General features: G+C 37.4%; 61 protein-coding genes and 1 tRNA gene (2 of these 62 only partly in view). 32 read left to right on the forward strand and 30 right to left on the reverse strand.

Annotation, left to right across the window (positions count from 1 at the left end):
• From SHI21_RS06165 to SHI21_RS06185, 5 genes are all read right to left on the reverse strand, one after another.
• Positions 1 to 771, reverse strand: the 5' portion of a protein-coding gene (locus SHI21_RS06165) for an MFS transporter (RefSeq protein WP_323575404.1). It extends 738 nt beyond the left edge of the window; 771 of the gene's 1509 nt are visible here — the first part of the coding sequence; the start codon lies at positions 769 to 771; its stop codon lies off the left edge, out of view.
• Between the two features lie 191 nt (positions 772 to 962).
• Entirely contained in the window at positions 963 to 1829 is an 867-nt protein-coding gene (locus tag SHI21_RS06170) for a universal stress protein (protein WP_323575405.1), read from the reverse strand.
• 11 nt (positions 1830 to 1840) lie between these two features.
• Positions 1841 to 2281: a universal stress protein gene (locus SHI21_RS06175; RefSeq protein WP_323575406.1), complete on the reverse strand. Its 441-nt coding sequence runs from the start codon at positions 2279 to 2281 to the stop codon at positions 1841 to 1843.
• Positions 2282 to 2376: 95 nt separating this feature from the next.
• A complete protein-coding gene (locus SHI21_RS06180; protein ID WP_323575407.1) occupies positions 2377 to 4434 on the reverse strand; it encodes an RND transporter family protein in 2058 nt (685 codons plus the stop codon).
• A gap of 72 nt (positions 4435 to 4506) precedes the next feature.
• Complete coding sequence (locus SHI21_RS06185) at positions 4507 to 5061, reverse strand: helix-turn-helix transcriptional regulator (RefSeq protein ID WP_323575408.1); 555 nt, start codon at positions 5059 to 5061, stop codon at positions 4507 to 4509.
• Between the two features lie 99 nt (positions 5062 to 5160).
• On the opposite strand from SHI21_RS06185, the gene SHI21_RS06190 reads away from it, so the two are divergent.
• Genes SHI21_RS06190 through SHI21_RS06205 form a run of 4 tightly spaced genes read left to right on the forward strand, consistent with a single transcriptional unit; the run spans position 5161 to position 8950 of the window.
• Positions 5161 to 6345 (forward strand): NAD(P)/FAD-dependent oxidoreductase, encoded by a 1185-nt coding sequence (locus SHI21_RS06190; protein ID WP_323575409.1) that lies wholly within the window; start codon positions 5161 to 5163, stop codon positions 6343 to 6345.
• Positions 6346 to 6356: 11 nt separating this feature from the next.
• Positions 6357 to 7409 (forward strand): type III polyketide synthase, encoded by a 1053-nt coding sequence (locus SHI21_RS06195; protein WP_323575410.1) that lies wholly within the window; start codon positions 6357 to 6359, stop codon positions 7407 to 7409.
• 7 nt (positions 7410 to 7416) lie between these two features.
• Entirely contained in the window at positions 7417 to 8541 is a 1125-nt protein-coding gene (locus tag SHI21_RS06200) for an isoprenylcysteine carboxylmethyltransferase family protein (RefSeq protein WP_323575411.1), read from the forward strand.
• Positions 8542 to 8563: 22 nt separating this feature from the next.
• Entirely contained in the window at positions 8564 to 8950 is a 387-nt protein-coding gene (locus SHI21_RS06205) for a hypothetical protein (protein WP_323575412.1), read from the forward strand.
• Here SHI21_RS06205 and SHI21_RS06210 read toward each other — a convergent pair.
• The 3 genes from SHI21_RS06210 to SHI21_RS06220 are packed head-to-tail and all read right to left on the reverse strand — an operon-like array spanning position 8947 to position 10649.
• Positions 8947 to 9354 carry a hypothetical protein gene (locus tag SHI21_RS06210; protein WP_323575413.1) on the reverse strand — a complete coding sequence of 136 codons (408 nt, stop codon included), beginning with the start codon at positions 9352 to 9354 and terminating at the stop codon, positions 8947 to 8949. The two genes, SHI21_RS06205 and SHI21_RS06210, sit on opposite strands and share 4 nt — an antisense overlap.
• Positions 9351 to 9719, reverse strand: coding sequence for a hypothetical protein (locus tag SHI21_RS06215; RefSeq protein WP_323575414.1), 369 nt, complete (start codon positions 9717 to 9719; stop codon positions 9351 to 9353). Before SHI21_RS06215 ends, SHI21_RS06210 begins: the two co-directional genes overlap by 4 nt.
• 48 nt (positions 9720 to 9767) lie before the next feature.
• A complete protein-coding gene (locus SHI21_RS06220) occupies positions 9768 to 10649 on the reverse strand; it encodes an EamA family transporter (protein ID WP_323575415.1) in 882 nt (293 codons plus the stop codon).
• Between the two features lie 88 nt (positions 10650 to 10737).
• On the opposite strand from SHI21_RS06220, the gene SHI21_RS06225 reads away from it, so the two are divergent.
• Positions 10738 to 11991: a Bcr/CflA family multidrug efflux MFS transporter gene (locus SHI21_RS06225; protein WP_323575416.1), complete on the forward strand. Its 1254-nt coding sequence runs from the start codon at positions 10738 to 10740 to the stop codon at positions 11989 to 11991.
• An 80-nt stretch (positions 11992 to 12071) separates the two neighbouring features.
• Positions 12072 to 12245, forward strand: coding sequence for a hypothetical protein (locus SHI21_RS06230; protein ID WP_323575417.1), 174 nt, complete (start codon positions 12072 to 12074; stop codon positions 12243 to 12245).
• A gap of 46 nt (positions 12246 to 12291) precedes the next feature.
• Here the strand turns inward: SHI21_RS06230 and SHI21_RS06235 are convergent, their stop codons facing one another.
• Entirely contained in the window at positions 12292 to 12480 is a 189-nt protein-coding gene (locus tag SHI21_RS06235) for a VOC family protein (RefSeq protein ID WP_323576258.1), read from the reverse strand.
• A gap of 2 nt (positions 12481 to 12482) precedes the next feature.
• Entirely contained in the window at positions 12483 to 13271 is a 789-nt protein-coding gene (locus SHI21_RS06240; protein WP_323575418.1) for a hypothetical protein, read from the reverse strand.
• A gap of 132 nt (positions 13272 to 13403) precedes the next feature.
• On the opposite strand from SHI21_RS06240, the gene SHI21_RS06245 reads away from it, so the two are divergent.
• Together SHI21_RS06245 and SHI21_RS06250 are read left to right on the forward strand one after the other, a co-directional pair.
• Positions 13404 to 13538: a hypothetical protein gene (locus tag SHI21_RS06245; protein WP_323575419.1), complete on the forward strand. Its 135-nt coding sequence runs from the start codon at positions 13404 to 13406 to the stop codon at positions 13536 to 13538.
• A gap of 72 nt (positions 13539 to 13610) precedes the next feature.
• Positions 13611 to 15473 (forward strand): MFS transporter, encoded by a 1863-nt coding sequence (locus SHI21_RS06250; protein ID WP_323576259.1) that lies wholly within the window; start codon positions 13611 to 13613, stop codon positions 15471 to 15473.
• Positions 15474 to 15485: 12 nt separating this feature from the next.
• On the opposite strand, the gene SHI21_RS06255 is transcribed toward SHI21_RS06250, so the two are convergent.
• A complete protein-coding gene (locus SHI21_RS06255) occupies positions 15486 to 16094 on the reverse strand; it encodes an inorganic pyrophosphatase (RefSeq protein ID WP_323575420.1) in 609 nt (202 codons plus the stop codon).
• 213 nt (positions 16095 to 16307) lie between these two features.
• On the opposite strand from SHI21_RS06255, the gene msrA reads away from it, so the two are divergent.
• Complete coding sequence (gene msrA, locus SHI21_RS06260) at positions 16308 to 16892, forward strand: peptide-methionine (S)-S-oxide reductase MsrA (protein ID WP_323575421.1); 585 nt, start codon at positions 16308 to 16310, stop codon at positions 16890 to 16892.
• 2 nt (positions 16893 to 16894) lie between these two features.
• Here msrA and SHI21_RS06265 read toward each other — a convergent pair whose 3' ends face one another.
• From SHI21_RS06265 to SHI21_RS06280, 4 genes are all read right to left on the reverse strand, one after another.
• Positions 16895 to 17656: a molybdopterin-dependent oxidoreductase gene (locus tag SHI21_RS06265; RefSeq protein ID WP_323575423.1), complete on the reverse strand. Its 762-nt coding sequence runs from the start codon at positions 17654 to 17656 to the stop codon at positions 16895 to 16897.
• On the reverse strand, positions 17643 to 18281 hold the full coding sequence (locus SHI21_RS06270; protein WP_323575424.1) for a cytochrome b/b6 domain-containing protein: 639 nt from the start codon (positions 18279 to 18281) through the stop codon (positions 17643 to 17645). The genes SHI21_RS06265 and SHI21_RS06270 overlap by 14 nt, the downstream gene beginning before the upstream one ends.
• A 125-nt stretch (positions 18282 to 18406) precedes the next feature.
• A complete protein-coding gene (locus SHI21_RS06275) occupies positions 18407 to 19840 on the reverse strand; it encodes a hypothetical protein (protein WP_323575425.1) in 1434 nt (477 codons plus the stop codon).
• Between the two features lie 166 nt (positions 19841 to 20006).
• Positions 20007 to 20426 carry a MerR family transcriptional regulator gene (locus tag SHI21_RS06280; RefSeq protein ID WP_323575426.1) on the reverse strand — a complete coding sequence of 140 codons (420 nt, stop codon included), beginning with the start codon at positions 20424 to 20426 and terminating at the stop codon, positions 20007 to 20009.
• 72 nt (positions 20427 to 20498) lie between these two features.
• Here SHI21_RS06280 and SHI21_RS06285 point away from each other — a divergent pair, with 72 nt between their 5' ends.
• Positions 20499 to 22688, forward strand: coding sequence for a heavy metal translocating P-type ATPase (locus SHI21_RS06285; RefSeq protein WP_323575427.1), 2190 nt, complete (start codon positions 20499 to 20501; stop codon positions 22686 to 22688).
• 32 nt (positions 22689 to 22720) lie between these two features.
• Here the strand turns inward: SHI21_RS06285 and SHI21_RS06290 are convergent, their stop codons facing one another.
• Together SHI21_RS06290 and SHI21_RS06295 are read right to left on the reverse strand one after the other, a co-directional pair.
• Complete coding sequence (locus SHI21_RS06290; protein ID WP_323575428.1) at positions 22721 to 23107, reverse strand: hypothetical protein; 387 nt, start codon at positions 23105 to 23107, stop codon at positions 22721 to 22723.
• Positions 23108 to 23314: 207 nt separating this feature from the next.
• Positions 23315 to 23794 carry a GNAT family N-acetyltransferase gene (locus SHI21_RS06295; RefSeq protein ID WP_323575429.1) on the reverse strand — a complete coding sequence of 160 codons (480 nt, stop codon included), beginning with the start codon at positions 23792 to 23794 and terminating at the stop codon, positions 23315 to 23317.
• Between the two features lie 90 nt (positions 23795 to 23884).
• Here SHI21_RS06295 and rlmN point away from each other — a divergent pair, with 90 nt between their 5' ends.
• Together rlmN and SHI21_RS06305 are read left to right on the forward strand one after the other, a co-directional pair.
• On the forward strand, positions 23885 to 24907 hold the full coding sequence (rlmN, locus tag SHI21_RS06300) for a 23S rRNA (adenine(2503)-C(2))-methyltransferase RlmN (protein WP_323575430.1): 1023 nt from the start codon (positions 23885 to 23887) through the stop codon (positions 24905 to 24907).
• 222 nt (positions 24908 to 25129) lie between these two features.
• Complete coding sequence (locus tag SHI21_RS06305; protein ID WP_323575431.1) at positions 25130 to 25531, forward strand: response regulator; 402 nt, start codon at positions 25130 to 25132, stop codon at positions 25529 to 25531.
• A 30-nt stretch (positions 25532 to 25561) separates the two neighbouring features.
• Here the strand turns inward: SHI21_RS06305 and SHI21_RS06310 are convergent, their stop codons facing one another.
• The gene (locus tag SHI21_RS06310; protein ID WP_323575432.1) at positions 25562 to 26002 is read right to left on the reverse strand and encodes an OsmC family protein; all 441 of its coding nucleotides are present in this window, start codon (positions 26000 to 26002) and stop codon (positions 25562 to 25564) included.
• Positions 26003 to 26304: 302 nt separating this feature from the next.
• Here SHI21_RS06310 and SHI21_RS06315 point away from each other — a divergent pair, with 302 nt between their 5' ends.
• On the forward strand, positions 26305 to 27444 hold the full coding sequence (locus SHI21_RS06315) for a sensor histidine kinase (protein WP_323575433.1): 1140 nt from the start codon (positions 26305 to 26307) through the stop codon (positions 27442 to 27444).
• A 56-nt stretch (positions 27445 to 27500) separates the two neighbouring features.
• On the opposite strand, the gene SHI21_RS06320 is transcribed toward SHI21_RS06315, so the two are convergent.
• Positions 27501 to 28067 carry a hypothetical protein gene (locus SHI21_RS06320; RefSeq protein ID WP_323575434.1) on the reverse strand — a complete coding sequence of 189 codons (567 nt, stop codon included), beginning with the start codon at positions 28065 to 28067 and terminating at the stop codon, positions 27501 to 27503.
• Between the two features lie 238 nt (positions 28068 to 28305).
• On the opposite strand from SHI21_RS06320, the gene SHI21_RS06325 reads away from it, so the two are divergent.
• From SHI21_RS06325 to SHI21_RS06335, 3 genes are all read left to right on the forward strand, one after another.
• The gene (locus tag SHI21_RS06325) at positions 28306 to 29256 is read left to right on the forward strand and encodes a YbgA family protein (RefSeq protein WP_323575435.1); all 951 of its coding nucleotides are present in this window, start codon (positions 28306 to 28308) and stop codon (positions 29254 to 29256) included.
• A gap of 190 nt (positions 29257 to 29446) precedes the next feature.
• Positions 29447 to 30808, forward strand: a complete 1362-nt coding sequence (locus tag SHI21_RS06330) for a hypothetical protein (RefSeq protein ID WP_323575436.1) — start codon at positions 29447 to 29449, stop codon at positions 30806 to 30808.
• A gap of 35 nt (positions 30809 to 30843) precedes the next feature.
• Positions 30844 to 31446: a hypothetical protein gene (locus SHI21_RS06335; protein WP_323575437.1), complete on the forward strand. Its 603-nt coding sequence runs from the start codon at positions 30844 to 30846 to the stop codon at positions 31444 to 31446.
• A gap of 117 nt (positions 31447 to 31563) precedes the next feature.
• Here SHI21_RS06335 and SHI21_RS06340 read toward each other — a convergent pair.
• The 4 genes from SHI21_RS06340 to SHI21_RS06355 all read right to left on the reverse strand — a co-directional run bounded on the left by SHI21_RS06340 (position 31564) and on the right by SHI21_RS06355 (position 33862).
• Positions 31564 to 31638, reverse strand: a tRNA-Gly gene (locus SHI21_RS06340).
• Between the two features lie 45 nt (positions 31639 to 31683).
• Positions 31684 to 32703, reverse strand: a complete 1020-nt coding sequence (locus SHI21_RS06345) for a KamA family radical SAM protein (RefSeq protein WP_323575438.1) — start codon at positions 32701 to 32703, stop codon at positions 31684 to 31686.
• 2 nt (positions 32704 to 32705) lie between these two features.
• A complete protein-coding gene (locus tag SHI21_RS06350; protein WP_323575439.1) occupies positions 32706 to 32969 on the reverse strand; it encodes a hypothetical protein in 264 nt (87 codons plus the stop codon).
• A complete protein-coding gene (locus tag SHI21_RS06355) occupies positions 32966 to 33862 on the reverse strand; it encodes a 3'-5' exonuclease (protein ID WP_323575440.1) in 897 nt (298 codons plus the stop codon). Before SHI21_RS06355 ends, SHI21_RS06350 begins: the two co-directional genes overlap by 4 nt.
• Positions 33863 to 33960: 98 nt before the next feature.
• Between SHI21_RS06355 and lpdA the strand changes: the two genes are divergently transcribed.
• The 5 genes from lpdA (at position 33961) to SHI21_RS06380 (ending at position 39156) form a co-directional block, all read left to right on the forward strand.
• Complete coding sequence (lpdA, locus tag SHI21_RS06360) at positions 33961 to 35346, forward strand: dihydrolipoyl dehydrogenase (protein WP_323575441.1); 1386 nt, start codon at positions 33961 to 33963, stop codon at positions 35344 to 35346.
• A 29-nt stretch (positions 35347 to 35375) separates the two neighbouring features.
• Entirely contained in the window at positions 35376 to 37013 is a 1638-nt protein-coding gene (sucB, locus tag SHI21_RS06365; RefSeq protein WP_323575442.1) for a 2-oxoglutarate dehydrogenase, E2 component, dihydrolipoamide succinyltransferase, read from the forward strand.
• A gap of 1 nt (position 37014) precedes the next feature.
• Complete coding sequence (locus SHI21_RS06370; protein ID WP_323575443.1) at positions 37015 to 37311, forward strand: hypothetical protein; 297 nt, start codon at positions 37015 to 37017, stop codon at positions 37309 to 37311.
• 14 nt (positions 37312 to 37325) lie between these two features.
• Positions 37326 to 38222 (forward strand): glycosyltransferase family protein, encoded by an 897-nt coding sequence (locus SHI21_RS06375; RefSeq protein WP_323575444.1) that lies wholly within the window; start codon positions 37326 to 37328, stop codon positions 38220 to 38222.
• Between the two features lie 61 nt (positions 38223 to 38283).
• The gene (locus tag SHI21_RS06380; protein ID WP_323575445.1) at positions 38284 to 39156 is read left to right on the forward strand and encodes an AraC family transcriptional regulator; all 873 of its coding nucleotides are present in this window, start codon (positions 38284 to 38286) and stop codon (positions 39154 to 39156) included.
• Here the strand turns inward: SHI21_RS06380 and SHI21_RS06385 are convergent, their stop codons facing one another.
• The 5 genes from SHI21_RS06385 to SHI21_RS06405 form a co-directional block, all read right to left on the reverse strand.
• A complete protein-coding gene (locus SHI21_RS06385; protein WP_323575446.1) occupies positions 39157 to 40149 on the reverse strand; it encodes a glycosyltransferase family 4 protein in 993 nt (330 codons plus the stop codon).
• Positions 40146 to 40598 (reverse strand): NUDIX domain-containing protein, encoded by a 453-nt coding sequence (locus SHI21_RS06390; RefSeq protein ID WP_323575447.1) that lies wholly within the window; start codon positions 40596 to 40598, stop codon positions 40146 to 40148. The genes SHI21_RS06385 and SHI21_RS06390 overlap by 4 nt, the downstream gene beginning before the upstream one ends.
• Before the next feature lie 42 nt (positions 40599 to 40640).
• Positions 40641 to 41492, reverse strand: coding sequence for an endonuclease I family protein (locus SHI21_RS06395; protein WP_323575448.1), 852 nt, complete (start codon positions 41490 to 41492; stop codon positions 40641 to 40643).
• Positions 41493 to 41639: 147 nt separating this feature from the next.
• A complete protein-coding gene (locus SHI21_RS06400) occupies positions 41640 to 42365 on the reverse strand; it encodes an endonuclease I family protein (protein WP_323575449.1) in 726 nt (241 codons plus the stop codon).
• A 117-nt stretch (positions 42366 to 42482) separates the two neighbouring features.
• Positions 42483 to 43787 (reverse strand): replication-associated recombination protein A, encoded by a 1305-nt coding sequence (locus tag SHI21_RS06405; RefSeq protein WP_323575450.1) that lies wholly within the window; start codon positions 43785 to 43787, stop codon positions 42483 to 42485.
• A gap of 109 nt (positions 43788 to 43896) precedes the next feature.
• Here SHI21_RS06405 and rpsU point away from each other — a divergent pair, with 109 nt between their 5' ends.
• The 10 genes from rpsU to SHI21_RS06455 all read left to right on the forward strand — a co-directional run bounded on the left by rpsU (position 43897) and on the right by SHI21_RS06455 (position 53456).
• Entirely contained in the window at positions 43897 to 44127 is a 231-nt protein-coding gene (rpsU, locus tag SHI21_RS06410) for a 30S ribosomal protein S21 (protein ID WP_407079773.1), read from the forward strand.
• Positions 44128 to 44183: 56 nt separating this feature from the next.
• Positions 44184 to 44456, forward strand: a complete 273-nt coding sequence (locus SHI21_RS06415) for a 4a-hydroxytetrahydrobiopterin dehydratase (RefSeq protein WP_323575451.1) — start codon at positions 44184 to 44186, stop codon at positions 44454 to 44456.
• 64 nt (positions 44457 to 44520) lie between these two features.
• Positions 44521 to 45210, forward strand: coding sequence for a phosphatase PAP2 family protein (locus SHI21_RS06420; protein ID WP_323575452.1), 690 nt, complete (start codon positions 44521 to 44523; stop codon positions 45208 to 45210).
• Entirely contained in the window at positions 45200 to 46855 is a 1656-nt protein-coding gene (locus SHI21_RS06425) for a phosphoethanolamine transferase (protein ID WP_323575453.1), read from the forward strand. The genes SHI21_RS06420 and SHI21_RS06425 overlap by 11 nt, the downstream gene beginning before the upstream one ends.
• A gap of 249 nt (positions 46856 to 47104) precedes the next feature.
• Complete coding sequence (locus SHI21_RS06430; protein WP_323575454.1) at positions 47105 to 48376, forward strand: glycosyltransferase; 1272 nt, start codon at positions 47105 to 47107, stop codon at positions 48374 to 48376.
• Entirely contained in the window at positions 48300 to 49064 is a 765-nt protein-coding gene (locus SHI21_RS06435; RefSeq protein ID WP_323575455.1) for an outer membrane lipoprotein-sorting protein, read from the forward strand. The genes SHI21_RS06430 and SHI21_RS06435 overlap by 77 nt, the downstream gene beginning before the upstream one ends.
• A gap of 4 nt (positions 49065 to 49068) precedes the next feature.
• Positions 49069 to 50301: an ABC transporter permease gene (locus SHI21_RS06440; protein WP_323575456.1), complete on the forward strand. Its 1233-nt coding sequence runs from the start codon at positions 49069 to 49071 to the stop codon at positions 50299 to 50301.
• Positions 50302 to 51525, forward strand: a complete 1224-nt coding sequence (locus SHI21_RS06445; protein ID WP_323575457.1) for an ABC transporter permease — start codon at positions 50302 to 50304, stop codon at positions 51523 to 51525.
• A 31-nt stretch (positions 51526 to 51556) separates the two neighbouring features.
• Positions 51557 to 52261, forward strand: a complete 705-nt coding sequence (locus SHI21_RS06450; protein ID WP_323575458.1) for an ABC transporter ATP-binding protein — start codon at positions 51557 to 51559, stop codon at positions 52259 to 52261.
• A complete protein-coding gene (locus SHI21_RS06455; protein WP_323575459.1) occupies positions 52251 to 53456 on the forward strand; it encodes a hypothetical protein in 1206 nt (401 codons plus the stop codon). Before SHI21_RS06450 ends, SHI21_RS06455 begins: the two co-directional genes overlap by 11 nt.
• A 3-nt stretch (positions 53457 to 53459) precedes the next feature.
• Here the strand turns inward: SHI21_RS06455 and SHI21_RS06460 are convergent, their stop codons facing one another.
• Both SHI21_RS06460 and SHI21_RS06465 read right to left on the reverse strand, forming a co-directional pair.
• Positions 53460 to 54764 (reverse strand): TolC family protein, encoded by a 1305-nt coding sequence (locus SHI21_RS06460; protein ID WP_323575460.1) that lies wholly within the window; start codon positions 54762 to 54764, stop codon positions 53460 to 53462.
• Entirely contained in the window at positions 54764 to 55336 is a 573-nt protein-coding gene (locus SHI21_RS06465; protein WP_323575461.1) for an ABC transporter substrate-binding protein, read from the reverse strand. The genes SHI21_RS06460 and SHI21_RS06465 overlap by 1 nt, the downstream gene beginning before the upstream one ends.
• 59 nt (positions 55337 to 55395) lie before the next feature.
• Between SHI21_RS06465 and SHI21_RS06470 the strand changes: the two genes are divergently transcribed.
• A protein-coding gene (locus SHI21_RS06470) for an efflux RND transporter permease subunit (RefSeq protein WP_323575463.1) crosses the window boundary here: on the forward strand, positions 55396 to 56766 show its 5' portion. Its footprint extends 966 nt past the window's final position; the window shows 1371 of its 2337 coding nt (coding positions 1-1371); it begins with the start codon at positions 55396 to 55398; its stop codon lies off the right edge, out of view.

The following is a 56766-nucleotide window of genomic DNA, read 5'->3' on the forward strand; positions in this document are numbered from 1 at the left end:
TGATAAGTCCAGCATTCCTCGTTTTTGTTTTTTTTCGGCGTAGATGAAAAGACCAAAAAAGATGAGACCTCCAAGAAGTCTTAGCAACATCGTGGGCGTTGTTATTTTTACTTCACTTGCATCAATGAGAAACCAGCTTAAGAAAAATAAAGCGAAGGTAAAAGTGATTAATCCCGGGATATCCAGTTTATCGGCATCGGGATCTGATGATTCAGTCACGTAGTGGTTGATCGCTGCGAGTAAGATAAGAACTGCGGGGACATTTATAAAGAATGCCCATCTCCATCCCAGGTAAGTTGTAATGATTCCACCAATAACAGGGGAGAGTGTGATTGTTAGACCAAGTGTGCTTCCCCAGATTCCCCATGCTTTTGCACGCTCTCTTGGATCAGAGAATTCTTTTCCAATGATTGCCAGAGATCCAATTAATAAGAAAGCAGCGCCAATTCCTTTTGCGGCCCTTCCTATATTTAAAATTGTAACAGTTGGAGCGAATCCGCAAACGAGTGAAGCGAGTAGAAAGAATACAAGTCCGAGCATGACAGATCTTTTTCTTCCATAGTTATCTGAGATCGCACCAGCTGGCATGAGGAAGATGGCAAACGTTAATATGTATGAACTGATAACCCATTCCAGATCGCGGAAAGAGGCACCTAATGCTTTTGAAATAGCAGGGAGTGAAACTGCTACGACATTGGTATCAAGCATGATTAAAGAACATACTCCTGAGGCCGCACATAAAACATAAAGTGACTTTTTATTAGCAAACATAACATTCTCGATTTTGTGGTAATGCTTAAAGTTAATCGAAGTGTATGTATCATTCCAGCAGTATTTTTACGTGCGACGTTTGTGCTGTTTTTTGTGAGATGTATCCATTGTTTTTTTATGAGAAATAGCGAGGGGTCTTCTCACAGCGTTTGAGAAGTCATTTTTGATAATTGTTGCAAACAGGATGCCTTCTATTTCACCTTTAAAATGAGGGAAGGGAGTTTAGACTCTCGAAGAATTTGTCTGGTCGTACTTCCTCCAAGAAGTGCCGTAAACTTGCTGGCCTGGGCACTGACGGCGATAAGATCTGCATTTATTTTATTGGCCACTCCAAGAATGATTTTATGAACTGGTTTTACTTCATAGTTAATAATCATCTCATAAGGGCAGTTCTCTTTTTTTATACTGTTTTCAATTTCAAGAGCACGCTTTTCAGTGATTGCTTTAAATTGTTCATAAGTCATATCTGAAAGAAACATTGGAATGTGAAGAACTGTGATTTGTGCATTCCATTTTTTTGCATACTCAATAACTCTTTTTAACCCCAAGTCTCCTTTATCAGTAAAGTCGTGAGCATAAAGAATTTTTTTTGCAGATTTAGAGGCAATGAACTTTGTTTTCTGATGATAGATAAGTAAATCGCATTCAGAAGAATGAATGAGTGTCTCACAGAAACTTCCAAAGATAAGGCGTGGGAGCAAATCTTTTCCGTTCGAGGCCATTACGACTAAATCGACTTTTTGGTCTTTAGTGTATTTTACAAATTCTTTGATCATAGATGATAAAGATATTTTTTTTGAAGAGATAATATCAACGGGAGTCTCTCTCATCTTTAATTTTTTAAGTTGAGCATTGATTACTTTCTTAGGATAGAGAGAGTAACGAATACCTTCGGGAACATTGAATGCAGTTGTTAGTTCTGCTTCGGCCTTCGATGCCACGTAGGCAACTTCGATAGAGTCTTTTTTAGAGTGGAATAAGGTCTCAAGGATTTTTTTACCTGAAATATTTAATTTTTTATTTTTTTGAAAAGGATCAAACGCCCATAATATTTTCATATAATTTTCCTTTATTTTGTCGGTCTCATAACAAGAATATCGCAAGGAGAGAATTTACAGAGAAAATCGGCAAACGAACTGGAAAATAACCCTGGAATGCCATATTTGCCTCTAGTTGCAACGACAACGAGATCAGCATTTATTTTTTCCAAATATGTCTTAATTGTTTCTTTTTTATTATATTCAAAAAAGCATTGATAGATAATTTGACTACTATCAATGTTGAGAGATTCACCCAGCTTTTTCATTATTTCGATGGCCTTCAGTTCCAGATTCGCATATTGAATTTCTGTAGGGTAAATATAAGGACTAAGATCAATTTGATAGATATTGAGTTTCACTACTGTCACGATATGTACCATTGTATGTTTTAAATCAACTTGATGACGAATCTTTTGAAGTGTATTTAAGCATTCGTTGTCGAGAGTTGTGCACAGTACATAGTTTTTCATATTTAATCCTCAATGAGCATTTTCATAATACTCATATATAAAAAATTAAATATGATTTTTATCACTAAAGCATTTAATTTATCATCAAGATAAAATTATTTTGCAGTTTTTCCTTTTTCTAAGATGGGTAGTAACAATACGTCAAAGAAGAGTCCTAATGTAAGAAGGAACGCCAGTAGTAGACCAAATTGTTTGATGGGCACGAAATCATGGAAGCCAAAAATAATAAATGACCCTATGGTAACAAAAGAACTTAGATAAATAGGATTTAATACGGCCTGCTGAAAAATATTAGAGTCCAAGTTAGGTCTTTTATAATTGTAAAGTAAGTGAATAGTACTATCGAAAATCATCCCAAAAGAAATACTAAAAGTTTTTATGGTCGAGATATTTAATGCCGTATGCGTAAAGTATAAAACAGCGATTGTTAATGTAATTGGTGGCGTATTAGAAACGATGAAATGAGATAGCTTTTTAAAATCACGAAAGCTGACTCCAACAATTAAGCAAACTAAAGCGATACTTAATCCCAGGCTGATCAAAAGAGAGTGGACCAGATTTTGCTGTGACTGCATTAACGTATAATTTAATCCATTGAAAGAAAATTTATACTCATTTGATGTCTGTTTTAAAACCTGGTCAACAGTCGTAAGCATTTTGTCATATTCTTCGGTTGGTATAGTTGGGTTTAAAATAGTTAAGTGATATTGATCAGTTTCTGAGTAGCCGCTCTTTAGTGAAGCTGGGACTTGAGACAACACTGCACTGGCCGCGAGTGAACTCTCAGGTATTTTCTTCTCTCCAGTGTAAGCATAATTTGCATTTTTAATTAAACTTGCAGGAGAAATGAATTGAACTTTAGGGAATCGGTGAAGCAGCTCATTTTTTAAATGCTCCTGAATATTGTTCATTTTTATCAGATCGGTCTGTTCAAAATCGGCCTTATCAGGTTTTGTAAAAATAACGTCTAACTTAGGAGTTCCCCCAAGACTAGATTCTATGCGATTGAACGAAGTGACCAGCTGATGATCTTTAGGGAAAAAATATAAGGCCTCAACCGTTGTCGTTAATCTGGGGTAAGCATAGACCGCAAGCAACAGACAGATAATGGAAAAGATATAAACCATTGGTCTTGTAACAAATTTAGGTGAATATAAAAGATTAAGAGGAGTCATTATTTTCTTATCAAAACGAGCATCTTTTAAAATAAATCTCCAGGTAATCATGAAAAAAACTGTCGTAATTAAAAGAGTGAGTGAGGAAGTAATCGCGAATTGCTTAACAGCGATAATATCACTTGTAATTAAGGAGAAAAAACCAACAATCGTACTTGAAACCATTAAGAGCATTGGAGTGAGTTTTCTTTTATAAGTCAGGCCAATGGTTTGATAAGTGAATAAACCGCTGATGATATGAATGCTCAAAGACTGAGTTGTTACAAAGTTAATTAGTGGAACAGATGTTGTGAGAATATTAGCTTCACCATAACCAATTTTTAAAACAGCTAGACCTATCATCGTAGCAAAAAGAGAGTTAATAAAAACAAAAAGGGTGATCTCCCAGTTCCGGTAATAGTAGAAAGAGGCCAGCAAAGTGAGTATGAAGAGCAAAGGAAAGAGTTTTGTCTGGATAGTTTCCCCCATGGCATTCAGGTGGTAATTTGTATAACCCATTCCTGCCATGTTGATTGAAAAAGGGAGATTAAGCATATCTTTATAAAAAAGAATTTGCTCTTTATCGTTAATGTTAGGAACCTGTACGACGAGAAATAAGCTATCCTTAGTCGTAAGTTTAAAATCCATTTCTGGATGTTCATCATAGAATTGTAACCATTCACTTGGAAGCTTCTTGCGGGTTGTATCTGCTGGGGTTGTCCATGAAACAATGTTATGGGCACTAAGCTTACCAGTTGTCGCTAAAACCTTTTCTTGGAGTGTCTGATTGTTGTCAGAATTGAGTTTAGGGATTTCTAGAAGAAGTTGATCATCATGTCCAAAGGTCTCAACGAAATGATCATAGCTTTGTTTTAAGTCCTTATTTAAAAAAAGATATTCTTTATTGTTTTGAACTAAATCTTTAGTCCATACAAAAAGTAAGAGAGTTGGAATGAGTAAAATTAAAAAGCATAATTTTAAAGGACTTATTTTTTTCATAATACAATCTTGATTATATGGAAAATTCCATCTCCTCATGATTGTATATGAATAACTATATTGTTTTTAAAATTATTTTCCGGGTAATTTAGATAGAGCGAGCAGATCGTCTAAAAAGAATGCACTTAACTCCATTCTTCCACCAAGTGAGCTTTTTTTGTAAATCTGGCTTGCTTGTTGTCTGACTGTATTCTCATTTGATCCACGGATATCAGCAATCTCTTTCATTGCTAATCCCTTAATAAGGAGGAGGGCAATCTCCTTTTCCCCACGACTAAATGACCACTTATTAAACTGCTCGTCTATATTCACCAAAAATTCTGAAGATAAGTGCGAGATCTTTTTTTGGAAATCTTCTTGTTCAAGTTTAAGTTTACGGTTCGTATAATCGAGTTCCTGGATCTTTTCCTGGTACCCATCCATCTCATTTTTTTGCCACGTTATAATTCTAAATTGATAGTAGGCACCGGCCATTGAAAATAACCAGATAGCAGCTTCATGAATAAGATGATTAAGAGGAACGCCTTCCTTCATATCTACAATAATATCGACCAATGTGAAGATACTCACACAAAGTAATATAATGAATGTGATAATCTTTATTTTATTCTCTTGCAGGTTTGTCATATTATTTTTTTTAACCTCTTAATTCCATGGAACTATCACATATATAGGATCGACTTATTATTGCTATCTGTAGCAATATTATGACTATAGGGAGTCTACATGTCATTGGCGAAATTAGAGAATAATAAACTTAAGATTGGGATCGTTGGCGCTGGGCCAGCAGGATCTATGAGTGCTTATTTTCTTGCTTCACAAGGCCACGCTGTTACTTTATTTGAGCGTAAAAAAGAGGTCGAACGTAAGGTTTGTGGCGAGTACTTATGCCCTGAGGGAGTAAGGTTACTTGAAGAGCTCAACCTTTTTGATCGGTTATGTGCAGGCTTCGAAGAACTTAACGGTATGGTTCTTGTATCACCTACGAATATTTCTATACCTAGTTATTTCCCCCAAACCGATAAGAAAAAAGTGAATAAAGGTTTGTCACTTAATCGTAAAATTTTTGATCAAAGGCTTTTGGGTCTGGCACTTGAGACAGGTGCTGTATTGCTGAAGGATACGACCGTAACAAGAGTCGTCCAAAATACAAATCAAAAATGGACTGTTATCGCTAATGAGGAAAATTACGAATTTGACTTGTTAATAGCAGCAGATGGACGTCAGTCTAAAATTGGACATACTTTAAAACATTTAAAATTCATTGATACTAAGAGAGCGGCCATCCATTGTTATTTATCTCGAAAAGTTGATCGTGGGCAAAGGCTCGGAGAGATGCATATCTTAAATGAAAATAGATATTGTGGCCTTGATCCAATTAGTGATGACGAAGTAAATTTTTCAGTTGTTTGTGATTCAAAAAGATTAAAAAAAAACACTCCGCAAAATATCATCAATGAAGTTCTGGCAAGCTCAATTCGTTTAAATCAAATGTTTGATCCTGTTGATGATAATACCGAGATAAAGGTAGTTACTAGTTTGAAGAATAAAAACCTTTATATTGCTGGAAATGGGCTTGCTTATGTGGGGGATGCAGCTGGCTTTATAGACCCTCTTACGGGAGAAGGAATTTATAATGCTCTTTTAACAAGCAAATTATTAAAAGAGAGCATTGAGCAGTCTGAAAATATGAATCATGCTCTTGCGCTTTATAAACGCAAAAAAAATAATCTAAGTTTTCAAAAGAATATTCTAAATAATTTCTTTCAATTTTTAATCAAAAGACCATTGTTAGTTAATTTAACAGCAGTATTTTTAAAAAAATCACAAAAAAGAGCAAACCATTTTATCGGAATCATCGGAAATATACATGGCCCGCTTACGGGTTTCATCAAAATGCTAAAAGCATAAGAGGCGAATTTATGGGTACTATTCATTCAGTTGTGACCAGCTTTCCTGAAAATTATGTTTCACAAGATGAAATTAGCAATGAGATCGGAAGTATCTGGCCGGATAAGAGAAAGCATGTTGATCAGTTTCATCAATCTTCTCAGGTAAAAGGAAGACACCTGGCCATTCCTTTGGCCGATTATAAAAATCTTGGAGATATTGGGGATCGTTCTAGTAAGTGGTTAGAAGTCGCAGTTGAATTACAGACTAACAATATTAATAATCTTCTAAAAAAAGCAGGGCTTCTGCCTTCAGATATAAGTTTAATTACGACAACGACTGTTACAGGTCTTGCAATCCCAACACTTGAAGCTCGCTTAATGAATAAAATAGCCTTCAAACCAAATACAAAAAGACTTCCAATTTTTGGTTTAGGATGTCTTGGTGGCGTCGCAGGGATAAACAGAGTTAATGATTATCTAAAAGGCCATCCCACAGAAGCAGCACTATTGCTGGCAACTGAATTGTGTTCGCTCACTTTTCAGTTTCAAGATAAGAGTGTGGCCAATCTAGTTGGTACAAGTCTTTTTGCCGATGGATCGGCCGCAGTTTTGATCTTAGGTGATGAACATCCATTAGCTAAAAAAGGGCAATTCAAAATTTTAAGCGGAGAAAGTTTCTTTTATCCAAACACAGAAAGAATCATGGGATGGGATATCGTTTCTTCAGGTTTTCAAATTGTTTTAAGTGGTGATGTTCCTAAGATTGTCGCAGAAAATGTGAAGCCGAATATTACAGAGTTTCTTTCAGGGAATAAAATCACACTAAGTGATGTCGGGTTTATGGTTTCTCACCCGGGGGGGCCAAAAGTTCTTGATAAGATCAGTGAAATTTCTGACCGATCATCAGAAGAGTTCAGACACAGTTGGACTAGTTTGAAAGATAAGGGAAATATGTCTTCAGTTTCAGTACTACATGTTCTGGAGAAAACGATTGAAGATAACAGAGCTCCAAACGAACTAGGACTCATGCTTGCAATGGGGCCCGCATTTTGTTCTGAAATGTGCCTGATCAAAAAAGTGTAGGGATAAAATGGTTAAAGAGACAGTTATTCTGAATATTATTATTTTGTTTTACTTATTACAGCGGGTAAGTGAAATGCTTATGAGTAAAAGCAATGAAGAATGGCTAAAGAAAAATTATAAGGTCGTCGAAGTGAATCCTAAAGAAGCTGTCTTTATGAAAATTTTCCATTCATTTTGGTTTATCTCATTATTAATTGAGGCGAACTTGAGAAAGCATCTTCAATCTGATTTATTCGCAATGTTTATTTATCTTGTCTTGGGTATTTGTCTGGTCGTAAGATTTTACTCAATGGAGAAGCTAAAGAGGTTTTGGACAATTAAAGTTTTATCTATCCCACAACAAAAAATTGTGAGTGATGGTCTTTACAAATATATCCGACATCCCAATTATTTAATTGTGGTATTTGAATTTATATTCATCCCTTTACTCTTAAGTTCTTACTATACACTATTTGCTTTTTCTATCTTAAATGGATTTGTTTTATATCGACGTATCAAGATTGAAGAAGAAAATTTAAGTAAAAATACCAATTACAAAGAAATTTTTAAAGGCGTTAGCAGAATGATACCATACTTTTTAATCTTACTATTGACTATTAATCTTCCGTTAAGTGCAGAAGAAATTCATTATCAATTCAAAGATTATAAAGAAGCAAAAAAATCAGAAAATTATATCAATTTTGAAAGTACGAGCACAAAGTTTGGAATGATTAATTCGACCTTCGATGGTTATGCAAAAGATATTACAGTGAAGTATCATTTAAATGGAAAAGTTATTGAGCATTTGGAAACCATTATTGAAAGTAATACTCTTGATACAGATGTCGATTCCAGAAATCAAAAGATGTTTAATTCTATTTTAGAAACTGATAAGTATCCTCAAATTAAAATTGTTATTAATGAGAAAGTGACATTGTCAGAGGGAGAACATCAAGTTGAGATGATCTTCTTTATTAAAGATAAGCAAATTCTCAAAAAAGTATCTTATGTTGTAGAAGTTAAAAATGGAAAATTTTGGATTTACGGGAAAACTGCTTTAGGATTAAAGGAGCTTGGTCTACCTGATCCTAGTATTATCATCGCTAAAGTAAGGGATCTTTTTGACTTGAAGTTCTCGATAACATTACAATAATTATTCATTATGAGGATTGAATATGAGACAAAAAATACAAGAATTAAATAACAAGCTTAAAGATGTGCATAAACGATTTCTTGAAAATGAGAGGAGAGAGGCAGAAGAGTACTTTCAAAGAAAGATTGCTCCATTTGAATTTCTTTTAATGCTTACTCAGGATAATAAATTTACCTGGCTGCATCCATTTTCTGCATTGATTGCTGAGATTGATGCTTTTACTGATGACTCTGAAGATGTTTCAATGGAAGATTTTGTGTGTATTAGAAATCAGATAGATTTTATTTTTGATAACTCTAATCCAAATCTTACGAGTAGATATTTACATCACTTGAATCACGATGCAGACTTCATCATGTTACATGCGGCAATGAAAAAAGTGCTTAATGACTTTATAGGAAAAGACTAAAGGGAATGTTGATTCGGTCTTCTGAACTTTAGTCGCTGCTTAGTACCTAGCCACCAGATAAAGTGAACAATTAGGCAAGACATGAAGGCCGAAAATCCCAGGACGCCGCCAGCACCTTTCAAATAAACAACCATAAAACTAAAAATAAAACTGAAAATTAGACTGGATAAAAATATTTGTAATCTAGAAAGTCTTGTTGGGTCAGTCATTCCGATAAAAGAAGAACCAAGAAATACCGCATGGAGAGTAGGGATAATAGGAAAGGCAAAAAAAGAAGTGAGGCCAATAAAAAGTAAAGTCAGGAAAGAAGAAGCTCTCACACTTCCGAAGTGTTTTGTTAGTGCCAGTGCGTGAGTTAACTGTGCTGCTGTTTGAGAAACAATAAGCGTAAGTATTAACGTCATTTTAAGTTCCTCAGGATAATCATCATCAACATGGTTGAGATGAAAGCGACGGTTCCAAGTTTTCCACCAAATCCACTTAAGTGAGGCTTACTCCAAAGATAAAGACTTGTTCCAACTAACGATATAATAAAAATATGGCCGAAACCAGAAAGGTATTCAGGAGAGGCCATGCCTGCAAAAGAGCCCGCATAAATAACTGCATGGATCCCGGATCTTTCAACTTTGCTTGAAAACCAATAAAAACTTCCAATAAAACCAATAAGCGCCGCTGATAATACAGGAGAAAAACCAAGAGAAGTCTGGAGTGTATAACAAAGCAGGCACGACAGATAAAATGCCGTTAATTTGATCAGGAAAACTTTCATAATTAAAGATACTAATACAAATCTTAAAATTATGTAATCAACAATGTCTTAAGGATTAATAATTTCTACGATTTTTGACTTAGAGGCCGTAATGGTACTTCCCACTGAGGCAGCAATGATACAGAAGATCGCAAGAAGCTGTAGTGTGGTTAATTGCTCGTTCAGATAAAAATAACCAGCCACGGCACCGATGGCAGGTTCCATACTCATTAAAAGTCCAAAATGTTTAGATTCAACTTTTCTTAATGCAATCATTTCTAATGAATAGGGAATTGCACTTGATAAAATTCCCACACCAATAGCAGTGAGGATTAAAGTTGAACTGGAAAAGACCATGGGGATATTAGTTGCACCAAATGGAAATACTGCAATAAAACCTGCAGTCATTCCTAGAGATGTAACAACACCTGAGTGAGTAGCACTTGCTGCTTTTTTCCCTTGAATAACATAAAGCGCCCATGCAGCAGCAGCTCCAAGAGCGTAAATAACTCCAATAATATCTATGGACTCTTGAACATCAGACAATGGAAGAATTAAGACAATTCCAGCAATCGCGAGCATTGCCCAAAGAAAGTCGTAAGCTTTTCTTGATAAATAAATAGCGACAGAGAGAGGTCCAATGAATTCTATTGCGATGGCAATTCCAAGTGGAAGACGCGCTATCGCCATGTAGAAAAGAAAATTCATGACACCCAAACAAATACCATAGATAGCAATTATTTTTAACTGCCCTCTATTAAGTTTCGTGCGCCAAGGTCTCCAGATCATTGTTAAGAAAAGTGCGGCCACACCTAAACGAATGACAGAAGTACTTTCGGCCCCAATCGCTGAAAAAAGTTGTTTCGCGAGTGACGCTCCTGAGACAAGCGAGATCATCGATAGGATGATAAGGATGACAGGAAATATTGTTGAGTCTTTAAGATTCTTCATTGAGTCTGAGTATATGAATTTCTTCAGAGCTCTGCAATTTAAAGTTAAGCTTAAAGACACAGTCTTGATAAAAATATATAGTACCCTCATGAAAAATAAATCATTCACTGATGGTAAAGGTTTAATAGTTCTCTTAGGTGCACTCACTGCATTCGATCCATTATCTATTGACATGTATCTTCCGGCCTTTAGTGACATTCAAGCAGAATTTCTGACATCAATTGATAAAGTAGAATTGTCTATGTCGGCCTTTTTTATTGGTATGGCGGTAGGACAACTTTTCTATGGGCCATTGTCGGATCGGTTCGGTAGAAAAAGGCCACTACTTGCAGGTATGTTTCTTTATTTAATCGCCACGATTGGTTGCGCGTTTGCTCCTAATATTGAAACTTTTATTGTGTTAAGGGTTCTTCAAGCTCTTGGTGGATGTGCAGGAATGGTTATCACTCGCGCAGTCATTAGAGATTTATTTGAATCAAAAAAAGTGGCCGACTTTTTATCATCTATGGCATTGATCATGGGACTTGCTCCGATCCTAGCTCCTTCAATCGGTGGATTCGTCAATCAGCTTTTAGGATGGAGAGCTATCTTCGGATTACTTGCGGTATCAAACATTGTTTGCCTTGCATGCATTTACTTATTTCTTCCAGAAACTATTAAGCAAAAATCTTCTAACCTTAGTATAAAATCAATGCTGACTTCATATGGACAGTTGTTTCGTGAAAGATCATTTGTTGGTTACCTAATTCCTGATACTGCGATTCGTGCAGGGATGTTTGCTTATATTGCAGGTTCACCATTCGTCTTTATTGAGCTTTACAATATTCCTAAGGAACACTACGGATGGATTTTTGGAATGAATGCTTTGGGACTTATGGCCGCATCACAAATCAACAGACGTTTATTAAAACGTTTTGATTCTGATATGATCTTGCGTTGGTCAGTAAGAGTCGCAGCAGTTGCTGCTACAATTGTTTTTATTTCTCCTCAAATTAGTTCACAAGTCTCAATGCTTTTAATTCCCATCTTTTTATTTTTAGCGACACTTAATTTCGTAGGACCGAATGCACTTGCTGGTGCACTTGCTTCTCAAGGACATCGTGCAGGGACAGCATCAGCTCTATATGGATGTATGCAGTGGAGCTTAGCTTCAGCTTCATCGTTTATGGTAAGTTATTTTCATAATGGAACAGCAACACCGATGACTGGAACGATTTTAGCTTGTGGATTAGTTTCTCTTATTGCTTATCAGATTTTAAAACCTCAAGTTGGTGATAGGAATCAATTAAGAGAAGTAGAGAAAACAATTGTTATACCAAGCGAAGCCGAGCCGGGAGTCTAACTTACTCTGATCAAGTATTCTTTGCTGGCAAAAAAATTGCAATATTTTCATAAGAGGTTTTAATTTTTTATGGAGGTTTTATGCGAGAAAGCGATAAAGGTATGAAAGGTGATCATCGTAATATAAGTGATCCGACTGCTGACAGAAAAGATTTCATTAAGCATGTGGCAGAAAATGCTGCGAAAGAAGAAAAGAAAGAAAATAGAGAATCGAAAGATAGCAGTAAAGAGAAAGCTAATAACCAAAAACATTAGTTATTAATCCGTTGTGTGGTCTTTTCTCGACCACACAACGGATTATTTATTTTTTAGATTCGCAGTTAAACATCCACTGAATTCCAAACTTATCAGTACAAAATCCGAAGTAATCACCCCAGAAAGCATCTTGAAGTGGCATTTCAATTTTCCCACCAGCAGACAATTCATTAAAGAGTTGATCTGTCTCTGCTTTGCTATCAGGGTGTAAGCTAATACTAATATTATTTCCGATGTCTAGGTTTGCTGCTGCATGGACTCTAGTGTACTTAAATAGGCCCTAAGATAATTTTCCATAGGTGACCAGAGCGTCATCATTCTTTTTTCTGAGTGGAGAGTCAACTCGAGTGATCTGAGTTTGGGATGGATTTCAAGAAAGGCCTTTGACATCGATTTTTGATACTGTAGTTGATATGGATATTTCGTTTCAAGTTTTTTAGCAACCTCAATAGCATCTGAGTTTTTACTTAATTCTTCTTTGGAAAAATTAATCATTTTACTAATCTCATTTTGTCTTAGCGAGATTTTCTTAATTTCTAATTCGATCCTTTCAATTTGATTTCTTAATAAAAATTTCTCATTCAATAAATGCTCAATATCTATTTTTTGTCCGCGTGAAAGTTCTACACCTCTAATGAATAACATTTCAGAGAGTGACTCTCTGTAAACTGAGGCCAGGTGAAATTGAAGAAAGAATACTTCATAAGGATCATTCTCTGATGTGCTAAGTGTTTCACGAATGAGTTCCATAAAATGCTTGTTATTAAAAAAATAAACGGGGGGATTCTGGTTTTTTTTAGTCAACCATTGCTTTTCTACCAACTGTTCAAGGAATCGCATCATCTGTGTATTTTGAATGACAACATTCTTGGCAAAGGGAGCGCTCTCCATCCAATCGAGTATGAGATCGAGATAGAAGCGGACATCCTTTTGCCTAAAGCCTTTTTCTTCGCGATTCAACCATGTCGCAATGATTGCAGAATAAAAGAGCTTAATATATTGATTTCCAGTGGATCCTTTTCTCATTGTTACATTGTAATGAAAATAAGAATTAAATTCAACAAGTCATAATGGGCGATATTTCAATATTAATTACATTGTAACTCCTTGATCGTTCTGGAGAGTTCAATACATGAGAGAATTGATCAAGGAGATTTTATGAAAAACTATATTGAAGCCTTCTCCCTTGTGACTCTTGTAACGATTTATATGGGAACGATTGTTTATTTGTTCATGCAAAAATCAGTCTTGCTTCAGGGTCTTTCTTATTCGATAGCAGCAACAATTTCTTAAAGGAGTTTTGTTGATAATAATGAGCTTTGATTTAGAATAGTCGAAAAGGAATAACAAATGAATGATAACTTGATGACCTCAAAAAGGTTTTGGCCAATTTTCTGGACGCAATTTTTTGGAGCAATGAATGACAATGTATTCAAAAATGCTCTCGTCATACTTATAACTTATCAGGCAACAAGCGTGATGGGACTTAGACCAGAACAAATGGTTGCTCTTTGTGGAGGACTTTTTATTCTTCCTTTCTTTTTATTTTCGGCGATTGCTGGGGAATTGACTGATAAGTTTCCGATGCATCAACTTGTAAGGGCCACAAAAATTTTAGAACTTTTTATTGTCTGTATTGGGACTATTGGTTTTTGTTTTAATATGGTTCCTTTGCTTCTTTTATGTTTATTCCTGCTAGGAGTGCAGTCGACTTTATTTGGGCCGGTAAAGTATTCAATACTTCCAGAGCTCATTACAGAAGATGAACTTGTAAAAGGTAATGCTTTTGTCGAAATGGGAACTTTTCTTGCTATTCTAATTGGAACAATTACTGGTGGATTGTTGATTGCTGGTAATCATGGGGCCTTATCTGTTTCAGTTACAACAGTTATTATGGCCATCGTCGGAGTCGCTTTTTCTTTTCAAGTCAGCTCGATTGCGACTGTCGATTCGAAAAGAAAAATTAACTTTAATATCTTCAGTTCAACTGTTGAAATTATAAAAATCTCTAGAAAAACAAGAAGTGTTTTTATTTCGATCCTGGGGATTTCTTGGTTTTGGTTTTTTGGTGCAACATTACTATCTGTCTTTCCTGTCTATGTTAAAACTGGATTGTATGGGGATGAGCATGTTGTCACTTTATTGCTGGCGATATTTAGCATTGGTGTGGCGATTGGATCAGTTATCTGTGAAAAGCTAAGTCATGAACGTCTAGAGTTGGGACTCGTGCCTTTTGGCTCTATTGGTTTATCTTTATTTGTACTGGATCTTTATTTTGCTGGTGCTCTTCCTTCAACAGAAGTGGCCAGAGGTGTGACTGAGCTTCTTGGTGTGAAAGGGATCTATAGAATTCTTTTTGATCTAATGGGTCTATCTATCATGAGTGGATTTTTCATTGTTCCACTATATACATTTATTCAAACACGCTCAGAACGAAATGAGCGCGCGAGAGTTGTTGCTGCCAATAATATTCTTAATGCTCTTTTCATGGTGGCCTCTGCCGGAGTTTTGGTTGGGTTATATGCTTTAGGATTAAGTGCGATTGATGTCTTTCTTGCACTATTTGTTTTAAATACACTTGTCGCTATCTACATCTATACAATTATCCCTGAATTCTTATTAAGATTTGTTTGCTTCATTTTAACCAGAATGATTTACCGTTTGAAGGTTGATGGACATAAGCATATTCCTCAAGAAGGACCAGCTGTCTTAATTTGCAATCACATCAGTTTTGTCGATTGGTTGATTGTCGCAAGTTCAGTAAAGAGACCAGTTCGATTTGTAATGCATTATTCTTTTACGAAAATTCCTTTTGTCAGTTTTTTACTTAGAGGGGCGAAGGTTATTCCAATTGCCGGAACTAAGGAAGATCCAAAAATTATGGATGAAGCTTTTGTTAAAATTAAAGAGACACTTGATGAAGGGGAGATTGTTTGTATTTTCCCAGAAGGGCAAATCACTAAAGATGGAACACTAAGTCCTTTCAGACCAGGGATTGAGCGCATTCTTGCAGATTCTAATGTACCGGTCATACCAATGACAATTTATGGATTATGGGGAAGCTTTTTTAGCCGTAAGTATGGACATGCCGCCAGCGAGCTTACAGTTATCCCACGCAGAATTTGGTCAAAGGTCATAGTTGATATTGACCCAGCTTTCGCCGGAGATCAGGTCAATGCCAAAATACTCGAAGAACATACATTGCAAATGTTAACTAGAAAAAAATAATTATAGTGGCTTCTAATTTTTAAAATGAGTATTGTAATCTGTAATCCCGGCCTTAATAACTTTATAAGCTTCATTCGCCCCATAAATAGACTCAATCTGAGTCTTAACTGGTTCACCTGGAATTGATTTGTAACTTAAAAAATAATGTCTCATACGATCAATGATAACTGCATTGACTTGAGAAATATCAGTCACCCCATCATAGAAGGGATCACCGTTTAAAATGGCAACGATCTTATCATCCACTTCACCAGTATCAATTAAACGAATCCCACCAATCACTCTTACGTCCATGATGATATCTGCTCTCGTTATCGGAAGTTCTGAAAGCACACAAATATCAACAGGGTCACCATCACCACGATCGGCCATGTTTGATAAAGATGCTGTTGTTTCAGCAGAATAAGTTTCAGGAATAAAACCGTATAAAAAAGAGGGAAGAGAAGAAAACTTTTGTGGGCGATCAACTTTGATATATCCAGTCTCTTTACAGATTTCATACTTGATCATGTCGTTAGGAATGATCTCAATATAGGCCTTGACGATTTTTGGAGCTTCACTGCCAATGTGAATTCCATGCCAAGGGTGGGGACGAAACTTTTGAAAATTTTTGATACTCATAAAAATCCTTTTGAATAAGTCGTAAAATTATCTAATTCTTTAAATGGGCCGACAATCTTTGTATGGAAATATATTAAAAATTAACTAAATTATTTGGGGAGCGCAGCCCCATTGCTAAACTATAGTAAATTACTTGGTCTAACTGTTGTTAAGGGATAGGTCATAAAAAAAGTGATAAGATGATTGAGTGATAAAACGTCGAGAGGTAGCAAAATGAAAAAAATATTAGTTCTACTAACAGTCTTTTTTACCTTTGCCATTCATGCAGAAATAAAACCAACTGCTAAAACAGAAACGGCCACTTTTGCAGCTGGATGCTTTTGGGGAGTAGAAGAATTCTACAGAAAAATCCCAGGCGTATTAAAAACTCAAGTTGGCTACACTGGTGGAAAAACCGCCAACCCTAAATACGATCAAATGCACGATGGCAGTACTGGGCATGCAGAAAGCGTGGAAATAGTCTTTGATCCAAGTGTTGTGAGTTATCAATCATTGATGGATAAATTTTTTAAGCTGCATGATCCGACAACACTAAACAGACAAGGAAATGATGAAGGGTCTCAATACCGTTCTGCTATTTTCTATAATTCGGAAAAACAAAAAGAAGAAGCACTGGCCTTCAAAGCTAAGGTTGATAAATCTGGAGCATGGAAAAAACCAGTCGTGACAGAAATCACTCCGGCGCAAAAATTCTGGCCAGCTGAAGATTATCATCAAAAGTACCTGGTTAAAAATCCAGGCGGGTATGACAATCATTACTTACGCAAAATTTCTTTCGATGTTCCTGCGAAAAAATAAATTTATAAAGCTGCATACCAATCATAACCATTCTCCGCCCAGTAATCGGGCGGACGAGTGTCTGAGAAAAAAATCTTACCAATACGTTTTAAATTTTTGAAACCATATTTAATGGGGATTGCCAGACGTAAAGGGGCCCCATTGGCTTCCCGCAGGCCTTTACCGTTCATTTCGTAGGCCAGAAGAGTTTGAGGGTGAAGCATTGATTCGATATCAATTGAGACATAGTACTTTCTATCAGGAGTCTCAAAACCGACATAGTTGTAGTAAGTGCCATCTGATTTTCGACCGACATGATAAAATTCCATAAAATCAGAAAACTTTGCTCCGGCAAATTGAATGATTTCACTCCAACCTTCGACACAACGAAAGTCGGTGGCATAACCAAATTTAGGAGTTACATGAAATGCAGAAATAGGTAATGATAATTTTTTGTTGCCACTTTCAATTGTGACTTTGTAATTTTTTAATACTAAATCATCTTCGAGGCCTAAGAATCCATTCACTCTCGGTTCTTTGCCTGCCGGAGGATTCGGTTTTTTTACTGAGAGATCACCAGAAGAATAAAACTGAGACCAAAAACGCTCATTTAAAATAAAAGAGTGGCGGATAAGTGCTGGTGTTTCGTCCAGTGTTGGCCCGGATTTTACAAGTTTAAATCCAACGTAAGCAGAAACGGCCATTAATAATCCAATAGCAATGGATAGTAATAGTCTTAGATTTAATTTCTTAGCACTTACTAATTTCGTTTTACTCTCTTTCAATTTCATACCCCGCAATCATTGACCTGAAATTATTCCATCCTGCACGCATAACCTGAATGATGTGGATGATAAAAAAGAGAATATAGCCAACCATAAGGATGAAGTGCTCAAGGCGAGCAGCTTCATAGCCACCTAGTAAATTTGTGAGCCATCCAAAAGTCACAGGCCTATAAACAGCAAGTCCGGTAATGAGAGACCCAATGGCCATGATGATGACAGCGCAATAAGCAAGCTTTTGAGCGGCATTAAACTTTCCCCTCATAGGAGGTACTACCTTACTTAGTTTTAGGTCGTGCAGGACAACCTGGAAGGCCTCTTTGAGGGTGTGCCTGTCAGGTGCCAGGCTTCTCCATTCGCCACTGATAAGCAGGTAGCTGATATAAACCAGACCATTGAAAAAAAATCCCCACATGAATAAAAAATGCCATCCCATTCCTTCTGCAAGACGACTTTCAATTGAAAGGTGAAAGGCCAGACTTGGCGGGATTTCAATATAAGCTTGATTGGCCCAATAAATAAGTAGTCCACTCCATATCATTAACGATAGAAGAGGGAAGTTTATCCAGTGTGACCATCGAAGGATGCGTGAGTGTTTTTCGGTGATTCTGATTTGTTCATCGGCCATGATGAATATTAAATATGCTTTATTCTATTTTGGCATTTAAAGATTAAATATAGATTTTGGAAGTAATGAGTAGGTCTAATTAAAAAAGGGGTACTCTTATCGAGTACCCCTTATAGTATTAAGTCTTAGTTTCTGATTTTGATATCATTACATTTTAGAACTCTAAACTGCTCAAGAGGAATTTTATTCAAATCACCTAGACCAGTTTGCTCCCATTTATAATGGTTAGCAGGCCCTAAGTTTTCAAAATAAACATTGAAAGTTGGAGCGTTGTCGGCCATGAATCCACCGTATTTTTGTAGAGCTCTTGCAATGACTTTTGCATCAGCACTCAGTCCAAGTGTGTCCAAATTCAAGTTCGGATTTAACTGAATGCGGGCACCTTCAAGAATTGTATTCTCTCCAATTTCCCATCCATCAGTTCTCGTTGCCATCGGCCCACAAAGTTCTTTTTTATGTGTATCAGTAGCTAATTTTTTCAAACGGTTTGTTGGCCCTGAAAGAGTTAGAGCGTGGTTGATTTCTCCGCTTAGAAATTCACTGTGACGAATTAGTCCAGCAACAGCTGGCAATCCTGATCCACGTACACCATTCATCCACCAACGTTGTCCGTTGTATGCAGTTGCTAGTCCTGTACTCGTGCTATCATAAATTGATACTTTCGTAGCGTAAGCTACTCCAGAAACCCAACGGAACTTACTAAATTCATAAATTAAACCAGTCGCAGTATCATACATACCCATGTGTCCGTCAGTTTGAGGATCCGCCCATACAGACAGTGGCATTGGAACATTATTAACTACACCACTTCCAGTTGGATCAACTGAATCATGAAAGCCTTCTGCATCATATCGAGCAGTATCAAAAAATACACTTCGCTTAACTGCAGTCGTTGAATCAATAAAATGTAGTGGAACTGTCCATGCTTTATAAGCAAGACCTAACTTAGCAGGATATCCACCTGCTACTGAGTAATCTTTCACTAATTGCATCATCTGAACTGTTTTTGTTTCAAGCTCAGGATTATTTTCAATTGGAGTATTCCAAGGCGAGCTGTTCGAAAATACCTGAGTCAAAAATGGATCAGGTGTTGTCGTTGTCGACACTGGAGGTATAGGTACAGGTGTTGGAACTGGTATAGGTGCCGGAGCTGGAGTTGGTGCAGGAACTGGAGTAGGCGCCGGTGTCACTGCTGTATTTTTAATAACATTTTGATAAACATTTTGAGTCACTCGATTTACGACTTGAGCAACTTTGATTTGAATGTTCCCGTCTTTTAAACCTGATAAATTCAACTGCATTTTGTACTTTGATTTAGAATCGCAAGTTGTCGATTTAGTCGACGTCGATTTTTTAGCAGAATCAGTTGCCATTGTGCTGACAAGTATTCTGGCCGCGCATGAGCCTTCGATCGCAACTGCCTTTTGATTGGCGCTGGTCACGTAGTAGTTATTAGGTGGAGAGCTAATACTAACCGCAGTGGCAGCATTGGCTTCTAAACCTAGGATTGATGTACAAAGGAGAACTGCTAGAGGTAGTGTTTTATTTGATTTTTTCATGTCCCAATTATCGTATTAAAGTGATTTAAAATTTAAACAAATTACCACTTTATTCAATTTGGCTGAGATCTAAGCAGGTTATGATTATCATTCGGAAAACTTACTAAATTTCACTGCCAATGTTTTGTGTAAACAAGGTGTTGGAAATAACTTGTTTTTGAAACACTCAGTGCAAGTGCTGTTTTTTAAATGCATGTGAATCTTCAACTAAGCTTTTTACAATCCCACAATCGTCGCTAGGGCCTTGTGTATGGCATCTTGTCGATAGGCTTAATAATTGCTTTTGCAAATTACTAAGTTCAGCGATTTTGGTTTCAATGAGTTTAAGATTTTTTTCAATAATTGAATTTGCACTTGAGCAGTCTGAAGATTTTTTTGTGAGGTCTTGTAGTACTTTTATTTCTTCTAATCCAATCCCTAAAGAGCGGCAGTGTTGGATGAATTTAATCTCTTCAATATTTTTTTCGCTATAAGATCTATAACCATTACTCAGCCTTGAAGGCCTACTGATGAGGTTGCGATTTTCATAGTAACGCATTGTTTCTGAGTCGATATCTAAAAGAGTTGAGACTTCTTTACGTAACATTGGATGCTCCTTGACCCTGTATCTACTACAGGGTTTATATTATGATTATGAAATCTAAAAAGGAACAAAAAAATGGCACATAAACCACACGATCATAGTCATTGTTGCGGAGGTGGATCTCAAGCGATAGCAGAGGAAATCACTTCAAAAAATATCAGTAGCGATGATCTAAAAACAACTTTTAAAGTCTTGAATATGGACTGTCCTGACGAGATTAAGGCCATTAATGACGCTCTTAGGGGTGAGGGAGTGCTTGAAGTGAAGGCCAATCTGATGGCCTCTACGGTGCAGATTATTCACACTCAAAAGATAACAAAAGAGTTTTTACAAAAGAGAATCAATTCAACTGTTGTAAAGGTTGTAGAAAATGAATCTCCAGGTAATCCAAATAAATCAAGAATTATTAAAGTGGCCATCTCTGGAGTTGCGTTAGTTGCAGGAATGCTGGTTGAGCATTTCTTGTCCAATATACTTATTGGAAATATTTTATTTGCAATCGCTATCCTGACGGGTGGAACTCTTATTTTCCCAAAAGCGTTCGGGGCATTAAAGCGATTCAGCTTAGACATGAACGTGTTGATGACTTTCGCAGTGATTGGCGCACTTATTATTAAGCAATACTCAGAAGCCTCAACTGTTGTATTTTTATTCGCACTATCAGAGTTATTAGAAAGCTTAAGCGTTCAGAGAGCTCGCAATGCGATTCAAGAGTTATTTAAACTTACACCAGCAACAACTTTCTTATTGAAAGGAAATACGACAGAAGAAGTGAGCGTAGAAGCTGTCTCTGTTGGTCAGATCATTAGAGTGAAATCAGGAGAGAGTATTCCTCTTGATGGAATTGTGGTTTCGGGAACAACGAGTGTTAACCAAGCTTCATTAACTGGAGAGTCTATACCTGTGTTTAAAACAGCAGGGGATGAAGTCTTTGCTGGAACAATCAATGAAGATGGAAGTTTCGATATTAAAGTTGGAAAAGTTTTCAATGATACAAAATTATCTCATGTCATCAAACTAGTGGCAGAATCACAAATTGAACGTGCACCAGCTCAGAAGTTTGTCGATCAATTTGCAAAAATCTACACACCAGTTATCTTTGTTCTCGCTATCCTTACGTATGTAATCCCAGTTCTATCAGGCGGGGATTCTTATGAATGGTTTTATAAGTCTTTAGTCCTTCTTGTTATTGCATGCCCATGTGCACTGGTTATTTCAACTCCTATTTCGATTGTATCGGCCTTAACTTCACTTGCTAGAAATGGAGTACTTATTAAAGGCGGAACACATCTTGAAATGCTCGGCAAGATTAAGGCAATCGCATTAGATAAAACAGGAACAATTACTGAAGGGAAACCTGAAGTTAAAAGTGTAGAAAAAAATGGATCAAAGACAGTTGAAGAAATTCTGGAAATTGCAACGTCATTAGAAAATCATTCAACTCATCCATTCGCAATGGCCATTTTGAAATATGGAAAGTCTCTTAATGTTTTACCTTCTGAAGTGACAAGCTTTAAAAACATTCCAGGCAAAGGGATTGAAGCCATTTTTAAAGGCCAAACTTATTTCTTAGCGAACTTAAAATATATTCAGGAACTTGGGCTTGCGGAAAATTTAAAAAATAATCTTGAGCTTATTGAGTCCCAAGCAGACTCAATTGTGATTGTAGGACGAAAAAATCACTCAGATACGGCCGGGGAAGTGTATGGATGGATTATTTTAGGAGATAAGATTAGAACCGATGCTAAAGAATCCCTTAGTGCAATTAAAATGACCGGAGTAAGAGAAGTTGTTATTTTAAGTGGAGATAATCAAAAAACAACTGAGGCCATCGGTCAGTTAGTTAATGCTGACAATGCATATGGTGATTTATTACCAGAAGATAAATTAAAGCATATTGAAACTCTTCTTAAAAAGCATAAGCATGTGGCCATGATTGGGGATGGAGTGAACGATGCACCTGCCATGGCGAAATCATCGCTGGGAATTGCAATGGGGGGGATTGGCTCTGGAACAGCAATTGAAACGGCCGACATCACTTTAATGGCAGATGATTTAAAGCAAATTCCGATTGCTCTAAAAGCAGGAAGAAGAACTTTACATGTGATTAAGTTCAATATCGCTTTTGCTATTGTGACAAAATTAATATTTTTAGTGCTGACTTTTATTGGTTATTCGAATTTGTGGATGGCGATCATTGCCGATACTGGAGCAACTTTAATTGTTGTTTTAAATTCGTTAAGACTTTTAAAAATAAAAAAATAACTTTGACGAGCAGACTAGTATTTCTGGTCTGCTTAATTTGATAAAGTTTCACATGCAAGGCCTGCATTAAGATCACTAACAACTTTATTTAAAGTTAGTTTCCCCACTAAGCTGATTGCTCCCGTTTGATAATCAATGGCCGCAGTTCCTTTAAATAAAGAGTTATCGCCTTTAAGCTTAACAACACCACTAGTTGATTCAGAAGTATCTAAATTGCCTCGTAGTACATTTCCACCGTAGATTAAAGTAAGATCAGCAGCTCTACCGTTACTTGTTCTATGTTCATATGCATTCACAACTAATTTTGAATTTTCACCAGATACTACAACATCGTCTTTACAAAGTTTCCAATCACTATCTTTAGCAAATGCCTCACAGTATGAACCCGAGCAAAGCGCTAGTAGCAAAAGTCTTTTCATGAACAACTCCTTCATTCTTTTTTTTGTTTTGATAAACAAATTGCAAGCTTGCGGCCCAAGTTTAGAAAATAAATAGCATGTATTTAAAAAATAAAAATCTTTGAAATGTTTTGGTGAGTTAAGCAAGATGCTTGAGGAATTTAATTCACAATACTTGAGTATAGGAGATGATGAAAATCACCACAAAACTTATCCCGGCCGGTGAAATTAGTCCCGTAATTTTAAAATGAGATCGTAAAAATAATCATCTTGTCCAACAATCTTATAACCAAGTCTCTGATAGAACTTTACTGCACCAGCATTATTTTTCAATGTAGAAAGAGTCACATCGACACTGCTTTGTTTTGCAATATCTGCAAGAAGCTCCATCACATCTTTTCCAAAGCCTGCACTTTGAAACTCTTTGGAGATGATGAGAACATGTACATGCAAATCTTTTTCTCTGACGTTAAAACAGACGTACCCAACTTGTTTTGAATCGTTTTCAATCCAATAAAACCACTCTGGCCTATAGGCCTTATTGAAGCGCTCGTGCTGGAATGTCTCATCCCATCCAAAGGCCTTCTCTGAAACGTCGTAGAGTCCTTCTTTAAAGAGGTCATAGGTTCTACCCAGGTCCTTAGGGGATACCGGTGTGAGTTGAATGTTATTTTTAATCATAGGAGTTCCTGATAATAAAATTTCCATATGTTACCGCTGCTATTTTCCTGCATTTCTTCCGTAGGAATCCGTTTTATCTAGACATATTTAGACCTAGGCGTTACAGATAAAGACATTATGACATTAGAAAAATCAATTTACGAATTAACAGAAGAAGAGCTGAAGTCTTTTTTATCTGCCAACGATATCTCGCCGGATTTTTCTGCGACTATTTTTCGTAATCTTTATAAAAAAAATAAACATGAGCAGCCGATTTCTAAAAAGATCATGGCCTTGCTTTCTAAAAACTTTACATTAGATCTTCCTAAAATTCATACTGTTTCTAAATCACCGGATGGAACTGTAAAGTTCTTGATGGAGTTCTCTGATGGCAAGTCAGTAGAGACTGTCCTGATCCCTTTCCACAAACGTTTTACAGTATGCCTTTCTTCTCAAGTTGGATGCGCGATGAAATGTAGTTTCTGTTACACAGGAACGATGGGACTTTCGAGACATTTAAAAAGCAGTGAGATTATCGGTCAGTATATTGTGGCCGCTAATTATCTTGATACAGAGCTAGGTTTAAAAACTATGTCACCGAACATTGTGTTCATGGGACAAGGGGAGCCTCTTCATAACAGCACTGAAGTTTTAAAGGCCATTAACGTCTTTATGGAGCCATTGGGACTAGGAATGGGGCCAAGACAGATGACTTTATCTACAGCTGGTTATTTACCAGGTATTAAGAAGCTGAACGACTTTCCTAAGATCAATATTGCCCTTTCTCTGCACTCGCCATTTAACGATATTAGAAAAGAGCTGATTCCAATCAATCAACATTTTCCACTGGAAGATATTTTTGAAGCACTTGATGGATTAGACCTGATGAAGAGACAGTTCATTGTTTATGAATATCTTCTAATCGATGGACTAAACGATCGTGTAGAAGACGCTGATGAGCTTTTAAAACTATTAGGCGAAAGAAAGTCTGCTATTAATATCATTCCTTTCAATCCATTTCCAGGAAGCAAATACAAGAGACCATCTGACGCGAGAGTCGAAGAGTTTAAAGAGATGCTGGTGGAAAGAAAGTTAAGAACGATGATCAGAACAACTAAAGGCTCTGACATTCTTGCGGCCTGTGGTCAGTTAAAATCCTAAGCAATACACCGTTTAAAGACCTACCATTTTGTGTTGTTTTCCAGACATTCCCATCCCCAAATCAAAGCTAGTTGAAATAGTCCAGTAATCACACTCATAAGCTATTGCTTTGATTCACACATATATAATTAGGTATCTAAATCATGGCCTTAAATTGGATTTTAGTTAGTATGATTTTATAACGATAAGCAATTACCACTTATTTTTTTTATTGGAAGGACTATGAAAAAAAACAAAATAAAAATCTTAATTGTTGATGATGAAGTCGAATTACTAAAAATGATTGCAGATGAATTTGTAAGCAGGGGACACAATGTGATGACTGCTGCAAACGGAAATGAAGCAATCGCAAAAATTCAAATATCTTTGCCTGAAGTCGTTTTATGCGATTATAAAATGCCAAGCGGTAATGGACTCGACGTTTTAAATTACGTTAAAAGTCTTGGGAAAAATAAACCAACCTTCTTTTTCATTTCAGGTCATTCTGAATTAACGCCGGAAGAATGTATTGCAGCTGGAGCTAGAAATTTCTTTGCTAAGCCTTTTGACATTGATGAAATGATCACTCAAGTTGAGAATGAATTCAATATGGATAAACTTGGATTGAAGATAAGTTTTATCTAATAGGCCAAGATGTTTCTTGGCCTAATATATTTAAGCGTTCATTAACTCACTAACTAATGTAATTTTTGTAGCGGCAAGTGCTTTAGAAAGAGGACATCCTTCTTTGGCCTTCTTACTTATTTCTTCAAATTTATCTTTAGTGATCCCTGGAATTTTTGCTCTAAGATTTAAAACAATTTCTGTTATCTCAAATCCACTACCTTTATTTTGAACATCCACACTCGCTTCTGTTTTGATGTCATCAACTTTAAATCCTGCTTCTGTAATCATGAATGATAATTGCATAGAAAAACATCCGGCATGGGCCGCACCAAGAAGTTCTTCTGGGTTGGTTCCTGCTTTTCCATCTTCACTAACAAAACGTGTATTGAATGAGTAGGGTTGTTCTTTTAAAACTCCACTTTGAGTCGTAAGACTTCCAGTTCCCGTTTTTCCGTCGCCTTTCCAATGTGCCTGTGCAGTTCTTTTCATATGAGCTCCTATGTTGATCATTAAGACTTCTTAGGAATTGTAGGAGCAACATTTTTGTTTGTCTTCGATCGTGGGTTAGACAGACTTAATTAAAGGTTAAGATACTGAAAGAGGTAGGATTAAAATATCTATGATGCTCAAAATATTAAAAAGTGTTTCTGTATGCATTAAATAGAAGAATGCGCATTTATGAAAAGAGGGTATCAGCTACTTACAGAAGAGATTAAATTTAATAACGATTCTTATTGCGTGATAAATGTTAAAATTACCAAAAAAAGTCATTGGATACTCTGGAGGAAAGATTGGTAAATCAGAAAAATGTTCTTAAGGATCATCGAGATAACACTGATAATAGTTTAAAATCTGAACGTAATAAAACAGATGATTATTTAGTTAACGAAAGCCAATCTGTTGAAGACGAGTCTGATGAAATCGTTTCTGCCAATAGACGTGAAGCAGATGCGAAACTTAAAGCTTCAAGAGATCAGGCCGACATAACAAGGCTGGAAGATGCATCTCATAAGACACCACTCCTGGACGCTGAAAGAAAGCGCTCGGACCTTGCAAGAAATATTGCAAGGAAAGCTGAAGATAAAGTCCTTACGGAAGAACGTGATCAAAAAAAACAAATTGCCGAAGTTCTTCTAAATTCAGAAAGAGCAGATACAGATAACAATTTGCTTTGTGAACGAGAAGGAAGCGATAATGCGTCTAAAAATAGTTCTCTCTTAGTCACGACAGCTCAGGATGCCTTAACCACAAGAGATACATATCTTGGAATTCTAAGCCATGATTTAAAAAATCCTCTTGCTGCCATTTCTTTAAGTACTAATGCCATGAAGAGAGCTTTTCTAAAAAAAGAACTTGAGCCTATGAGTTTTAATAAATATTTTGAAACTGTTGAACGTAATGTTGCGACAATGGGAAGAATGATTGAAGACTTATTGGATGTTGAGCAAATGGTAAATGGTGATCTTAAGTTAAATCTGAAAAGTTTTGATTTAAAAGAATTAATTTATGAGTGCAAAGAACTTTTTGATCCGATAGCTGCAAGTAAATTCTTTTCAATTAATATTGAACCTATTGAATCAGGACTTAATGCTAATGTTGATCACGATAGAATTCTCCAAGTTTTATCTAATCTAGTAGGGAATGCAGTAAAGTATACCGAAGCAGGAGGACAGATTGTTCTTTCGGTTAAAAGGATCGAAGATAATATTGTAGTTTCTGTTAAAGATGAAGGTCCTGGAATTCCTCACGAGAAGTTAGATATAATTTTTGAAAGATTTTCTCAACTCAATGGTAAAGAGCGAAAAGGCGCAGGTCTTGGTTTATTTATTTCGAAATGGATCGTTGAATCTCATAATGGAAAAATATTTGTTGAATCAGTAGTTGATGAAGGTAGCACTTTTAGTTTTACTTTACCTCTCAATTATAATTAAAAACATCTCGAACAAGTTGTGATTGAATCAAACTCAATCACAACCTGCAGAAACTTTTAATGTAATACTTGTCCTTTAAATGCTTCCATATTGTTATCTTGATCTAATTGTAAATTAATTCTGAAAGATCCAAGAAAAACTCCATTAGCTAAGAATAAATTTTCTGTCACATATTCTGACTTTGGAGCGAAATCAGCGACTCCACCTTGAAATCTTCCGATAAAGATATTTTTAATATTAACAGCATTTCCAGAAGCATCGACTAACTGATCTTGGCCTGGAACCAAGTCAGATACATGAACTAATCGGCCACTGATAGTTAGCATTGCTTGATCAAGTGTTGTGATGAGTTTAGAATTATCACCGTACTCGATAAAGGCAGTAGTTATTTCAGAAACTGTACCTGCGTGAAACTCAAGTGCTATTTGTTTTGCTATGATGTTGTCTTTTGTCGAACCTTCGGATGCAGTTAGAATTTCATTACCTATTTCTAATTTTTCAATATTTACAGTTGCTCCAGCATTCACCTGTATCGGTGTACCATAAGCAACAGATGCCATTGCGTTGAAAGAAAATAAAGAAAGTGTTGATAGCAGAGCAGTGATTGAGATGATTGATTTCATGTTTTATCCTTTGTAGCTTCATTAAGAAGTGGTTGTTGTAAGGATATATTGCAGTGAAAGTGCCAATAGTAAAAGTCAGAGGTTTTAGATAGTTAGATCGCTAAGGTATTGTCGGAATTTCGGCAGTTGCTGGGAAGTCGGCATTAGAGCGTCGGATTTCCGGCGGATTGGCACCTTTTAGATTAATGGGTATAATTAAAAAAATTAGAATGATGCTAATTTTCAGAGTTATAGATATATGGAAAAACCAAAAATTTTAATCAGTTCATGCATGCTTGGAAACAATGTCAGGTATGATGGCGGAAATAAGCTGGATGCTTGGATAACTACCAAGATGGCCGATTATTTTGAATTCGTTTCAGTTTGCCCGGAAGTGCAAATGGGGATGAGTATTCCTCGTGAGCCTGTTAATTTGCAGCTTCACAAGAATGGTGACATTAAAATGATTGGTGGGAAATCTAAAACGGATTACACCGATTCAGCTCTAGTAACTTCACAAGATATTATCGATCAAAAAACCAGTGACATTTGCGGGGCGATCTTACAGAAGAAATCTCCTAGCTGTGGAGTGGAGAGAGTAAAACTCTTTAATGAAAAAGAAGAAGAACTTTACAATATGAAACTCACTCCTAAAAATCGAGGCATTTTTGCTACAATGCTTATGAGTCAAAATCCGATGTTGCCGGTTATTGATAGTGGAAGGTTTTTTGATAAGAACGAGAGAGAGAATTTTTTAAGAAGAGTTATGTGTTATCACCGTTTTTCGAAATTGGATGGATCGGTGAGGGCCCTTCAGGATTTTCATGCCAGGTATAAGTTTTTAATTATGGAGCATGATCAAGAGAGGATGAGGCAGCTTGGAGCGATTGCAGCTAATAGCAGTGGGGATCATGATCATTCGCATTTATATGCAACTTATTCCGAATTACTATTTTCGACTTTAAGTAAAATTCCAACACGCAAGTCTCGAACGAATGTCTTCCATCACTTAATTGGGTTTTTTAAGAATGAATTAGCTGCAGATGAGAAGAAGGTTATTCTTCAGATGATAGCTGATTACAATGCTTCGATATTGCCTTATCTCGTGCCACTTAAAATGCTTGAGTTTTTGATAGATAAATATCATCACATGTATTTGAAGAATCATTACTTTTTGAATCAGTTTCCGAAAGAGTTGAATGAAAATTAATTTAGGGCGAGAAGCTGTCTTGAAGTCTATTAGTTAGGTTGCCGTCTTAAAACTAGTTCAAAGCTAGTACAGTATATTTAAATTATATTTTGTTATTTTGTCATCCTTTAGGATGACATCGAGCTAACGACTCTATGTGAAAATTATGAAATGAGATTACATTAAAATTCATTTCAGGAATCTAAACTTAATGAGAACGTTTGCATGGCTTAGTCATGAAAGGCCCGATTTATTACGACGATCAGTCAGTAGTTTAACTAATGCTCTCGGTGAGCAGGCAAAGTCACTTCGCTATATAATTGCTGAGTCGGGAATTTCTCAAATAGCTCCAGACTACCTTCCATCAGAAGATGTTCTATATATTGATGACGTTTATCGAGAAAAACTAATTTTAGAAATTGAAAAAGGTTTAGAATTTTACGGGCTTCCTATTGAGACCGCTCGTTTTGCGTTAGGAGCTCATCATATTGAAGGCTCTGAGGGAATACATCGTAATGCGATTAATCTTTCTACTATCGGTGAGACATTTATTAGTAGTGACGATGATGTTGTTTTTGATATTAGGTCTCTGCCTCGTTCGATACACAAGCAAAAGACTGCAAATAGTAAAACCTTTTTTTCATTTAAAGACTGGAGTGACTTAGAGGTATTTGAGTTAGAAACTTATTCTGTAACAGTTTCTGATTTTATATGGCTTCATGAAAGAGTATTGCAAAGAGCAGCTTTTTCATCACCAGGTCTTCGAGGACACTCGATCTATGGTGGGCCACGGTTTATTTTTACTTTTGATGACGAATCATTAGGAAATTTTTGTGAGAATCCACAATTTATTGATGAGGCATTAGGAAGTCGAATTCTTTGGAATGAAGCAGTTGAAAGTCATATGGTGCCTTATAGTTCAATTGCGACCTACATGCTTGGAATGAATAATCAATTTATGCTTGCTCCATGTTTTCCTTTTGGCCGTAATGTTGACGGTGCTTTTGTCTGTGCTACAAAGGCCTTAAATGCAGAAGCCATGACTGCGCACTTGCATGCCAGTGTTTTACATAAACCAATTATGGATAGAGGAGCATACTCAGACCTCGGTAAACTTGATTTTCGTATCAATGATTATATTTGGTTAATGTGGAGCGAGTGGCTTCAGGATGTACCATTATCACTTGCGACTGATGATCGTTATGCATTAGCAGCTGATCATTTTAAAAAAATGGCAGAACAAACCCCAATAAAATTTGCGGAATCTTTAAAAAATTTATCCAGAAGGAGTCTTATGGCACGAGTGACGAATTTAGAGTCTCAGCTTGAAAGATTAAAATCACATACATTTGTTACCAAGTCATCATGGCCCAAGTTGGCCAGGCAAGAAGTTGAGCTTTGTAAAAAGATGGTTATTGAAAATGATTTATATCTTCCCATTGAAAGTTTTCGAGATGGTCGTAATCGGGATGAGCAATTGCAAGTGACACAAGGGTGGTTCCAGTCTTATGCCTATTTGATTGAAGCATGGCCATTTATGCGAGCAATGATGAGTAATATAAAATTGAGTTAAGGATAGTTTCTATAAAACATTTACAGGAGAATAAAATGAAAATGAAAAAGACAATTGAAGTTGCTAGAGTTTTAGGTTTTACAGCTTGCTGCGCACTTTTGAATTCTTGTGGGGATGATTCATCTTCAGTAGCATCCGGTAATAATGGTGAGACAACCTGTGTTGGTGTAGGCTCGCCAGCGCTTGCAGTGCAAGTGGATAGAAATGGAGGACCTCAATGGACTGCTTTAACTGCAAACGGTTCATATTCAGATCATACTAATGACTCGGTTTTTAATTTAAGCCAAAATTGCAATGGTTCTGAGAATGATTTTACTTTCAAGCTAGTAAATAGTGGAACTGGTTGTCTTACAAAAACTGGGACAGCGGTTACACTTACAAAGACAACGTCTACGAATAATCCATCTAATGAGTTCACGGTAGTGACACAGCCTTCATTGCCAATTGCACCAGGAAGTTCTGCTGAATTTAAAGTTAGACTAGCTAGTAGCAGTTGTACTTTAGCTGGAAGAGTTTGGGATGCTAGTGCGCCATCTGGTTGGAGTGAGACACATGAAAGATTTTCATTAACAGTTAATAGCAATGATCCAACTAATCCTACTTTTAATTCTTCTATTGATGTATTCGGGCAATCTTAAAAATATTTTTAAAGAAGCAATCTTTGGAATTCTAAAGATTGTTTCTTTTGTTTAAGACTTATTTGATCGAAAATTGGCAATTTAGTAGAATGAGTTTTTTTGTATGAGATAATAAAATGGAGCGGATTACAAGGGTTGAACTTGCGACCTTCTCGATGGCAACGAGACGCTCTACCACTGAGCTAAATCCGCATAAGACGTTGGTGAAGTGCATATTAATTATCTGACCAAATTATGTCAATTAATTTTAACTTTTTCTCCATTTCGGTTAATTAAAGACCCATTAAATTCAAAGCTTTCCGGGTTAAACGCAGAAGTTTTCCCTTCGCCACCAGGAATGTCGATTATGTATTGGGGCAGTGCCCAACCAGGCAGTTTATTGTGAAGGGGAGCAAAGATCCTGCGGCCTTCTTCAAGTCCCATATAGAAATGCATCGCACCGCGAGCTTCATCAGGATGATGTAGGTAATAAGGCTTAACTTTCAAATCTGCTAACTCAGAAAACAAGTTATAAAGATCTTCCGTTGTATCGTTCACACCCTTCAGTAGAACACTCTGAGAAAACACTTCAATGTGATTCTCATTCAACAGAGCAATCGCATCTCGAACGTCTTCAGTTAACTCACTCACATGATTCACGTGAATCATCACCATACAACGCTTAAAAAGCGCACTAGCACTCGTTAAAACCGCGAGTAGTCCTTCATCAATACGAGAAGGAAGAATCACAGGTGTACGCGTGTGAAAGCGAATATACTTAATTGATTCAACTTCAGAAAATTCCTGAATATATAAAGCTAGTTTTTCATTACTCAAAATAAACGGATCACCACCAGTGAAAATCACTTCGTTGATCTCAGGATTCACCGTCAAATAAGCAATCGCTTCTTTAAACTTCTGATCAAAGATCTCATCTTTTTCAGAGAGTTCATTTTTTCTAAAGCAGTATCGACATAGTACTGGGCACACCGTTGTCGGTGTAAACAGAACTCTATTTTCATAACGATGAATCAGTTGATTATTTTTAGCGTGAACTTTATCACCAATCGGATCTAATCGACCTAGATTAGAGTCTTCTTCACTATGAGGTAAAAACTGTTTCCACAGGGGAGAATCAGGCCCTGCCATTAAAATTTTAGCAGCAAAAACTTTCGGAATAAAAAGCGGAAATTTGATTTCAGGGAAATCAGTTTCGAAGAATTCTGATAAATCCTCGCGAGTCTTTAATGCGTCTTTAAATTCGTGAGTCCAGCTCATAGTTAAACTTTCCCATCCTCTGGATGATCGAGTTCTTTTTTGATTTCTTTGATGTAGTGGTGGCGTGCCCAGTAAGCAGAACCACGAATAAGTAGAGCACCCATAATCGACATTCCGATGAAGTGATAAAACACTTCCGTCATAATCATTCTTCCTGAGTTAGATAGAACGTAAAACATCCATCTAAGTAGGATTAGATGCAGAATGAAGATGATCAACTGTTGAGTACGATACCAAATATTTTCTTTTGTAATAAAGCCTTTCATTTTTTTGCGAGCCACTTTTGTATGTCTTCTGCTGATGGTTTGCGAAGATCAGTTACTTTGTTAAGCTTAAACGATTTCTGCATATCACTCCATAGGCAACGTGCATATAGAATATTTCCGTCGGGAGTGTTTAATAAACTAGTTAGCTTTACTGGTCTATATTCTTTCTTGTGATTTCCACCGCTATATAAAATCTCAACTACTGCAGCTTCTTTCACAAGTAATTCTAGTTTACTTAAATGCGGAGGAAGGTCTTCCATTTTAATTTTTTCAAAATCAGTTAACGAAAATAGAAGGCCATAACGCTTAAGCATTGGTGAAAGAGGAGTTTTAATTCTCTCCAATGAACTCATAAATATTTTCAGAGATGCAAACGCGTCATCTGTGGCACGGTGATGATTTACTAAAGGGATATTTAATTCTTTTACCAAAGTTGAAAGTTTATGGTTGGTGACTTCCATGTGCGTTTGTCTTGCCAGCTTGCAAGAACAATAAATCTCGTTGGCTGCAAGCTCATGATTGGCCTTCTGCATACCCATCACGATGAACCCTAAGTCGAACTTAGCATTGTGAGCGATTATTGGCAGGTCGCCCATAAACTCTTTTAGGTGAGAAAGAATATCGTTTAGAAGTGGGGCGTCTTTCACCATTTCGTCAGTGATATTGTGAATGGCAATTGTGTGCTCTGGGATCAGGATTTCAGGGTTAATTAACGTCTGATAAATCACAGTTCCTTCGGGCGTTATCTTCATCGCACCGACTTCAATAATGCGATCGACAAGAGGCGATAGCCCTGTGGTTTCAAGATCGATGGCAATGATGCCCTTAGGAAAAAATTCCCAGAGTTTCTGCTTCTCGGCCTCGGTTAAATCCATGGTGTTTTCGCTTTGCATTTTAATCACTTAAATGACGGTCCTTTCATTGACAACGTGGGCCTTAATCTTTAAAACTTTAGGCGTACTTTAAACTAAAAAATTTAAGGATTCAATCAATGAAAACTTTTGATGTTGTTGTTCTGGGCTCAGGTCCAGGTGGTTATGTGGCTGCAATTAGAGCAAGCCAGTTAGGAAAGAAAGTTGCGATCGTAGAAATGGATAAACTTGGTGGGGTGTGCCTTAACCGTGGTTGTATTCCAACTAAAGCTGTTTTAAAGGCAGCTCACTCAGTTCACGAACTTGCAGACATGAAAGAATACGGAATCGATGTAGACGTAAAAGGTCTTAACGGTGCAACGGCTGTAAAGCGTGCAACTGGTATCGCTGAAGGAATGTCGAAAGGTATCGCTTTCTTGATGAAGAAAAACAAAATCGAAGTTATTTCTGGTTTTGGAAAAATCAAATCAAAAACAACTCTTGAAGTAAAAACAGCAACTGCTGTTGAAACACTTACGTTCACAAACCTAATTGTTGCAACTGGTGCTCACTATAAATCTTTCCCAGGCCTTGAGCATGATGGAAAGAGACTTATTGGTGCATGGGAAGCTGTAAAAATGGAAACTCTTCCAAAGTCTATCGGTATCATTGGTGCCGGAGCTATCGGAGTTGAGTTCGCATACTTCTGGAATGCTTTCGGTGTTGAAGTTCATATTTTCGAACTTCAAAAACACTTACTACCTATCGAAGATGATGATTCATCAATCGAAGTAGAAAAAGCTTACAAAAAATACGGAATCAAAATGAATCTTGGTATTGAAGGCGTTCGCGCAGTTAATAACGGGAAAGACGTTTCTATCTTCTCAAAAGAGGGTGGAAAAGAAGTTGAATACAAATTCGAGATGGGTCTGATTGCAGTTGGTATGACTGGAAACATCGACAACATCGGTCTTGAAGCTGTTGGTATCAAAACTGACCGCGGATTCATCGCTGTAAACGATATGTACCAAACAACAACTCCAAACATCTACGCTATCGGTGACGTTGCTGGTCCTCCTCTTCTTGCTCACGCAGCTTCTCATGAAGGTGTTACAGCAGCTGAGCACATGTCTGGATTACATCCACATGCAATCGATAAAATGAACATCGCTGGTTGTACTTACTGTCAGCCACAAGTTGCTTCAGTTGGTTACACCGAAAGAGAACTTAAAGCGAAAGGTATCGAGTACAAAGTTGGTAAACTTCCATTCCAAGCTAACGGTAAAGCTGTTGCTTCGAATGAAAAAGTTGGTTTCGTTAAAACTCTTATGGGGAAACACGGAGAAATGCTGGGAGCACACATTGTTGGTGTTCACGCTACTGAGTTAATTCATGAGTACGTTCTTTTCAAAACTATGGAAGGAATTGACGAAGAAATTTTCGCAACTATTCACCCGCATCCAACTCTTGGTGAGTGGTTAGGTGAAGCGGTTCTTGCTTCTAAGAATAGAGCGTTGAACTTCTAATTTGAAATTTAGTTTTTAAGGAGATTTATATGAGACACGAAATCGTAATGCCCCAAATGGGAGAGTCAATTACAACTGGAACAATCACTAAATGGCACAAAAATGTTGGTGACAAGATTGAACTAGACGAAACACTACTTGAAATTTCTACTGATAAAGTAGAATCAGAAATTCCTTCACCAATTAGTGGAGTGATTGTCGAAATCCTTTTCAAAGAAGGCGAGACAGTTGACGTTCAAAAGTTAATTGCAGTTATTGAAGACGATGCGGCAGCAGCAGCTTCAAAACCAGGAGCGACAGCTCCGCACCCCAACTCCGCACCAAGCGCACCAGTTGCTCAAGCATCTGCACCAGCAACATCTGGTGGAGAAAGACACGAAATCGTTATGCCTCAAATGGGTGAATCAATTACAACTGGAACAATCACTAAATGGCATAAAGCAGTTGGAGATAAAATCGAAGTAGACGAAACTCTACTTGAAATCTCAACTGATAAAGTAGAATCAGAAATTCCTTCACCATACGCAGGAACTGTTCTTGAACTTCTTTATAAAGAAGGTGACACGGTTGATATTCAAAAGTTAATTGCAGTTATTGGAGATGCCGGAGCAGTAGCTTCAGCAAAACCAGCGGCAGCAGCACCAGTAGCATCAACTCAAGCAACTGTTACAACTGCGGCTCCAAAAGCAGCGGCACCAGCAGCAGCACAAACTCACGACGACAGATTCTACACTCCACTTGTTAAAGCAATGGCGAAAGAAGCTGGAGTTCCACTTTCTGAGCTAGCGAACCTTAAAGGGACGGGAGCAGCAGGAAGAGTAAATAAAGCAGACTTCGAAGCATACGTAGCAGGCGGACGCAAATCTGCAGGATCTGCAGCACCAGTTGCTCAAGCAACTTCTTCAGCTCCAAAAGCAGCAGCACCATCAGCACCAGCTTCTTTCACACCGGCATACGGAAAAGGTGAGAGAGTTGAAATCGTTCCAATGACTAACATCAGAAAGACGATTGCTAGAAACATGCAACAATCAAAACTTACTGCTCCACACGTTAACTCAATCGACGAAGTTGATATGACTAACCTTGTGAAGTTCAGAGAAGGATTCAAGAAGCAATTTGAGAAAGAAGAGGGATTCGCTCTTACTTACACTCACTTCATTCTATACGCTATCGTTCAAGCTCTAAAAGAATTCCCAATCGTGAACTCTTCTGTTGATGGCGATAACATTGTTTACAAAAAAGATATCAACCTTGGATGTGCTGTAGCAGTTCCAGGACAAGGTCTTGTTGTTCCAGTTATCAAAGGTGCAGATAATCTTAACCTTCGTGGTCTTGCTCGCGCTCTAGATGTACTAGTTACAAAAGCAAAAGCTAAGAAATTAACTATGGAAGACATGTCAGGTGGAACTTATACTTTCACAAACAATGGTTCATTCGGAATCCTTGCTGCAACTCCAGTTATTCTTCAACCACAAGTAGCTATCTTCTGTGTTGGTACAATTGCAAAACGTCCAATCGTAACGAAAGACGATGCAATCGCTATCCGCCAAATGATGTACGCAACTCATACTTACGACCATAGAGTTATCGATGGTGATGTTGGATCTAAATTCCTTCGCCATGTAATCAACACTCTTCAAACGATGGACCCATCAGGATTATTTTAATATGAAAAAACTTATTGCCCTGACTTTAGTTCTCTTAGCAGCTGGTTGTTCATCTTATAAAGATGTACGTCCGGGTCTTGAGGGGATTCACCAGATCAGTATTCTTGGTGAAGACGTAAAAGACACAGAAAGTAATGCTTACAAACAAGCTAATGCTTTTTGCAAAGCTCAAAAGAAGAAGGCAGAGTTTTTAAGTGAAGAAACATTTAAAGCAACTCCTAATGAAGTTGACGTAGATACGAAGATGTTCAAAAAGAGCGAAGGCGTAGCTACAGATGTTAGCTTCAGATGCATTTAATCTAGAAGTATAATATGTCTAAAAAAATCTCAGGTTTTACATTTATAAAAAACGGTCTCACTCTCGGGTATCCAATACTCGAGAGTGTACTTTCAATTGAGCCTATCTGCGATGAAGTCATCATCAATGTAGGCTTCGACGACAAAGAACTCACTAAAGACGACGGAACATACGCTTACCTGAAAGAAAATCTTAAAGGTGATAAGTATAAATTCGTAACGAGCTGGTGGGACCCGAGTATTACGAAATCTGGATTAATTCTTTCTCAACAAACAAACATCGCTCTTGAGCAATGTACAGGCGATTACTGCCAATACATCCAAGGCGACGAATGTGTTCACGAAGACGATTTAAAATACATTTTAGACGGCGTAGAGCAGATGGAAAAAGATAAGAGCATTGATGGCCTTATTTTTAACTACATGCACTTCTACGGCAACGTGGACACTTATAAGTACACTCGTAATCTTTATCGCCGCGAAGTGCGCCTGGTGAGAAATCACAAAGGCATCAAATCGTGGCTAGATGCTCAAGGTTTCCGTGCTGCTGATGATACAAAAATAAAAGCTCGTTTAATCCCAGCTCGCATTTTCCATTACGGATGGGCACGTGCTCAACAAGTAATGAAGAAGAAGATTCAAGTTTTCGACACTTTCTATCATGGCCAGGATCATGGCAGACAAGTTGGTCAAAAAGAATTTGAGTACCAAAGAAACTGGGGACTAAAGAAATTCAAAAAAACTCACCCAAAAGTCATGAGCAAATGGATTGAAAAGAATAAAAATCCAATTGATCTTATGGCACTTCCTCTAACTCTTGACTGGAATGTTCCAGGGTTAATGTTTACTGACAGTATTGAGGCCGTGACTGGTTATCGCTTAGGTGAATATAAAAACTACAGAAGAGTCTAAAAAACGCACAAAATATCAAATCCGACCTGTTGAAAGCAAGTACTGTAGCTTAGAGGGATAGATGGATCATTTAGGACAAATTCAGCGAGCGGTCGATTATATCGAAGCGAACCTTAGTGGTGATCTCGATGTCGAAACAATTGCGAAAAACGCCGGATTTTCCAGATGGCATTTCCAGACAGTCTTTAGTGCCGCAGTCGGTGATTCATTAAAAGAATATATTCGTAGTAGAAGACTAACAAATGCCATGCTTGAGCTTGGATCTGATAAACGCATTCTCGACATCGCTCTAGATGCGGGATTTGAGTCTCAAGAAGCTTTTACTCGTGCCTTTAAAACTATGTACGACATGACTCCTGGAGACTGCCGAAAGCAAGGTGTTCATTCTTCTTATAAGAAGAAAATAAAAATCACAGTAGAGTATTTGGATCATTTATATGGAGGAATCAATATGGAACCTGTTTATAAAACGCTACCTGAGATAAAAGTAGTTGGGTTTGCCGGGAATTTTATTTCTGTGCGCTCACCAGAGAAAAACAACATGGTGGTGATTCCGAAGTTATGGCAGAGTTATATGCCGAGAAAACATGAAATTAAATATACGATATCTCCCAATGATTTAGGCATATGCTTTCCTGTTAGTGAGAAATCTCATCCGGAAGAATGTGGTTATATTGCCGGAAGGGAAGTGACATCTTTTGAGGACATTCCAGAAGGGATGACTGCTTTTACAGTTCCTGCATCTGAATATGCAGTTTTTACTCATAAAGGTGTGCTGGATACGATTGAGCACACAATGAATTACATCTTTGGATCTTGGCTTCCAAAATCGGGAAAGAAATTAAAGATGGCCCCTGATATCGAAATGTACGATCAGAGATTTAAACTGAACCACCCGGATTCAGAACTTGATATCTACATTCCAATTGAGTAATTAGACTTTGTCGTAAATGGCAAGGTAAGCATCGGCCGCTTTTTTCCAATCAAACATTTTTGATCTTTCAATCAAGCGTTTCTTTTTTTCAGGCGTGAAGTCTTTCATGCCGGATACAAAAACATCACGCATGTCTTCTGCCTTAAATGATTTGAAATAGTAAGCATCCTCTCCACCAATTTCCGGCACAGAAGTTTTATCAGAAATAAATAGGGGAAGACCCATGCTCATTGCTTCGGCAACAGGAAGACCAAAACCTTCAAGTAGAGAAGGGAATAAGAATGCACTCGCATTTTTGTAGTACCAGACTTTATGACCTTCATCGATAGTTCCCACTAAAAAGAATCTATCGCTCAGGGCTTCTTCAATAATTCTTTTCTGCATGTCTTTAGCGTAAGCATGAAATGTCGTACCAGCTAAAACAATTTTATAATCAGGAACCAGTTTTAAAAAATCAATCAGAACATGGAAGTTCTTTTTCGGTAACACTGTTCCAACTGAAAATAGAAATTTTCCTTCAGGAACAAAAGTAGGCTCTACTGCAACACTCCCCAATGAAATCCCATTGTAAATAACCTGAGTTTTCTTCGGATCAATCTTAAAGTTACGAAAAACTTCTTCACCTGTGAACTTAGAAATGAAAGTCACAACACTCGCTCTATCAATTTTCTTCTGTAAATTACGTTTATAAAATTCACCAGACCCAAATTGTGAACTCTCATAAAGAGCATTCAAATCATGAATTGTTAAAACATACTTTGTCTTCGATGACCAAGGCATGAAAGGAGAGTCCTGATGAACAGCATGAAACACATCAGTCTTTGGAAGAATAAAAGGAATTTTCTTCGCTAGCTTTTGAAACTTGCCAGGTCTCCAATATGTTAGGTTCATAGGAGATTTATCAAAGTGAATTTTCAAGTGAGCACAAAATTGCCCAAGGCCAGAAAAGGGGTCTTTAATTTTTTCGAAGTCGATGAGAATTTTTTTAGTCATAGTGTTTTGATAAGTGATTCAAGGCCAATTGGATATAAGTGAGCTTTTTCTTGTTTGATTTCTTCCAGGGATCTCCAGACAGCAACAGAAACTAATCCATTGTGCTCGTGGATTTCTAATTCTTTTTTATCGTAGACGTTTCTATTCACAAACTCAGCAAGGAAAACAATCACGATTTCGTGACCGAAGCGTTGTTCGTATTTAAAAATGTTTTCATAGGTTGCGAGTTGTCTGTGAACAATAACTTCTTCATTGAGTTCTTCAAGCATCTCACGCTTAAGTGTCGCTTCAGCTAGTTCACCAAAATCAATACCGCCACCTAGTGGGCGATAGAAGGTTTCGTTTTTAACTTTATCTCTGCCTTGGTGGTAAAGATATTGTCCCTTTTCGTTTTGAATTAAAGCGAGTGAGATTGGACGAATGTAGAGGGCAGTGTCACTGTGTTCCATTAAAGTCCTGAAAAAAAAGGCTCCCGAAGGAGCCTTTATATTTTAGAACTTGTTGATGTAGTTAGCAAGTTGAGGAAAGTCGATAAACGGGTTTCTGTTCTTTTGAGCAGCGTAAACTTGCTCATTTCTATCCCTTTCAGCGTCATCTACTGGATCTAAGTCATTCCATCTTCTAAGAACTTGTTCTTCGTGAGCTGGAACTCTCATATTGTATCTAACTGAGAAGTAGAAAATTGCTCTAGCAACGTTTCCTTTGTGTTCTGTAGGTGGTTCGAAAAGATCGTCACTGTTTCCACCGTCAGCAGCAGAACCAGATTTTGAAGCTGTACAGTCAGTAGCTAGTGCTCCGTTCTCGTGAGAAACGTCTGCGAAGTCGTAGTTTCCTCTTACAGAGTTTGCTTTTGAATCAGTTGGGAATAAATGGTTCAGGTCAGACTTCTGCATGTCTTTAGAATATTGACGAGAGAATTTTGATTGAGGCCATGTGTGCTCGCAGTTGATTTGAGCGTGGTTAGGAATTGCTCCTGGACCAATGTCTCCATTACCTTGGAATACTTTGTTACAGTAAACGTCTTTAATGAAGTATTTTCCGTTATCTTGTTGAAGGTGAATTTTTCCGAAAAGAACTTTTCTAGCTCCATCGTATCCAAGAACGATATGGCCGTAACAAGCACCTTCACCAGCTGTTGCGCAGCCTAGAGTGTCTCTTCCGCCTTTAGCGCTTTTTTGGTGGTTGCTTACAAGAACATTGTTAAGTTCGTCTTTTAGAGCGTCGTCTTTAAGAGCAGAGTTAGCAAGTTGTTGAATGAAACTTTCTGGGTAGTAGTTAGATTCTCCAGCTGCATTAGCAGTCGATACAAGTACCAGGAGAAGAAAGCAAATCGTTGTCTTCAAATTAATTCCCTTTGTAAAAGTCGTTGTAAAAGTCATTTTAGCAAAGGGAATGTAATTGAGTTAATTAGGTGTGGCCAATGTAAACTATAAGTTCTTCTAATAAAATACTTACAGTTTTCACATAATTCTTACTTGAAACACTGCGAATTAGAAATTGCTAATCGCGTCTGCAAGATCTGGTTGATCGATAAACGGGTTACGATTACCTTGGATTTTTTCAATTGCATTGTTACGTGCCATTTCAAGTTCATCAACTGGATCTAAGTGATTCCATCTTCTTAGGAAGTCTTCTTCTTCATCAGGGATTTCGATTTTGTAACGAACTGAGAAGTAGAATAGAGCGCGGGCAACGTTACCCTTATGAGAAGTAGGTGGTTCGAAAAAATTCTTTCCACCAGATGTAACCGATGGGCCAGACTTACTTAGTGCGCAGTTGCTTAGGTTAGCATTTTTTGTCACTTCAGCGAAGTCGTAGTTTCCTCTCGTCGAGTTTGCTCTAGAGTCAGTTGGGAATAAGTGGTGAAGGTCAGATTTCTGAGTTCCTTTATTCGCTTGTCCAGAGAACTTACTTTGAGGCCAAGTGTGCTCTGTGTTTAATTGATTTTGGTCTGGTAGTTTATCAGGTCCAACGTTTGTGAATTTAGTTCCACAGTATAGATCTGTAACGAAGTAACCGTTTTCACTTTTTTCTAAGTATAATTGTTGAAATAAATATTTTTTTGCATTGTCGTAACCTACAGCGTGGTGACCTGCAGATGTCTTCTTAAAAAGTTCTAGCTTAAGTGCTACGTCGTCAGATTGATTCGGTGCTAGTGCAAATGCACTAGAAGAGAAAAAACTAAGAAGCAAAATCAGCATTGCAAAATTCTTCATTCTTTATTTCCTGGTTAGGGTGTGTTGTATGCCCAAAAGTCTAGGAGATGAGTATTAGAATGACTAATATTTTTTATTAGGTTTTTGTTAGTTTTTATTTAATGTAAGTATTTTTTTTTATTTTAAAGAATCCAGGCGCTTTTTGATACCTTCTTCGCGCCCAATATTTGTTGGATGATAAAAAGTGGGAGTGCCCTCTGGTGCGTACTGTTGTTTCACCCAATGATTCTCATAACTGTGTGGATATAAATACGGTTTTGTATTTGGTGGTGGATAATTTCTTAAATGATTCGGCACTTCAATCGTTGAATTTGATTTCACATATTCGAGTGCTTCATTGATTGCCATGTAGGCAGCGTTACTTTTAAACGTAGATGCAAGATATGTTGTTGCATGTGCCAAAATAATTCGCGCTTCAGGCATTCCAATTTGTGAAACTGCTTGAAGAGCATTCATCGCGAGACTTAAAGCTGTTGGATCAGCGTTGCCAACATCTTCACTCGCAAAAATAACTAAACGTCTGGCGATGAAAACTGGATCTTCTCCACCATCAATCATTACTGCTAACCATAGGATGGCCGCTTGTGGATCACTTCCACGCATTGATTTAATGAAGGCAGAAATAACATCGTAATGACGATTGCCACCTTTATCAAATGCACGAGCGTTTTCTATAATGAGTTCTTTAACAGATTCTTTTGTAGGATCTTCTAGTTTTAGTGCAGCTTCAAGTGAGTTGAGTGCAACCCTTGCATCACCACCAGCATAACTAGCAATCGTGTGAACAAACTCAGAATCAAATGTTGAATTTATTCTTGTAAGAGCATTATCTAAAATCTTTTCAATCGACTCTGTCGTTAAAAGTTTCAACTCTATAATGTGCATGCGAGACAGAAGTGCTTTGTTCACAGACACGCGAGGATTCTCTGTCGTCGCTCCGATTAAAGTAAATGCACCAATCTCTATATAAGGAAGAAGGGCATCCTGCTGGGCCTTATTGAAGCGATGGATCTCATCAATAAAGATAATCGAATATTTTCCGGTAAGAGTTTTGTAGTCTTCCGCCTCAGCGATAATCTTCTTTAGGTCAGCAACTCCACCCAAAACAGCATTAAATGTATGGAATTCCTTCTTGGAAAGCTTGGCCAGAAGGCGAGCAAGAGTCGTTTTCCCAGTACCCGACGGTCCATAGAGGATAATGCTGGGGAAGTTTTGTTCGCGCAGATATGGGTACTTTTGAAAAATTTCCGAATGTCCGATAAACTCTGAGAACTCCTCTGGGCGAATTCTGTGGGCCAGAGGTGCAAAAGGGTCCTCATGATGACTAGATTTCCTAGATTTAGACGTAATTTGCCCTTCCGGAGCTGATTCTTCGTCTGTAGAGAGATCTGTGTCAAAGAGTGAGGTTTGTTTTTTTACCATAACTAGTCCGAAAGTCGTTGACTGGAAACTGGCGCTATCTTACATTGTTAAAACTTTTATAACTACAATTTTTGTAGTCCGAATGCCAAGAAAGAGGAGGTGACTTAAAATGGCTCAAGATCCACAATCAGCAATTACTGTTATGATCGACGAAAGATCTGGTGTAGAGCGTTCTTTGAAGAAATTCAAAAGAATGTGTGAATCATTTGGTGTTGTACGCGAGTACAGAAAACGCCAAGAGTACAAAAAACCTTCTGTAAAGCATAAGGAAAAAACCGAAGCAGCAGATAAACGTAGAAAGAAAACAGCAATGAAATCAACTAGAGTATCTAAATACTAATAGTATGAAATTGAAGGCCTCGAATGAGGCCTTTTTTTTTACCTTGAAGGCAAGCTATGAACACTCAAGAAATCAACGAAAAATTAAAGACACTTACTGAATGGACTTACGATGAAAAGACTTTGTCTTTGGTAAAAGCATTTCAGTTTAAAAGTTATTTAAAGAACATCGCTTTCGTTAATGCCGTTGCCTGGGTTGCCAATAAAGAAAATCATCACCCGGACCTAGAGGTGAGTTTTAACCGTTGTATTGTCAAGTTTACTACACACGATGCTGGTGGAGTTTCAGAAAAAGATTTTACTCTGGCAAAAATTGTAGACTCTTTATAGTCATCTAATCGTTCTCTCACAAAAATATCTATCTTATTGATTCATGGCCTCTTATACTATTTGTATGAAGACCTCTAAATCTCTCAGTATTGAATTTGCAACTCTGGCATTGATTGTAAGTTTAGCGATGATCTACTCACATGAGTCGGGATTCGATATTTTTCTTGCAGGCCATTTTTTTAATTCCACTGATCAGTGGATGTACCGCGATTCTTTTGTCTTAGAAAAGATTTTACATAAAGGCGGAGTTATTTTCAGCATCGTTCTTTTGGTCGCTTTTCTAGGCCGCTGGCTTTATCTTTTCAAAGTTGATGGTGACAAAAAACAAAGGGACTATGCAGGCTTTGTTTTTCTTTCATCAATACTCACTATTATCACAGTTTTTTTTCTAAAGAGATGGTCTACGCTTCCTTGTCCTTGGAATAGCGTGGCCTTTGGCGGGGGTGTAAATCCTCCTGAACTATTGAGGGCCTTCGCACTGGATCTTCCCAATGGACACTGTTTTCCTGCCGGGCACTCTTCTGGGGGCTTTTGCTTTTTATCACTGTATTTCGGATACACTTTTATTTATAGAAAAAGGAATTTCAAAACTTTAGTTCCTGGTCTTTTAATCGGAACCGCTTTTGGAATGACACAGCAGATGCGTGGTGCCCATTATTTATCTCATGACTTAACAACGATATTACTAAGTATTACAATCTCATGGATTATGTCTTTAATTTATTCTTATTATGATAAAAACTATGAAAATTAAATTATCACAAAATCAGCTTACACTCATCATCTCAATATTTTTCGTTCTCTTTTATAATTTAGCCTTTTTTAGTAAGACATTCGCAGTTTATCCAATTGATACTCAAAATATTTTTTTCTTAGCATCCATTGTGATCATCTTAATTTCAGCAACTAACCTGATGTTGAGTCTATTGCTTTTAATTATGAATTCATTTTTGAGAGTGGTGCGCTTAAAGGTCGTTTATAAAAGATTTTTTCTTGTGGTCTTCTTTCTGGCGATGCTTGCGGCCTACGTGATGGATACTTACAGCACTGTGATTGACGATACGATGTTATTAAATATTTTAAAGACAGACGCTAAAGAATCATTAGATCTGGTAACGATAAAATTATTTTTCTATATTATCTTCCTTTTTGTTCTCCCTATGTTTTTGATTTTTAAAATAGAGGTCAAGGAAGTATTGTTTAAAAAGGATTTGGTTTTAAAGTTAAAAACTATTTTAATTTCTCTGGTTGTCATCTTTGTGATGACGATTTCATTTGGAAAGTTTTATGCATCTTTTCTGCGTGAACAAAAGCCTTTAAGGTATTACACAAATCCGACTTATTGGATTTACTCAATGGGGAAATTCGGCAGCAGCTTCTTTAAGAATCCTAGTAAAGCACTTGAGGCCATTGGGAAAGGTTCCATAATCCCGGTACATGACGTTGACCGTGACATGGTGATTTTAGTTGTAGGGGAAACTGCAAGAAGAGATAGTTTTTCACTCAATGGAAATAAAAATGAAACCAATCCGCTACTTAAGAAAGAAAATGTCCTGAGTTTTACCAACGCCACTTCATGTGGGACTTCAACCGCGATTTCTGTGCCTTGTATGTTTTCATATTTTGGGCGTAGTAAGTTTAATGTAGACGATGCCAATTCAACTGAAAACCTTCTGGATGTTTTATCACATACACAAGAGGTAAATATTTTATGGCGAGACAATAACTCAGACTCTAAGGGAGTCGCAGTAAGAGCAAAATTTGAAGACTATAAAACGTCTGCAACCAATACGATCTGCGATGAGGAGTGCCGTGATGTGGGGATGCTGGTGGGGCTGCAAAAACATATTGATAGTGTTAAGGAAAAAGATATCCTGATTGTTTTACATCAAATGGGGAATCATGGGCCTGCCTACTACAAACGATACCCAAAAGAATTTGAGGTTTTCAGGCCTGTCTGCAAGACTAGTGAGCTTGGGAAATGTACCAATGAAGAAATTACCAATGCCTATGACAATGCTATTTTATATACCGATTATTTTTTATCTAAAGTCATCACGCTTTTAAAGGCCAACAGTAGCAAGTTTAATACGGCCATGCTTTATGTAAGTGATCATGGAGAGTCATTGGGAGAAAATGGTATATATCTGCATGGCCTGCCATATATGATGGCACCTAAAGAGCAAAAAGATATTGCAATGATTATGTGGTTTGGTGGAGGGATGGAAGCTGAAACAAACTATGTATTACTAAAAAAGAGACTTAACGAACCTTATTCTCACGACAATGTTTTTCATACAATCCTGGGAATGTTTGAAGTTGAATCTTCTGTTTATAAACCAGAAATGGACATTCTTGATGGTGTTCATATCCAAATTAATTCCACGAAAAATAATTGAGTCCATCTGATTAATACTCTATGACGATAGGGTATTAACAAAAAAATATTGTCACAGACGATTAAAGTGTTTTGTTTTTATTTTTATGATTTCACTCTAAGTGATTAGAAGAAAATAAAAGCATAATCAAAACACTCTGCTACACAATAAACATTGCTGAAATTTAATCTAAATTTTCTATCAATTTTTATCTATGTTTCATATGCTTCCTCTAAAGTTATACGCATGCCAAGAGGGCAAGGAGATATAGTGAATATCGTTTATGTGTCAGACCAGTACTGGCCATCAGTAAGTGGCGTTCCCGTTTCAATGGATTCTTTTAAAGAAAACTTTTCTTCAATGGGGCATACAATTAATTTGCTCGTCCCTGATTATCCAGAAGCTGCAGAGTGGGATAAATCTAACAATTCAACAAATGTTTTTCGTTTCAGCTCACGTTCTGTTTTCTTCAATAAAGAAAATCGTATTGTGAGAGGCTCGGAAAAAAAGAAAATTTATGCCAAGCTAAATGCTCTCAAGCCAGATTTAATTCATATCCATACTGAATTCTCTATGGCGAAAATTGTCATCAAATACGCTAGGAAAAATAAGATCCCCTTAGTTTTAACAGCTCATACTAATTGGGAAGAGTTGATCAATGAATATGTAAAGTTCATTCCTCATAAACTTGCACGCTTTTATTGTCGATCTTTGTTACGTAGAGTTTTTAATAAAGCTGATCGTATTATCGCACCGACAACACTGATGGCCTCAAGATTACACTCGTACAATATCAGCAGTCAGATTGATGTGATCCCAACAGGTGTTAACGTGAAACATTTTTCAAGGTTAGCTCTCAACGGCAAAATGAGTGTGAACTATAAGCTTGATATGATTGCTGACAGAGTACGTGGTTATAAAACATTGATGTATGTTGGAAGACTCGGCAGAGAAAAGAATATTAAATTCTTAATCGATGTCTTTCATAAACTGACTGAAACTCATAACGATATTAAATTTGTCATTGTCGGTGGAGGCCCTTCACGTAATGAACTCCAGGCCTATGTCCGTCATTTAGATTTGGAAGACTTAGTTTTATTCACTGGATTTGTTGAAAGAGAAATGCTCAAGGATTTTTATTCTTTGGCCTACGTTTTTATTTTTGGATCAAAAGTTGAGAGTCAGGGACTGGTCATTCTTGAGTCAATGACTTGTGGAACACCTGTTGTGGCCATTGGTGAAATGGGGACCAAAGCGTTAATGCGCAGAGGGCGCGGTGGCTTCATGGTTAAGGACGATATAGATTTATTTATCGAAAAGGTGGATTTACTATTAAGCGATCCAGAGGTCTACAAAAGTAAGGCCGCTGAGGCCCTGCAGGAAGCAGAAGAATGGCGAAGTGAAATCATGTCCGAAAGAGTTCTCACACTTTATGAAGATTTACTAATTGAAAAAGGAAGATTTAATGCAATTCAAATTTATGAAACACATTCTCTTGATAGCGTTGACAACACTGACTATCTCAAGTGCAGTGGCAGCTGATAAAAAAGCAGATATCAAAAAAATCTTAGATGGTGTGGATAGACTTTATCGTTCGGAACATAGTTTTGGTACGCTGGAGATGCGCATTGAAACTCCTGACTGGAAACGTACACTGGACATTAACGTCTGGGCCTCTGGATTAGATAAAACATTTATCAGAATTTTATCGCCACAAAAAGATAAAGGTGTCGCCACTTTAAGAATTCAAAATGATATGTGGAACTTCTTTCCAAAGATCGACAAGACGATGAAGGTGCCACCTTCGATGATGATGGGATCATGGATGGGGTCTGACTTCACTAACGATGACTTAGTTAAAGAGAGTACATTTATAAAAGATTATGATTCGGCATTAACTGAACCTACTGTCGCTGATATCACTAATTATTATATTGAATTAAAACCTAAGGCAAAAACGGCAACTGTTTGGGATAAAATTATTCTGATTGTTAACAAGCAAACGTCAATTCCAGTGCGCCAGGAGTACTACGATGACAAAGGTGTGAAAATCAGAGAGATCGTCTTTAAGGATATCAAGAAATTTGGCAATAGAAACATCCCCGCTGTGATGGAGTTAACACCTTTTAATAAGGCCGGACACAAGACGACGATTGAATACAAAGAACTGAAGTTTGACAGTGTTGACGAAGCCGTCTTTTCTCAAATCAATTTACAAAAGCGTATTTAAATTTATGTTAATTTTAAAAATAGCATTTCGAAATATATTCAGGCAGAGGCGTCGCTCGGCATTTACTATCTTAACGATGGTAGGGGGCTTTGTTCTTTTCTCTCTTGCCTTATCTATTTCTGAAGGGACTTACGGAACAGTTATTGAAAAATTCACGAAGTCCTATACTGGACACCTACAGGTTCATAAAAATGGTTATCTCGATAAACCGTCACTTTATAAATCTTTAGATGACTATGCGACACTCAGTAATGAAATTAAAAAAATCCCAGGTGTAAAATCATGGACTCCTCGAGTTTACTCAGGAGCTCTGGCCTCAAAAGATAAAAAAACTTCGATGGCAAGGATCATAGGAATTGATCCGGAGGCAGAGGCCAGGACTACATCTATTAAGATGAAAGTGAAAGAAGGTGAGTATTTAAAAGCAACGACTGAAGTTAAAAATAATGTCATCATTGGAGCGGGCCTTGCTGAAACTTTGAAGTTGAAGCTAGGAGACGAAATGGTACTGGTTGGACAAGGGGCCGATGGCTCAATCTCCAACGATATTTTTATCGTGAGCGGAATCTTAAAAGGCGATGTTTACTCCAAAGATCGAAACTACTGCTACATGGATATAAAAAAGGCACAGTCCTTTTTATCTATGGACACTAACTTCCATGAAATTGCCATTATCGTAGATGAATATCAAAACGCTGATAGTGCAGCTGCATTTTTAGATGAGAATTTTAAAAAAGCAGGTCTCTCAAATCTTGAAGTTCTTCCTTGGGCCAAAGTTGAAAAACAATTTTACAACACTATGGTTTTTGAAAAGAAAGGGATGCGCATTTGCTTGATCGTTATCGTGATTATTGTGGCCATTGGCGTACTTAATACTGTGTTGATGACTATTTTAGAGAGGACAACAGAGTATGGAGTGCTAAGGGCGTTGGGGACCAGACCTTTGACACTTTTTTGGATGATTATTTTAGAGAGTGCCGGGCTTGCCATTATCTCGATCATTATAGGATTCATTATAAGTTTTATTTTAAATTATTGGGTTTCGATTCATGGAATTGATTACCCCAATCCGATTGATATCGGAGGATTCACTATTACGACGATGTACGGTCTGATTTATGCCGGTGCCTTTATAGGTCCTGCTATCGTCACTTTTGTGACGGCCTTATTCGTGAGTATTTTTCCCGCAATTAGGGCGATGAAAATCAGCCCGGTTGAAGCGATGAGGATGAATTAAATGTGGTTAGTACTTAAGCTCGCATGGAGAAATATTTTTAGAAACAAGAGGCGCACGATTCTCTCGGTTCTCGCTATTGGAGTGGGGCTAGCTGCGATGATGTTTGCCGATGCTCTTATCGTAAGCCTGGGTGAGACGATGGTTCGTTCGGCGACTGAAGACTTCTCAGGTAATGCCCAGATCCATCAAAGTGAGTTCGTAAAAAACTTAGAAGTGGAAAAAGTCATCACGAATAGCGAGCAAATTTTAAAAGACTTAAAAAGTGAAAACGAATTACAAAGTTTTACTCCAAGAGTTTTAAGTTATGGAATGCTTACTTCAACTTCCGATGCCAACAATATTATTGTGTACGGGATCGATGCAGAACAAGAAAAAGGCGTTTCAAGAATTTCGCAATTGATGGTGCAAGGGGATTATTTAAATGCCCAGGATGACCGAAAAATTCTTATCGGTAAAAAACTAGCGGACAATCTTAATATTGGAGTTGGTGACAGGGTTGTTGTGACGGTTGCAAAATCAGGATTGGGAGAGCTTTCTCAGGAGATGTTTCGCGTCGGTGGGATTTTTGCTTTTGGTGTGCGTGAGATGGATGAAAATGTGGCGTTTATTAATTTAAGCGTGGCACAGAGTATTCTTAACCTTGGAAGTAATATTCATGAAATTGCATTGAACTTTAAAGACCTGAATATTCCCGCAAAAAAACATTACTCGATCGCTACCAAATACTCTAAAGACGGTAACGTCGTGAGTGGATGGAATAAAATGTTTAAAGACCTGGCCGCTATTTTAGAATTCACTCAGTTTTCGCTGGGGATTCTGGCCGTCATTTTATTCGGCATCATTGCTTTTGGGATTATGAATACATTGTTTATGTCCCTATATGAGAGGATGTTTGAATTTGGCGTTCTTCGCGCTGTAGGAACCAGGCCAAGTGTTGTGGCCAGAATGATTCTTTATGAAGCTTTTATGATGGCCCTGGTGAGTACTGTTGTTGGTGTGATCATCGGAATTATCTTAATTGGATTCTTTTCCAAGTATGGAATCGATTACCGCGGAATTGAATACGCTCACTTAGTTTTTAAAGACAAAATTTACCCTCACTTTCGATTGATCCAATTTACTCTTTATCCTGTCTGTCTGATTGTCTTTGCGACGCTCGTGGGGATTTACCCTGCGATTTATGCAGCAAAAATTATCCCGGCAGTCGCATTGAGGAAAAAGTAGTGCAGTTAAAAATTACGAACGGAGAAAATGTATGATTCAAAATATGGAAAATATGGGCGGTGACATTTTACGAACTGAAAATGTCATGAAAACTTATATGTCAGGCGAGATCGAAGTCACAGCTTTACATAAGATTAATATTGCCATCAAAAAAGGTGAGTTCACTGCGATTGCGGGGCCATCTGGTTCAGGGAAATCAACACTACTTAATTTATTAAGTGGTCTCGATAGACCAAGTAACGGAAAAGTTTTTATCGATCAAAGGCCAATCAGCGATATGAGTGGAAACCAACTATCAGACTTCAGAAGAGATCACATTGGATTTATCTTCCAGTCTTATAATTTAATTCCCGTTTTAACGGTTAAGGAAAATATTGAGTACATTATGCTTATTCAGGGAATACCTGAAGGCGAGCGGGCAGAACGTGTGAATGATGTCTTAAAAGATGTAGGACTCACAACAATGGGAAATAGAAGGCCTGCTCAGTTGTCTGGAGGTCAGCAGCAGAGAGTGGCCATTGCCCGTGCGGTTGTCTCTCGTCCAAGTATTATTCTGGCCGATGAGCCGACGGCCAATCTTGACTCTGTTACGGCCGACAACCTGATTGATATGATGAGATCGCTTAACGAAACGAAGGGCATCACATTTTTATTTTCTACTCACGATAAAAGAATCATGGATCACTCTAAAAGATTAATTATTTTAAAAGACGGAAACATTGATAGTGATACATAAAAAAACCATCTATCTTTTCAGCACACTTTTATATGTCTTAGCTTTTGCCAGGAACTCTTACGCACTCAATGGAAGTTATAAAACATATTTTTCGGAATCGAAGACTCCTTATGAGGACTCATACGCCGGTGAGCTGACGAGTACCTTTAGACCTAAGTACACATGGTCACCTAATGAGAATTATACTTTTTATGCGGCCTACGCGTTATCAGTTGACTGGCAAAAAAGATCACCACTTTTATTAGCTGGGCCCAAGGCCAAACAAGGATACCGCGTTCTAGACTTAGACCAGGAGCTTTATTCTTCTGATAAGGACAATCAAAAATCATCCCGTGTTTTACTTAACCAAAACCTTGATCGATTTTATGTAAGTTACAGCAAGAATGCATTCAACCTTAATGTCGGGCGAGCGCCTATTGCTTTTGGGTCTTCCAAAATAATTAATCCCACTGATGTCTTAACTCCCATTTCTTATCAGACCTTGGATAAAGAAGAGCGAGTAGGAATAGACACGATTAGAGTGAATTACTCACTTGGGGCCTTGAGTTTATTGGATATAGGTTATGTTCTTGGACATAAATTAGATTTTTCAGAAAGTGCAGTTTTTACCAGATTAAAAACCAATGTATGGGCCACAGATGTCTCCATCATGCTGATGGATTTTCAAGAAAACTTAATGACGGGAGTCGATTTTTCAAGATCTATTGGCAATGCAAGTGCGTGGCTTGAAAGTGCCTATGTTGTTCCTAAGTTTTTTAATCAAGATGAGAAAAACAATTTTAAAAGTTATTTACGAACGACAATAGGATTTGATTATAAACTAACTGAATCCATTTATAGCTACATTGAATACCACTACAATGGAGCGGGGGCGAGTGATCCCAAGCGCTACATGTTTTTGCAGAGTCAGCCGGCCTATCAAGAGGGAGGAGTTTATTTGCAGGGAGCTCACTATGTGGCCCCGGGAATGACTTATGAATTAAGCTCACTCTGGAAATTAACCGGACAATTTTTATTAAACTTAAGCGATCATTCAATCTTTAATAATCTGGCATTAGAGTACAATGTGGCCCAGGATGCTTTTATTGATCTAGGTGCTTATGTGCCTGCAGGAAAAAAATCGCAATACATTCAGAGATCTGAATTCGGATCTTACCCAACTTCAATCTACACATCTCTTAGATTTTATTTTTAGTTTTTATTTTAAAGTGGGATCGAGCTCTGTGCCCATTTCATATGACAGCTCTGCAAGCTTCATTTCATAGTTATAAGCAGCTTCAACGAACTGCTGATAGATTTGTGCTTTAAGCGTATAAGACTCGATAATATCCTTTGCTGGAGTGATCCCCATGGCAACTCCGGTTGCGATATTATTTAAAAGTTTCTTAGATGATTTATAAGATTTTTCCAGCTCAGTTGCCTTAAGTCCTGCTTCCACTAAATCCAGGTAAATCTTTTCAATTTGAATCGGAAGATTTTTCTGAGCATAGGCCTGTTGAACTTTGATTGATTCTAAGTCAATTCTGGCAGCACTTACGTTACTTGATTTAACTCCAAAATCAATTTCCCAGATAAGTCCGACACCGATAGAGAATTCAGAAGTATTATATGAGTCATAAGCGAATTTTGAGGTCTGTTTAGTAGAACCAGGAGTTTCTCTCCAGTCGTATGAAGAAAAAATTCCGAACACTGGAAGCTGAGATTTTTTTTCACTCGTTAAAAAAGAGGTCTTGGCATCCACTCCAATATTGGCCTTTCTTAGGTCGACATTGGTCTGAGCAAGCATATTATTTAGATCGGCAAGTGTGGGAATCTTTCTTTGATTGAATTCAATCCAATCCTGCTCAACTGTCGGGGCTTCTGTTTGGGAGATGTATTTTAATCCCAAAAGGCCTTGAGCTAAGCCTTTTTCAATTTCATATTTTTTTACTTGAGCAAGGGATCTAAAAAGAGTCAGCTTAGTGAAGTCTTCATCGCTATTTTTCTTTTTATTTTCTTTCATGCCCTTTAAGACATCGTCTAAGTCGCTAAGGGTTGATCCAGCAAATTCATTAAGGCTCGAAGCGTACTGAAAGCCGTAATAGTATTCTTTCACTTTTCTAATCAGCTGAGCTTCTTTCTTTTCAACATCGAGAGCTTTCACTTTCATGTTCCCGTCGGCAGCTTTGATTAAATCATTCTGGCGGTTGAAAGCAAAAAGAGGGACTTTTAAATCAATTTTAGCAACGTAAGTGACAGTGTCGATTCTATTTGATTGAGTAGACTCAAGGGGGTTCCCAGTGACACTCTTATTTGGGCCAACACCACTTAAAATAGAAAGTTTTGGTCTGGTCTCACCATTGATACGCTCAAATAGTGTTTTTGCTTTTTCAACTTCAAACTCTTCAATCTTAACTTCCGGATGAACTTTCGCAAGCTCAATGAGTTCTTTTAATTGGTACGCCTTTGCTTGCGTATCAACACAGATAAGTAGAGTGATGAGGAAGAAAAAAAGATTTTTCATTAAGTTTTCTTGTTAAGTGCCTTTAGGCGATTGTTAAGAAGTTCTTTCACTCCATTCCAACCTTTTTCTTTTAGTGCTTTGTTCATTTTATCGTTGATCGTTTTAACCCACGATTCTTCATCAATAGAGACATCGATAACTTTCCATCCTGATGTGCTTTTAACTAGTGAGTAACTCACGTCCGTCTTTTCACCTTTTTTTGCAACTGTTGAAGGAACAGTGGCCTTAGTCCCATCAACTAAAGTGCTGCCGTAAGTGATCTTTACGCCTTTAAGGAATTCAGGTGCCTTAGGGTAAACTGTCTTTGTGATGATTTCTTTAATGCTTGTTTCGAACCATTGAAGATCCGATGTTGATCTCTTTTTTGCTTCTGCTCCAAGAATGTTCAGGGACATTTGTTTAAAATCGAAGTTTCCATCAAGTTCACTTTTAAGTTTTGGATTATTAAGAGGGTTCTCTTTTTGAGCTAAGGTAAAAATATTTTGGATCAGAGCTTCAGGGGCCACGTCGGCCGATGTTTGAGCTTTGACGAACACGGGAAGTAGCAGTAAAAGAGTAAAAAATAACTTCATATTTTTGATCCCAGGAATTTAATAAATTTAGGGCTCAATATAGAAACAAACGGGTACCAATGTCTATTCTAAAATGGAATTTAAAGCATTTTTATATCATGCCGGTTATCGCAATCATTTTCAGTATTTGGGGGGCCATGCAAGCACCAAAACTGAAAGTTAATATGGATCTTTCCGGGCTCCTTTCTGATACCAACCCGGCCGTTGTAGAGATGAACCACGTTTCGGACATGGTTGGGGGCGGCGGTTACCTGATTGCTCTGGTCGGACCGATGGTTTCTCCGGAAAAAGTCCTGCCTCAAATCACTGAAACACTTAAAGAAGTTCCTAGAATTAAATACTCTTATTACGAGAGAGAGACTTACTCGCTAAAAGATAAGGCCCTTTTCTTAATCAGCAAAAAAGAATTCAAGCAAATGTTAACCAATGCTCAAATTCTATTTTCAGATAAGAAAGTGGACACAACAGGACTCGATTTATTTGGTGATGGCGACCAGACTGAAGATATCAAAGACGCTAAGAAATTCTTTTCTGATTTAAAAACAAAAATTCCTCAGGACCGCTACTTTTTATCTCAGGATAAAAAATACGCCATGCTTTTAATTAAGCCGGACTTTGGTTCAACGGACCTGGATTCTTCAGAAGTTTTAATCGGCAATGTTAATACGGCGATGGCAAAGAAGTTTGGAAAAAAAGTTCCTTACCAATTGAGTGGACGTTATGTTGAAAAAATTGAAGATAAACAACAGTTTGATCGCGACATTGCCAAGACTTCAATTATTTCGACAGTCCTTTTAATTATCGTTTTATTTTTTGGCCTAGGAACGATGAGAGCTGGCTGGTTTACTCTTGCCGGTGTTTTCATGGCGATGGGGCAGACGGTTGGTCTTGCTTATCTTTTCGTTGGGCGAATCAATATTTTAACCGGGTTTTTACTGGCGATTTTATCGGGACTTGGATCTGAGTACGGTATCCACTTTGTCCGTCGTTATATTAAAGAAAGACAGAGCGGTAAGAATAAACTTGAGGCCATCGAAGAAACTTATCTGGTAATGGGACGCTCACTTTTTTCTGCAGCTCTAACATCAGCAGCAGCCTTTTTCATTTTATCTATTTCAGATTTTAGAGGATTCTCAGAGTTGGGGATCATCGCTGGGATGGGGATCGTTTGTATTTATTTTACTTTCATGTGTATCTTTCCATTGGGAGCAAGAATTCTTCCTCACAAGAAAGAAGGGCATATTCAGGAAAAAGTTTCGAGATTTTTCTACGCTTACCCGTTTAAAACAAAACATGCGGCGTGGTGTTTGATCTTAATCCCAATACTGGGATACGGAATTTATAATGCTTATTTCGAGTACGATTTCGAAAGACTTCACAACTTCTCAAAAAAGACTCAGGAACTTAACAAACTGACAGATAATCTTTAT

It is taken from the genome of Bacteriovorax sp. PP10, from assembly GCF_035013165.1.
In the GTDB taxonomy this organism is placed as follows: Bacteria; Bdellovibrionota; Bacteriovoracia; order Bacteriovoracales; family Bacteriovoracaceae; genus Bacteriovorax; species Bacteriovorax antarcticus.

What these genes read in the sequence shown, in the direction of transcription:
- SHI21_RS06170 (WP_323575405.1), bottom strand. Translation starts at nt 1,829, where the DNA reads ATGAAAATATTATGGGCGTTTGATCCTTTTCAAAAAAATAAAAAATTA.
- SHI21_RS06175 (WP_323575406.1), bottom strand. Translation starts at nt 2,281, where the DNA reads ATGAAAAACTATGTACTGTGCACAACTCTCGACAACGAATGCTTAAAT.
- SHI21_RS06180 (WP_323575407.1), bottom strand. Translation starts at nt 4,434, where the DNA reads ATGAAAAAAATAAGTCCTTTAAAATTATGCTTTTTAATTTTACTCATT.
- SHI21_RS06185 (WP_323575408.1), bottom strand. Translation starts at nt 5,061, where the DNA reads ATGACAAACCTGCAAGAGAATAAAATAAAGATTATCACATTCATTATA.
- SHI21_RS06190 (WP_323575409.1), top strand. Translation starts at nt 5,161, where the DNA reads ATGTCATTGGCGAAATTAGAGAATAATAAACTTAAGATTGGGATCGTT.
- SHI21_RS06195 (WP_323575410.1), top strand. Translation starts at nt 6,357, where the DNA reads ATGGGTACTATTCATTCAGTTGTGACCAGCTTTCCTGAAAATTATGTT.
- SHI21_RS06200 (WP_323575411.1), top strand. Translation starts at nt 7,417, where the DNA reads ATGGTTAAAGAGACAGTTATTCTGAATATTATTATTTTGTTTTACTTA.
- SHI21_RS06205 (WP_323575412.1), top strand. Translation starts at nt 8,564, where the DNA reads ATGAGACAAAAAATACAAGAATTAAATAACAAGCTTAAAGATGTGCAT.
- SHI21_RS06210 (WP_323575413.1), bottom strand. Translation starts at nt 9,354, where the DNA reads ATGACGTTAATACTTACGCTTATTGTTTCTCAAACAGCAGCACAGTTA.
- SHI21_RS06215 (WP_323575414.1), bottom strand. Translation starts at nt 9,719, where the DNA reads ATGAAAGTTTTCCTGATCAAATTAACGGCATTTTATCTGTCGTGCCTG.
- SHI21_RS06220 (WP_323575415.1), bottom strand. Translation starts at nt 10,649, where the DNA reads ATGAAGAATCTTAAAGACTCAACAATATTTCCTGTCATCCTTATCATC.
- SHI21_RS06225 (WP_323575416.1), top strand. Translation starts at nt 10,738, where the DNA reads ATGAAAAATAAATCATTCACTGATGGTAAAGGTTTAATAGTTCTCTTA.
- SHI21_RS06230 (WP_323575417.1), top strand. Translation starts at nt 12,072, where the DNA reads ATGCGAGAAAGCGATAAAGGTATGAAAGGTGATCATCGTAATATAAGT.
- SHI21_RS06240 (WP_323575418.1), bottom strand. Translation starts at nt 13,271, where the DNA reads ATGAGAAAAGGATCCACTGGAAATCAATATATTAAGCTCTTTTATTCT.
- SHI21_RS06245 (WP_323575419.1), top strand. Translation starts at nt 13,404, where the DNA reads ATGAAAAACTATATTGAAGCCTTCTCCCTTGTGACTCTTGTAACGATT.
- SHI21_RS06250 (WP_323576259.1), top strand. Translation starts at nt 13,611, where the DNA reads ATGACCTCAAAAAGGTTTTGGCCAATTTTCTGGACGCAATTTTTTGGA.
- SHI21_RS06255 (WP_323575420.1), bottom strand. Translation starts at nt 16,094, where the DNA reads ATGAGTATCAAAAATTTTCAAAAGTTTCGTCCCCACCCTTGGCATGGA.
- msrA (WP_323575421.1), top strand. Translation starts at nt 16,308, where the DNA reads ATGAAAAAAATATTAGTTCTACTAACAGTCTTTTTTACCTTTGCCATT.
- SHI21_RS06270 (WP_323575424.1), bottom strand. Translation starts at nt 18,281, where the DNA reads ATGGCCGATGAACAAATCAGAATCACCGAAAAACACTCACGCATCCTT.
- SHI21_RS06275 (WP_323575425.1), bottom strand. Translation starts at nt 19,840, where the DNA reads ATGAAAAAATCAAATAAAACACTACCTCTAGCAGTTCTCCTTTGTACA.
- SHI21_RS06280 (WP_323575426.1), bottom strand. Translation starts at nt 20,426, where the DNA reads ATGTTACGTAAAGAAGTCTCAACTCTTTTAGATATCGACTCAGAAACA.
- SHI21_RS06285 (WP_323575427.1), top strand. Translation starts at nt 20,499, where the DNA reads ATGGCACATAAACCACACGATCATAGTCATTGTTGCGGAGGTGGATCT.
- SHI21_RS06290 (WP_323575428.1), bottom strand. Translation starts at nt 23,107, where the DNA reads ATGAAAAGACTTTTGCTACTAGCGCTTTGCTCGGGTTCATACTGTGAG.
- SHI21_RS06295 (WP_323575429.1), bottom strand. Translation starts at nt 23,794, where the DNA reads ATGGAAATTTTATTATCAGGAACTCCTATGATTAAAAATAACATTCAA.
- rlmN (WP_323575430.1), top strand. Translation starts at nt 23,885, where the DNA reads ATGACATTAGAAAAATCAATTTACGAATTAACAGAAGAAGAGCTGAAG.
- SHI21_RS06305 (WP_323575431.1), top strand. Translation starts at nt 25,130, where the DNA reads ATGAAAAAAAACAAAATAAAAATCTTAATTGTTGATGATGAAGTCGAA.
- SHI21_RS06310 (WP_323575432.1), bottom strand. Translation starts at nt 26,002, where the DNA reads ATGAAAAGAACTGCACAGGCACATTGGAAAGGCGACGGAAAAACGGGA.
- SHI21_RS06320 (WP_323575434.1), bottom strand. Translation starts at nt 28,067, where the DNA reads ATGAAATCAATCATCTCAATCACTGCTCTGCTATCAACACTTTCTTTA.
- SHI21_RS06325 (WP_323575435.1), top strand. Translation starts at nt 28,306, where the DNA reads ATGGAAAAACCAAAAATTTTAATCAGTTCATGCATGCTTGGAAACAAT.
- SHI21_RS06330 (WP_323575436.1), top strand. Translation starts at nt 29,447, where the DNA reads ATGAGAACGTTTGCATGGCTTAGTCATGAAAGGCCCGATTTATTACGA.
- SHI21_RS06335 (WP_323575437.1), top strand. Translation starts at nt 30,844, where the DNA reads ATGAAAATGAAAAAGACAATTGAAGTTGCTAGAGTTTTAGGTTTTACA.
- SHI21_RS06345 (WP_323575438.1), bottom strand. Translation starts at nt 32,703, where the DNA reads ATGAGCTGGACTCACGAATTTAAAGACGCATTAAAGACTCGCGAGGAT.
- SHI21_RS06350 (WP_323575439.1), bottom strand. Translation starts at nt 32,969, where the DNA reads ATGAAAGGCTTTATTACAAAAGAAAATATTTGGTATCGTACTCAACAG.
- SHI21_RS06355 (WP_323575440.1), bottom strand. Translation starts at nt 33,862, where the DNA reads ATGCAAAGCGAAAACACCATGGATTTAACCGAGGCCGAGAAGCAGAAA.
- lpdA (WP_323575441.1), top strand. Translation starts at nt 33,961, where the DNA reads ATGAAAACTTTTGATGTTGTTGTTCTGGGCTCAGGTCCAGGTGGTTAT.
- sucB (WP_323575442.1), top strand. Translation starts at nt 35,376, where the DNA reads ATGAGACACGAAATCGTAATGCCCCAAATGGGAGAGTCAATTACAACT.
- SHI21_RS06370 (WP_323575443.1), top strand. Translation starts at nt 37,015, where the DNA reads ATGAAAAAACTTATTGCCCTGACTTTAGTTCTCTTAGCAGCTGGTTGT.
- SHI21_RS06375 (WP_323575444.1), top strand. Translation starts at nt 37,326, where the DNA reads ATGTCTAAAAAAATCTCAGGTTTTACATTTATAAAAAACGGTCTCACT.
- SHI21_RS06380 (WP_323575445.1), top strand. Translation starts at nt 38,284, where the DNA reads ATGGATCATTTAGGACAAATTCAGCGAGCGGTCGATTATATCGAAGCG.
- SHI21_RS06385 (WP_323575446.1), bottom strand. Translation starts at nt 40,149, where the DNA reads ATGACTAAAAAAATTCTCATCGACTTCGAAAAAATTAAAGACCCCTTT.
- SHI21_RS06390 (WP_323575447.1), bottom strand. Translation starts at nt 40,598, where the DNA reads ATGGAACACAGTGACACTGCCCTCTACATTCGTCCAATCTCACTCGCT.
- SHI21_RS06400 (WP_323575449.1), bottom strand. Translation starts at nt 42,365, where the DNA reads ATGAAGAATTTTGCAATGCTGATTTTGCTTCTTAGTTTTTTCTCTTCT.
- SHI21_RS06405 (WP_323575450.1), bottom strand. Translation starts at nt 43,787, where the DNA reads ATGGTAAAAAAACAAACCTCACTCTTTGACACAGATCTCTCTACAGAC.
- rpsU (WP_407079773.1), top strand. Translation starts at nt 43,897, where the DNA reads ATGGCTCAAGATCCACAATCAGCAATTACTGTTATGATCGACGAAAGA.
- SHI21_RS06415 (WP_323575451.1), top strand. Translation starts at nt 44,184, where the DNA reads ATGAACACTCAAGAAATCAACGAAAAATTAAAGACACTTACTGAATGG.
- SHI21_RS06420 (WP_323575452.1), top strand. Translation starts at nt 44,521, where the DNA reads ATGAAGACCTCTAAATCTCTCAGTATTGAATTTGCAACTCTGGCATTG.
- SHI21_RS06425 (WP_323575453.1), top strand. Translation starts at nt 45,200, where the DNA reads ATGAAAATTAAATTATCACAAAATCAGCTTACACTCATCATCTCAATA.
- SHI21_RS06435 (WP_323575455.1), top strand. Translation starts at nt 48,300, where the DNA reads ATGCAATTCAAATTTATGAAACACATTCTCTTGATAGCGTTGACAACA.
- SHI21_RS06440 (WP_323575456.1), top strand. Translation starts at nt 49,069, where the DNA reads ATGTTAATTTTAAAAATAGCATTTCGAAATATATTCAGGCAGAGGCGT.
- SHI21_RS06445 (WP_323575457.1), top strand. Translation starts at nt 50,302, where the DNA reads ATGTGGTTAGTACTTAAGCTCGCATGGAGAAATATTTTTAGAAACAAG.
- SHI21_RS06450 (WP_323575458.1), top strand. Translation starts at nt 51,557, where the DNA reads ATGATTCAAAATATGGAAAATATGGGCGGTGACATTTTACGAACTGAA.
- SHI21_RS06460 (WP_323575460.1), bottom strand. Translation starts at nt 54,764, where the DNA reads ATGAAAAATCTTTTTTTCTTCCTCATCACTCTACTTATCTGTGTTGAT.
- SHI21_RS06465 (WP_323575461.1), bottom strand. Translation starts at nt 55,336, where the DNA reads ATGAAGTTATTTTTTACTCTTTTACTGCTACTTCCCGTGTTCGTCAAA.